This is a genomic window from Pseudoflavonifractor sp. AF19-9AC (assembly GCF_003478995.1).
In the GTDB taxonomy this organism is placed as follows: domain Bacteria; phylum Bacillota; class Clostridia; order Oscillospirales; family Oscillospiraceae; genus Lawsonibacter.
Genome location: NZ_QUGI01000003.1, coordinates 114,032 through 168,107, shown reverse-complemented (window position 1 = coordinate 168,107; position 54,076 = coordinate 114,032). Strand labels below are relative to the sequence as shown.

Annotated in this window: 61 protein-coding genes and 2 pseudogenes (2 of these 63 cut by a window edge); 18 read left to right on the top strand and 45 right to left on the bottom strand. The window is 56.7% G+C overall.

The annotated features are described in order from the left end of the window. The 3 genes from DWX58_RS06425 to DWX58_RS06415 all read left to right on the top strand — a co-directional run. A protein-coding gene (locus tag DWX58_RS06425; RefSeq protein WP_118642147.1) for an O-acetyl-ADP-ribose deacetylase crosses the window boundary here: on the top strand, positions 1-694 show its 3' portion. It extends 305 nt beyond the left edge of the window; 694 of the gene's 999 nt are visible here — the last part of the coding sequence; its start codon lies beyond the left edge, outside the window; the stop codon is at positions 692-694. A gap of 3 nt (positions 695-697) precedes the next feature. Beyond that, on the top strand, positions 698-1,048 hold the full coding sequence (locus tag DWX58_RS06420; RefSeq protein WP_118642146.1) for a DUF2200 domain-containing protein: 351 nt from the start codon (positions 698-700) through the stop codon (positions 1,046-1,048). 86 nt (positions 1,049-1,134) lie between these two features. Further along, positions 1,135-1,791 (top strand): vWA domain-containing protein, encoded by a 657-nt coding sequence (locus DWX58_RS06415; RefSeq protein WP_118642145.1) that lies wholly within the window; start codon positions 1,135-1,137, stop codon positions 1,789-1,791. 8 nt (positions 1,792-1,799) lie between these two features. Here the strand turns inward: DWX58_RS06415 and DWX58_RS06410 are convergent, their stop codons facing one another. Continuing rightward, positions 1,800-2,249, bottom strand: a complete 450-nt coding sequence (locus DWX58_RS06410; protein ID WP_118642144.1) for a helix-turn-helix transcriptional regulator — start codon at positions 2,247-2,249, stop codon at positions 1,800-1,802. Between the two features lie 156 nt (positions 2,250-2,405). On the opposite strand from DWX58_RS06410, the gene DWX58_RS06405 reads away from it, so the two are divergent. Genes DWX58_RS06405 through DWX58_RS06395 form a run of 3 tightly spaced genes read left to right on the top strand, consistent with a single transcriptional unit; the run spans position 2,406 to position 3,956 of the window. Beyond that, entirely contained in the window at positions 2,406-2,936 is a 531-nt protein-coding gene (locus DWX58_RS06405) for a pyridoxamine 5'-phosphate oxidase family protein (protein ID WP_118642143.1), read from the top strand. Between the two features lie 21 nt (positions 2,937-2,957). Beyond that, on the top strand, positions 2,958-3,737 hold the full coding sequence (locus tag DWX58_RS06400) for a hypothetical protein (RefSeq protein ID WP_118642142.1): 780 nt from the start codon (positions 2,958-2,960) through the stop codon (positions 3,735-3,737). 24 nt (positions 3,738-3,761) lie between these two features. Then, on the top strand, positions 3,762-3,956 hold the full coding sequence (locus tag DWX58_RS06395; RefSeq protein ID WP_118642141.1) for a hypothetical protein: 195 nt from the start codon (positions 3,762-3,764) through the stop codon (positions 3,954-3,956). A gap of 62 nt (positions 3,957-4,018) precedes the next feature. Here the strand turns inward: DWX58_RS06395 and DWX58_RS15635 are convergent, their stop codons facing one another. From DWX58_RS15635 to DWX58_RS06325, 15 genes and pseudogenes are all read right to left on the bottom strand, one after another. Next, positions 4,019-4,462: an arsenate reductase ArsC gene (locus tag DWX58_RS15635; RefSeq protein ID WP_279229858.1), complete on the bottom strand. Its 444-nt coding sequence runs from the start codon at positions 4,460-4,462 to the stop codon at positions 4,019-4,021. Next, positions 4,454-4,966: pseudogene (locus DWX58_RS06390) on the bottom strand (DUF5714 domain-containing protein); the annotation flags it as partial. The pseudogene DWX58_RS06390 and the gene DWX58_RS15635, both read right to left, overlap by 9 nt. Before the next feature lie 254 nt (positions 4,967-5,220). Next, a complete protein-coding gene (locus DWX58_RS06385; RefSeq protein ID WP_118642140.1) occupies positions 5,221-5,724 on the bottom strand; it encodes a hypothetical protein in 504 nt (167 codons plus the stop codon). Beyond that, positions 5,724-6,182: a metallophosphoesterase family protein gene (locus tag DWX58_RS06380; RefSeq protein WP_118642139.1), complete on the bottom strand. Its 459-nt coding sequence runs from the start codon at positions 6,180-6,182 to the stop codon at positions 5,724-5,726. Before DWX58_RS06380 ends, DWX58_RS06385 begins: the two co-directional genes overlap by 1 nt. Continuing rightward, positions 6,179-6,646 carry a flavodoxin family protein gene (locus tag DWX58_RS06375; RefSeq protein ID WP_118642138.1) on the bottom strand — a complete coding sequence of 156 codons (468 nt, stop codon included), beginning with the start codon at positions 6,644-6,646 and terminating at the stop codon, positions 6,179-6,181. Before DWX58_RS06375 ends, DWX58_RS06380 begins: the two co-directional genes overlap by 4 nt. Continuing rightward, entirely contained in the window at positions 6,643-7,356 is a 714-nt protein-coding gene (locus tag DWX58_RS06370; protein ID WP_118642137.1) for an SDR family oxidoreductase, read from the bottom strand. The genes DWX58_RS06375 and DWX58_RS06370 overlap by 4 nt, the downstream gene beginning before the upstream one ends. A 12-nt stretch (positions 7,357-7,368) precedes the next feature. Next, on the bottom strand, positions 7,369-7,683 hold the full coding sequence (locus tag DWX58_RS06365; protein ID WP_118642136.1) for a TIGR04076 family protein: 315 nt from the start codon (positions 7,681-7,683) through the stop codon (positions 7,369-7,371). Then, positions 7,680-8,090, bottom strand: coding sequence for a peptide deformylase (locus DWX58_RS06360; protein WP_118642135.1), 411 nt, complete (start codon positions 8,088-8,090; stop codon positions 7,680-7,682). The genes DWX58_RS06365 and DWX58_RS06360 overlap by 4 nt, the downstream gene beginning before the upstream one ends. Further along, complete coding sequence (locus DWX58_RS06355; RefSeq protein WP_118642134.1) at positions 8,087-8,659, bottom strand: DUF4886 domain-containing protein; 573 nt, start codon at positions 8,657-8,659, stop codon at positions 8,087-8,089. The genes DWX58_RS06360 and DWX58_RS06355 overlap by 4 nt, the downstream gene beginning before the upstream one ends. A 30-nt stretch (positions 8,660-8,689) precedes the next feature. Continuing rightward, the gene (locus DWX58_RS06350) at positions 8,690-9,295 is read right to left on the bottom strand and encodes a DUF1349 domain-containing protein (RefSeq protein ID WP_118642133.1); all 606 of its coding nucleotides are present in this window, start codon (positions 9,293-9,295) and stop codon (positions 8,690-8,692) included. A gap of 270 nt (positions 9,296-9,565) precedes the next feature. Beyond that, the gene (locus tag DWX58_RS06345; protein WP_118642132.1) at positions 9,566-9,946 is read right to left on the bottom strand and encodes a thioredoxin family protein; all 381 of its coding nucleotides are present in this window, start codon (positions 9,944-9,946) and stop codon (positions 9,566-9,568) included. A 48-nt stretch (positions 9,947-9,994) separates the two neighbouring features. Beyond that, positions 9,995-11,008, bottom strand: a complete 1,014-nt coding sequence (locus tag DWX58_RS06340; RefSeq protein ID WP_199648719.1) for a permease — start codon at positions 11,006-11,008, stop codon at positions 9,995-9,997. An 85-nt stretch (positions 11,009-11,093) separates the two neighbouring features. Continuing rightward, positions 11,094-11,405, bottom strand: coding sequence for a metalloregulator ArsR/SmtB family transcription factor (locus DWX58_RS06335; protein ID WP_118642131.1), 312 nt, complete (start codon positions 11,403-11,405; stop codon positions 11,094-11,096). 232 nt (positions 11,406-11,637) lie between these two features. Continuing rightward, positions 11,638-12,897 carry a GHKL domain-containing protein gene (locus DWX58_RS06330; protein WP_118642130.1) on the bottom strand — a complete coding sequence of 420 codons (1,260 nt, stop codon included), beginning with the start codon at positions 12,895-12,897 and terminating at the stop codon, positions 11,638-11,640. Next, complete coding sequence (locus DWX58_RS06325) at positions 12,891-13,631, bottom strand: LytTR family DNA-binding domain-containing protein (RefSeq protein ID WP_118642129.1); 741 nt, start codon at positions 13,629-13,631, stop codon at positions 12,891-12,893. The genes DWX58_RS06330 and DWX58_RS06325 overlap by 7 nt, the downstream gene beginning before the upstream one ends. A gap of 433 nt (positions 13,632-14,064) precedes the next feature. Here DWX58_RS06325 and DWX58_RS06320 point away from each other — a divergent pair, with 433 nt between their 5' ends. Then, positions 14,065-15,261, top strand: a complete 1,197-nt coding sequence (locus DWX58_RS06320; protein WP_118642128.1) for a GGDEF domain-containing protein — start codon at positions 14,065-14,067, stop codon at positions 15,259-15,261. Positions 15,262-15,495: 234 nt separating this feature from the next. On the opposite strand, the gene DWX58_RS15340 is transcribed toward DWX58_RS06320, so the two are convergent. The 4 genes from DWX58_RS15340 to mgtA (DWX58_RS06305) form a co-directional block, all read right to left on the bottom strand. After that, complete coding sequence (locus DWX58_RS15340; RefSeq protein WP_199648718.1) at positions 15,496-15,663, bottom strand: hypothetical protein; 168 nt, start codon at positions 15,661-15,663, stop codon at positions 15,496-15,498. Between the two features lie 18 nt (positions 15,664-15,681). Next, a complete protein-coding gene (gene mgtA / locus DWX58_RS06315) occupies positions 15,682-18,447 on the bottom strand; it encodes a magnesium-translocating P-type ATPase (protein WP_118642127.1) in 2,766 nt (921 codons plus the stop codon). A gap of 211 nt (positions 18,448-18,658) precedes the next feature. Further along, a complete protein-coding gene (locus DWX58_RS06310) occupies positions 18,659-19,153 on the bottom strand; it encodes a winged helix-turn-helix domain-containing protein (RefSeq protein WP_118642126.1) in 495 nt (164 codons plus the stop codon). A 17-nt stretch (positions 19,154-19,170) separates the two neighbouring features. After that, complete coding sequence (gene mgtA / locus DWX58_RS06305) at positions 19,171-21,825, bottom strand: magnesium-translocating P-type ATPase (RefSeq protein WP_243093291.1); 2,655 nt, start codon at positions 21,823-21,825, stop codon at positions 19,171-19,173. Between the two features lie 340 nt (positions 21,826-22,165). Here mgtA (DWX58_RS06305) and DWX58_RS06300 point away from each other — a divergent pair, with 340 nt between their 5' ends. Both DWX58_RS06300 and DWX58_RS06295 read left to right on the top strand, forming a co-directional pair. Continuing rightward, positions 22,166-22,783, top strand: a complete 618-nt coding sequence (locus tag DWX58_RS06300) for a CatA-like O-acetyltransferase, family 2 (protein ID WP_118642124.1) — start codon at positions 22,166-22,168, stop codon at positions 22,781-22,783. 60 nt (positions 22,784-22,843) lie between these two features. After that, positions 22,844-23,602 carry a MerR family transcriptional regulator gene (locus DWX58_RS06295; RefSeq protein WP_118642123.1) on the top strand — a complete coding sequence of 253 codons (759 nt, stop codon included), beginning with the start codon at positions 22,844-22,846 and terminating at the stop codon, positions 23,600-23,602. A gap of 97 nt (positions 23,603-23,699) precedes the next feature. On the opposite strand, the gene DWX58_RS06290 is transcribed toward DWX58_RS06295, so the two are convergent. The 14 genes and pseudogenes from DWX58_RS06290 to DWX58_RS06225 all read right to left on the bottom strand — a co-directional run bounded on the left by DWX58_RS06290 (position 23,700) and on the right by DWX58_RS06225 (position 36,994). Beyond that, positions 23,700-24,371 (bottom strand): hypothetical protein, encoded by a 672-nt coding sequence (locus DWX58_RS06290; protein WP_118642122.1) that lies wholly within the window; start codon positions 24,369-24,371, stop codon positions 23,700-23,702. Further along, positions 24,361-24,960, bottom strand: a complete 600-nt coding sequence (locus tag DWX58_RS06285; RefSeq protein WP_118642121.1) for a TetR/AcrR family transcriptional regulator — start codon at positions 24,958-24,960, stop codon at positions 24,361-24,363. Before DWX58_RS06285 ends, DWX58_RS06290 begins: the two co-directional genes overlap by 11 nt. Before the next feature lie 19 nt (positions 24,961-24,979). After that, positions 24,980-25,390: a dihydropteridine reductase gene (locus DWX58_RS06280; RefSeq protein WP_347559156.1), complete on the bottom strand. Its 411-nt coding sequence runs from the start codon at positions 25,388-25,390 to the stop codon at positions 24,980-24,982. Positions 25,391-25,857: 467 nt separating this feature from the next. Beyond that, a complete protein-coding gene (asrC, locus tag DWX58_RS06275; RefSeq protein ID WP_118642119.1) occupies positions 25,858-26,925 on the bottom strand; it encodes a sulfite reductase subunit C in 1,068 nt (355 codons plus the stop codon). A gap of 18 nt (positions 26,926-26,943) precedes the next feature. Further along, positions 26,944-27,731, bottom strand: a pseudogene (gene asrB, locus DWX58_RS06270) (anaerobic sulfite reductase subunit AsrB). Between the two features lie 14 nt (positions 27,732-27,745). Continuing rightward, the gene (gene asrA / locus DWX58_RS06265) at positions 27,746-28,783 is read right to left on the bottom strand and encodes an anaerobic sulfite reductase subunit AsrA (protein WP_118642118.1); all 1,038 of its coding nucleotides are present in this window, start codon (positions 28,781-28,783) and stop codon (positions 27,746-27,748) included. 311 nt (positions 28,784-29,094) lie between these two features. Next, positions 29,095-32,568, bottom strand: coding sequence for an S-layer homology domain-containing protein (locus DWX58_RS15880; RefSeq protein ID WP_118642117.1), 3,474 nt, complete (start codon positions 32,566-32,568; stop codon positions 29,095-29,097). 495 nt (positions 32,569-33,063) lie between these two features. Then, complete coding sequence (locus tag DWX58_RS06255; RefSeq protein WP_118642116.1) at positions 33,064-33,573, bottom strand: helix-turn-helix transcriptional regulator; 510 nt, start codon at positions 33,571-33,573, stop codon at positions 33,064-33,066. An 83-nt stretch (positions 33,574-33,656) separates the two neighbouring features. Beyond that, positions 33,657-34,052 carry an SRPBCC family protein gene (locus DWX58_RS06250; RefSeq protein ID WP_118642115.1) on the bottom strand — a complete coding sequence of 132 codons (396 nt, stop codon included), beginning with the start codon at positions 34,050-34,052 and terminating at the stop codon, positions 33,657-33,659. Between the two features lie 4 nt (positions 34,053-34,056). Continuing rightward, positions 34,057-34,614, bottom strand: coding sequence for a DUF3795 domain-containing protein (locus tag DWX58_RS06245; protein WP_118642114.1), 558 nt, complete (start codon positions 34,612-34,614; stop codon positions 34,057-34,059). After that, positions 34,611-35,114 (bottom strand): N-acetyltransferase, encoded by a 504-nt coding sequence (locus tag DWX58_RS06240; protein ID WP_118642584.1) that lies wholly within the window; start codon positions 35,112-35,114, stop codon positions 34,611-34,613. Before DWX58_RS06240 ends, DWX58_RS06245 begins: the two co-directional genes overlap by 4 nt. A gap of 5 nt (positions 35,115-35,119) precedes the next feature. Further along, positions 35,120-35,758 (bottom strand): GyrI-like domain-containing protein, encoded by a 639-nt coding sequence (locus tag DWX58_RS06235; protein ID WP_118642113.1) that lies wholly within the window; start codon positions 35,756-35,758, stop codon positions 35,120-35,122. 2 nt (positions 35,759-35,760) lie between these two features. Then, complete coding sequence (locus DWX58_RS06230) at positions 35,761-36,084, bottom strand: TfoX/Sxy family protein (protein ID WP_118642112.1); 324 nt, start codon at positions 36,082-36,084, stop codon at positions 35,761-35,763. A gap of 1 nt (position 36,085) precedes the next feature. Then, entirely contained in the window at positions 36,086-36,994 is a 909-nt protein-coding gene (locus DWX58_RS06225) for a YafY family protein (RefSeq protein WP_118642111.1), read from the bottom strand. A 129-nt stretch (positions 36,995-37,123) separates the two neighbouring features. Here DWX58_RS06225 and DWX58_RS06220 point away from each other — a divergent pair, with 129 nt between their 5' ends. From DWX58_RS06220 to DWX58_RS06210, 3 genes are read left to right on the top strand one after another with little or no spacing between them, the layout of a single operon-like run. After that, the gene (locus DWX58_RS06220; RefSeq protein WP_243093290.1) at positions 37,124-37,654 is read left to right on the top strand and encodes a dihydrofolate reductase family protein; all 531 of its coding nucleotides are present in this window, start codon (positions 37,124-37,126) and stop codon (positions 37,652-37,654) included. A 6-nt stretch (positions 37,655-37,660) separates the two neighbouring features. Next, the gene (locus DWX58_RS06215; RefSeq protein WP_118642109.1) at positions 37,661-38,410 is read left to right on the top strand and encodes a GNAT family N-acetyltransferase; all 750 of its coding nucleotides are present in this window, start codon (positions 37,661-37,663) and stop codon (positions 38,408-38,410) included. Positions 38,411-38,419: 9 nt separating this feature from the next. Next, positions 38,420-38,863 (top strand): GNAT family N-acetyltransferase, encoded by a 444-nt coding sequence (locus DWX58_RS06210; RefSeq protein WP_118642108.1) that lies wholly within the window; start codon positions 38,420-38,422, stop codon positions 38,861-38,863. A gap of 51 nt (positions 38,864-38,914) precedes the next feature. On the opposite strand, the gene DWX58_RS06205 is transcribed toward DWX58_RS06210, so the two are convergent. From DWX58_RS06205 to DWX58_RS06190, 4 genes are all read right to left on the bottom strand, one after another. Continuing rightward, positions 38,915-39,391, bottom strand: a complete 477-nt coding sequence (locus tag DWX58_RS06205) for a flavodoxin (RefSeq protein ID WP_118642107.1) — start codon at positions 39,389-39,391, stop codon at positions 38,915-38,917. Between the two features lie 155 nt (positions 39,392-39,546). Continuing rightward, on the bottom strand, positions 39,547-40,224 hold the full coding sequence (locus tag DWX58_RS06200) for an alpha/beta fold hydrolase (protein ID WP_243093289.1): 678 nt from the start codon (positions 40,222-40,224) through the stop codon (positions 39,547-39,549). A 47-nt stretch (positions 40,225-40,271) separates the two neighbouring features. Further along, positions 40,272-40,718 carry a hypothetical protein gene (locus tag DWX58_RS06195; protein ID WP_118642105.1) on the bottom strand — a complete coding sequence of 149 codons (447 nt, stop codon included), beginning with the start codon at positions 40,716-40,718 and terminating at the stop codon, positions 40,272-40,274. Positions 40,719-40,731: 13 nt separating this feature from the next. Then, complete coding sequence (locus DWX58_RS06190; RefSeq protein ID WP_118642104.1) at positions 40,732-41,475, bottom strand: EFR1 family ferrodoxin; 744 nt, start codon at positions 41,473-41,475, stop codon at positions 40,732-40,734. Positions 41,476-41,732: 257 nt separating this feature from the next. Between DWX58_RS06190 and DWX58_RS06185 the strand changes: the two genes are divergently transcribed. From DWX58_RS06185 to DWX58_RS06175, 3 genes are all read left to right on the top strand, one after another. Next, on the top strand, positions 41,733-42,248 hold the full coding sequence (locus DWX58_RS06185) for a YcxB family protein (RefSeq protein WP_118642103.1): 516 nt from the start codon (positions 41,733-41,735) through the stop codon (positions 42,246-42,248). A 371-nt stretch (positions 42,249-42,619) separates the two neighbouring features. Next, positions 42,620-42,985 (top strand): metalloregulator ArsR/SmtB family transcription factor, encoded by a 366-nt coding sequence (locus tag DWX58_RS06180; RefSeq protein WP_118642102.1) that lies wholly within the window; start codon positions 42,620-42,622, stop codon positions 42,983-42,985. Further along, the gene (locus DWX58_RS06175; RefSeq protein ID WP_118642101.1) at positions 42,982-43,764 is read left to right on the top strand and encodes an EFR1 family ferrodoxin; all 783 of its coding nucleotides are present in this window, start codon (positions 42,982-42,984) and stop codon (positions 43,762-43,764) included. Before DWX58_RS06180 ends, DWX58_RS06175 begins: the two co-directional genes overlap by 4 nt. Before the next feature lie 246 nt (positions 43,765-44,010). Here DWX58_RS06175 and DWX58_RS06170 read toward each other — a convergent pair whose 3' ends face one another. The 7 genes from DWX58_RS06170 to DWX58_RS06140 form a co-directional block, all read right to left on the bottom strand. After that, positions 44,011-44,853, bottom strand: coding sequence for an ABC transporter permease subunit (locus tag DWX58_RS06170; RefSeq protein ID WP_243093288.1), 843 nt, complete (start codon positions 44,851-44,853; stop codon positions 44,011-44,013). Next, positions 44,850-45,650, bottom strand: coding sequence for an ABC transporter permease subunit (locus DWX58_RS06165; RefSeq protein ID WP_118642100.1), 801 nt, complete (start codon positions 45,648-45,650; stop codon positions 44,850-44,852). The genes DWX58_RS06170 and DWX58_RS06165 overlap by 4 nt, the downstream gene beginning before the upstream one ends. Next, positions 45,619-46,425, bottom strand: a complete 807-nt coding sequence (phnC, locus tag DWX58_RS06160; protein ID WP_118642099.1) for a phosphonate ABC transporter ATP-binding protein — start codon at positions 46,423-46,425, stop codon at positions 45,619-45,621. Before phnC ends, DWX58_RS06165 begins: the two co-directional genes overlap by 32 nt. 26 nt (positions 46,426-46,451) lie before the next feature. Beyond that, positions 46,452-47,411, bottom strand: a complete 960-nt coding sequence (locus DWX58_RS06155) for a phosphate/phosphite/phosphonate ABC transporter substrate-binding protein (protein WP_118642098.1) — start codon at positions 47,409-47,411, stop codon at positions 46,452-46,454. A 44-nt stretch (positions 47,412-47,455) separates the two neighbouring features. Beyond that, positions 47,456-48,577, bottom strand: coding sequence for a phosphonoacetaldehyde reductase (locus DWX58_RS06150; protein WP_118642097.1), 1,122 nt, complete (start codon positions 48,575-48,577; stop codon positions 47,456-47,458). Next, positions 48,574-49,389, bottom strand: coding sequence for a phosphonoacetaldehyde hydrolase (gene phnX, locus DWX58_RS06145; RefSeq protein WP_118642096.1), 816 nt, complete (start codon positions 49,387-49,389; stop codon positions 48,574-48,576). Before phnX ends, DWX58_RS06150 begins: the two co-directional genes overlap by 4 nt. A 168-nt stretch (positions 49,390-49,557) precedes the next feature. Beyond that, positions 49,558-50,316 carry a DeoR/GlpR family DNA-binding transcription regulator gene (locus DWX58_RS06140; RefSeq protein WP_118642095.1) on the bottom strand — a complete coding sequence of 253 codons (759 nt, stop codon included), beginning with the start codon at positions 50,314-50,316 and terminating at the stop codon, positions 49,558-49,560. 793 nt (positions 50,317-51,109) lie between these two features. Between DWX58_RS06140 and DWX58_RS06135 the strand changes: the two genes are divergently transcribed. The 3 genes from DWX58_RS06135 to DWX58_RS06125 all read left to right on the top strand — a co-directional run. Then, positions 51,110-52,789, top strand: coding sequence for a hypothetical protein (locus DWX58_RS06135; protein ID WP_147382243.1), 1,680 nt, complete (start codon positions 51,110-51,112; stop codon positions 52,787-52,789). Between the two features lie 74 nt (positions 52,790-52,863). Then, positions 52,864-53,526, top strand: a complete 663-nt coding sequence (locus DWX58_RS06130) for a suppressor of fused domain protein (protein WP_118642093.1) — start codon at positions 52,864-52,866, stop codon at positions 53,524-53,526. Positions 53,527-53,592: 66 nt separating this feature from the next. Next, positions 53,593-54,076: the 5' portion of a tetratricopeptide repeat protein gene (locus DWX58_RS06125; protein ID WP_118642092.1), read on the top strand. Its footprint extends 758 nt past the window's final position; the window shows 484 of its 1,242 coding nt (coding positions 1-484); it begins with the start codon at positions 53,593-53,595; its stop codon lies beyond the right edge, outside the window.

Genomic DNA, 54,076 nt, shown 5'->3' with positions numbered 1-54,076 from the left:
CCGGGCCAGTCAATGCGAGTCGGTGGCCTTCCCGCTGATTTCCGCCGGGGCCTACGGCTATCCCAAGGACCAGGCCCTGAAGGTCGCGGTGGACACCATCGGGGAATTTCTTCTTGCAAACGACATGAACGTCTACCTGGTCATATTTGACCGGACCGCCTACACCATCGGCGGGAAGCTCTTTGCGGACATTGCGTCCTACATTGATGACCGCTATGTGGAAGAGCACACCGAGCCGTGGGAGGAGCAGCGCCGCCGGTCTATGGCCTGGGCCGACCAGGCAGAGGAAGAACTGCGGGCGCCCTCTCCTTGCGGAGCAATGCCTGGCAGCCTGGATGAGGCCCTGGGGCGGCTGGATGAGAGCTTTTCTCAGATGCTGCTGCGGAAGATCGACGAGGCCGGCATCACCGATGCCCAATGCTATAAAAAGGCAAACATTGACCGCAAGCTGTTCTCCAAAATCCGTTCCGATATCCACTATAAGCCCTCCAAGCCCACAGCTATGGCCTTTGCTGTGGCCCTGGAGCTGCCCCTGGAGGAGGCGCGGGAGATGCTGGAAAAGGCGGGCTTTGCCTTCTCTCACGCCAGCAAATTTGACATTATTGTGGAGTATTTTATCGCCCGTCAAAACTACAACATCTTTGAAATCAACGAGGCTCTGTTTGCCTTTGACCAGAGCCTGCTGGGAGGTTAAAGTATGCCCCGTGTGGATGTGACGGAAATGCCTTTTGCCAAGCTCTATCCTCTGCTGGTAAGCAAAGCGGAGAAAAAGGGGCGCACCCGGGCGGAAGTGGACCAGGTGACCGCCTGGCTTACCGGATACACCGCGGAGGAGATTCTCCGGCTGGAGCAGTCCGAGGTGAGCTACGGCGATTTCTTTCGGAACGCCCCCGCCATGAACCCCAACCGGATCCGGATCACCGGCAAAGTGTGCGGAGTCCGGGTGGAGGAGATTGAGGACCCGCTGATGCGGGAGATTCGATATCTGGACAAGCTGGTGGATGAGCTGGCCAAGGGCAAAGCCATGGAAAAGATTTTAAGAGGGTAATTGTCGCTTTCCAGGCGACCATAGAAGGAAAAATCCCCCTATACTGTATTTGTAAGCCAAACAAAACAGGATAGGGGGATTTTATTATGAAGAAGAATCTGACAGAGCTGGTGTTCATTCTGGACCGCAGCGGCTCCATGCAGGGACTGGAGGGCGACACCATCGGCGGCTTTAACTCCATGCTGGAAAAGCAGAAGCAGGAGCCCGGCGAGGCCTTAGTGTCCACGCTGCTCTTTGACGACCGAACGGAAGTACTGCATGACCGGGCCAAGGTAAGAGAGCTCAGACCCATCACCGAAAAAGAGTACTATGTCCGGGGGTGCACGGCCCTGCTGGACGCCATCGGCGGGGCCATCCACCACATTGGAAACATCCACAAGTACGCCAGACCGGAGGACGTGCCGGAGCATACGCTCTTTGTCATCACCACCGATGGCATGGAGAATGCCAGCCGCCGCTATACAGCCCAGCGTGTCAAGGAGATGATCCGGCGGCAGAAGGAGAAGTACGGCTGGGAGTTTCTGTTCCTGGGGGCCAACATCGACGCGGTGGAGACAGCTGGGACGCTGGGCATTGCCCCGGACCGGGCGGTCAACTACCACTGTGACAGCCAGGGGACCCGCCTCAATTATGAGGTAGTGGGCCAGGCCGTGGCTGCGGTGCGGAGCAGCGCCGGACTGGACGAGCACTGGAAGGATGCCATTGAAACAGATTTCCGCAGGCGGAAACAGGGCCGCCGCTGAGCGGGACCTTACATCTGCCCCTTCCACACCCGGGCCAGAATGTCCTTCAGCACCAGCAGGGCGTCAGTGTGGTTGTAGCCGTAGTCCACCTGCAGCTGGGTAAGCATCTCCCGCAGCGCCGGCGCATAGTCGTTTATGCGTACCGTTTTGTGGTAGGTGGCCAGCACCGGGTACTTTTTGCTCCATACCTTGTTCCAATCGATCCGGGCCTGGGCCTCCTCGCTGACACTGTCGATCATCTGCTGGGCCTGCTGCTCGTCAAAATCGTATTCAATGAGCTCATCCAGGGTCATGTGGTAGAGCATGGCCAGGCCCTTGGACTGGCGGATGTCGGGCAAAGTCTCGCCTGTCTCCCACTTGGAGATGGTCTGGCGGCTAACGCCCAGCTTTTCCGCCACGTTTTCCTGGGATAACCCGCTCTTTTTCCGGGCGTGGTATAAGCTGCTGCCTAAACTCATGGTGTGTTCCTCCTGATCGGATACATTCTACGGGTTTCAGTATAACGTCCACAGAGCAAAAAATCTACCAAGGGAAACGGTCACTTTCGCCCGGTTTCCTGACATTTCCGCTGCAGCTGTGCTATACTGGAGAAAAACAAGGTGGGAGGGATGGAAATGACCAAGGAGGAATATCAGTCCGCCGCCCGTTACTGGGAGGACAAGGACGCGGACAGCGTGAAACTGGAGCCCGGAAAGCTGTGCTCCATGATGGAGGAATATGTGAAGGCGAACAACACCTGCGCGCTGGCCACCGGGACTGGAGACCATGTGCGCTGTACCCCTATTGAGTACAGCTGGCATGACGGCTACTTCTGGATGTTCAGCGAGGGAGGCAAGAAGTTCATCGGCCTTGCGGAGAATCCTAATGTATGCCTGGCCATTTATGACCGGTATGAGGGATTTGGAAACCTTCACGGGATGCAGGTCATGGGCCTTGCGGAGCTAGTAGAGCCTTTCAGCGAGGCATACAACGCCCACGCTGCGTGGAAGAAAATTCCCTTGGATGTCCTTCGCAGGCTGTCCAGTCCCATGTACCTGATTCGGGTCCGGCCTACCCGCATCGACTGTCTGTTCTCCGACTTCAAGGAGCTGGGCTGTGCGCCCAGGCAGACTCTGGTACTGCGGGAAGAAGAGCAGGAATCATAAGGACAGAGGGAGAGGAGAGCAATGGGACTCAAACAGATCTGGATGTCCCGGGACACCCGGCGGAAGAGCCGGTACGGGCAGCGCACGCTGGGCGGTATTTTCGGAATTGCGGCCCTGGCGCTGGTGCTGATTGTGGTCGGGACTGTGCTGGGCTTTTCCATGGGCTGGCCGATGGAGGTGTTTTCCCTGGTTCTCTGTGTGGGGGTCACCGCCCTGGGCATCGGGTTGGCTGTGGGTCTTAGCCGCCGGTCCCTGGAGGACACAACCGTCTTTTTCCTGACAGAAGAGGACCGGCTGTTTGTCATGGATGCCAAGCGCCTTTCCTATCATGGGGGAAATGTGCTCTCCTATGTGGGAGGAACGCTGGAGACCCAGCAATTTCTTCGGACCCTTGCCCGGTCGCCGGGAGTGCCCGCGGGGGCGGATGAGATTCTGGGGGTGGAGGGAATCAAGGAAAACGGTTCCCACTATGCCCTGTCCTGCCGGGTCCGGCACCCCAATCGTCGGGTCATTCGACGCACCTATTTTCTGTTCAAAGGCATGGAAGATCAGGAACTGCTGCTGCGCCAGCTGGAGCGCCGGGAGAGGGGAATAGGTTCTTTGGAGATGGGAGAAAACCGAAAGCCCCTTTGGATTTTGCTCAGTGTGCTGGCCTGCGGCGTCTTTGCCATCCTGTGTGTGCTGAGCCATCCGGCGGTGGGCCGGCTGCCCCAGAGCATTTACTTCCCCTGCCTGGGTGGGGCCTTTGTGTGTCTGTGCTGCGGGGTGTGGTTTGGAATCCGGCAGCATCGGGGCGAATAAACGAAATGATTCAGGAGGCGGAGCGTGATCTATTCCAAAGAAGAGCTGATAGAGGCCGAACGGCAGATCGATTCCACCCTGCACAAGCTGCGGGAGACCGTCAAAACTCTGGAGGGGAAGGAGAATCCTGCCCGCTATAAATCCCAGATCACTCTGGCCAGGCGGCGCATCCAGGCCTTTACCATTGCAGCGGACCTCATCCAGAGAGAACTGGAGTAGGGAACCACATGACAGCAAACCGCCCGGAGCTTCTGCATTGCAGAAGCTCCGGGCGATTCCGTTTAGTTCAGTGTTCCGGCCTGAATGCGGCATTTCAGGTCAAGGGTCTTTTCCTCGATCTGAGCCATAACGGCCAGAAACGCCTGGTCTTCCTTGCCGCTGGGGTCCTCCAGACCCCAGTCCTCCCGATGAGAGCAGGGGAAGGTGGGGCACTGGACGTTGCAGCCCATGGTGACCACGATATCCACCGCCGGCAGCTGGGAGAGGGGCTTGTTGTGCTGGGTTGCCTCCATGTCGATGCCGTATACCTGCTTCATGAGGCGTACCGCATCTGGATTGATGCGGGAGCCTGGCTCAGTGCCGGCTGAGTAGCTTTCAAAGACGTCTCCGGCCAGCCGTTTTCCAAGTGCCTCCGCCATCTGACTGCGGCAGGAGTTGTGGACGCAGAGAAATGCGACTTTGGGCTTTTGGTGATTGGCCGCCGAGAAGGGACAGCGGGCTCCGATGCACTGGTTGTTCCGGGGACTGTAGGAGCAGACGGGTACCGTCCGATCCATCTCCACGCCCAGATGCTCCCGGGCAAAGTCCACGGCGGCAAGGATGGAGAGGAAGGAGTCCCGCTTACAGCAGCGCGGACCGCCCGCCTTGCCGATGCTGTCCAGAGCCCGGGCGGTCATCTGGTTGCTCAGTCCCCAGGGTTCCCGGGCCAGGGGAGTGGACTGGGTGGCGATGGCCACAAACTGTCCTGCGCTGATTCCGGCGCCGCAGGCGCCCCAGAAGCCGCAGGCTCCGCCAGGCACTTCCTTGCCCCGGCTGTACATCTCCCGGAGGGCCTTCTCCAGATCCAAGCGGCCCCCCGCGTTTTTGTAGGCGGTGAGCAGCGCGGCCCCCACCATCACATGGTGCTCTGGGCCGTGCATGTGGCAGAAGGGGAGGTCCATCATCCGCCGGATAATGGCCACAGGGTCGGTGGAGGTCTCAGCAAGACAGAGACCGAAGATGTGGTCCATACCCTGAGTGTGGCAGTCGCTGCACACATAGTGACCCTGGACGCAGCAGGCTTTGCTGGGCTCTTTTTTGTGGCAGATGGCGCACTCCATCATCTGCTCCTCGGTCCGGTATTCCAGCGGTGCGCCGCAGATCAGACATTCTTCTTGATTCAAATTGATCGCTCCTCCAAGTTTCGAAGTATGGACAGCTCCCATAGGGAGTGCAGACAGTGCTGGGCATCCTCCACCTGAGAAAAGGCCTCCGGCTCCTCCTTTCACGGGTTCCATATGGCAGAAATCCGGTCCAGTCCAAATCCGATGCCCTCAAAGCCCACGCACCGGCTGGGCCGGGTGTTGACGGCGTGGTCCAGGAGCGGTTGGGCCTGTCTGGCGGTGTCCAGGCACAAGTCAAGCGCCAGCACATCCTCCCACGCCCGGTTGAGAAAGGCCACCTCCCGGCGGCCGTGGGTCCGTGTGATATTGATGGAGGCGGCCCGGGACAGGTATTGCTCCACCGAGGCGCTTGAAAATCCGGAGGCCGTCAGACTGTCCAAAACGCCTTCCCGAAACAGCCCCGGCACATCCGCCCACTGGAAGGGCGATACGTCGTAGCACACAAAGGTGTACCGGCTGTGACTGTGGACAGCCAGCAGGCTCTTTCGTCCCCTCAAATCAATGACATGGAGATCCCAGCAGAAGCGCCGGTCAGGCTCCGTGCCGTAGTCCGGGGTCTTGCAGTGCAGAAACCGCTGAAGGGGAAAGGTCAGTCCCAGCTCCATCAGGTCACCTCATGGGGGATGGAAATCTTCTCCACCTGAAGGGCTCCATCCCGGACCTCCGCCATCATCATGGTGATCTCCTGGTGGAATCGCCGAGGGCCGCAGGAGCCGGGATTGAGCCACAGGATGCCGTCCTTTTCTTCCTGCACGTATTTGTGGGAGTGGCCGAACACCACCACGTCCACGCCGGAGAGGTCCGAGGGAATCTCTTTCTTGTTGTGGACCATGTAAAATGTTACGCCATCCAGAGTCACGGTCAGATCGTGGGGGATGTCCTCCGCCCACTCCTTGTCGTTGTTGCCCCGGACGACATAGAGGGGGGCGTACTGCTCCAGCTGGTCCACGATGCTCTGCTTGTTGATGTCGCCGCCGTGGAGAATGGCGTCGGCGGTGCGCAGATGGTCCACCACCTCAGGCCGCAATAGACCGTGGGTGTCGGAGAGAATGGCAATCTTCATGTCTTGGCACCTCTCTCATAGGTGTTTTTCAGCTCCCGATAAAACCTGCGGGCCTGTTCCAAATCGCGCTCGTTAGGGTGGCCCTTGGCGATGCCGCCCACCAGCTTGAAGGGGCCGAAGGTGTCATAGCCCTTGCAGGAAAACTCCCCCAGCACCGGACAGCCCTTTTCCCGGGCAATTTCGGCGATGGACTGGGCGCCGTGTCCCTTGGCACCGCCGTAGGTGTAGACAAAAAATACCGGTTTCCCCTGGGGCAGGTACTGCCGTGCGGCGTTTAGCACCGCCTTTTGAAATTCAAAACCGTAGATTCCTGAGGCAAAGCCCACACAGTCGTAATCCTCCAGACAGACCGCCTGGCATGCGGTCACATCAATGAGGTCCACATTTCCTTCACCGGCCATGGCGGTCAGCACCTTCCGGGTGTTGCCGTGATGCCGGGAATAGTAGCAGATGGCGGTTTTCATGGCGCAGAAACCTCCAAAGTCCAGCCAAAGTCGTTATGATAGATCATCTGGCGGGTCATTCCGCCGTCAATGCAGATGTTTTCCCCAGTGATAAAGCCCGCCTTGTCCGAGCAGAGGTAGAGCACCATGTTTGCGATATCCATGGGGTTGCCTACCCGGCCGGCGGGCTGCTGGATGGCGTCGGGCCCTTCATAGACCGCGTAGTCGGTATCGATCCAGCCGGGGGAGATGGAGTTGACTCGCACCCGGCCGGCAAGGCTTACCGCCAGTGCGTGGGTGAGGGAGGAAATGCCGCCCTTGGCGGCGGTGTAGCTCTCGGTCTGGGGCTGGCTCATCCGGTCCCGGGAGGAGGAGATGTTCACAATGGCTCCGCCGGGTGCAAAGTGGGGCAGAAACAGCTTGGTCAGGTAGAAGGGGGCCGTGACCCCTACCCGGAGGGCATATTCAAAATCCTCATAGCTGCACTGGTCGATGCCGCGCATCAGGGGAAGGGCGTTGTTGACCAGGAAATCCACGTGGCCGTGGTCGGCGATGACCTGAGCGGCAAAGGCCTCCAGAACGGCCTTGTCGCTGAGGTCGCCCACAAAATAATCGTTCGACAGCAGGTCAATGACACACACCTTGGCCCCGGCCTTCTGAAATTCCTCTGCAATAGCCTTGCCGATGCCCCTGGCACCGCCGGTGACTACGGCAACTTTGTCTTCAAACATGGCGTTTCCTCCTCAGTCTGCGTCCTCGTCCAGGGCCTCCACCAGAAAGCTCACCGGACGGAAGCCGTCGTTGCAGGAGAGCATGGCGGACCTGGGATTTTTCATCCAGCCGTCATAGAAGTTTTCTCCGCCGTGGCTCAAGGCCAGAACAAAGGGGGAGAGGGTGTCCCAGGCGCTCTGGCAAAAGCCCTCTGGCTTCTCCCAGCCGTTGGACAGGAAGACCTGGCCAACCTCCATGTCGCAGGCGTGGGAGATGGGATTTTCATACTGAGCCATCAAATCCTCATACCGGGTGATGCGCATCACGGTGATCTTGCATTTTTTCATATCAGGATGCCCTCACAGTGGTCAATTTCATGCTGGATGATCTGGGCTGTCCAGCCTGTAAAGGTTTTTACCCGTTCCTGGAATTTCTCATTCTGCCAGCGCACCTTGATGGACTTCCACCGCTTGGCCGAGCGGACGCCGGTGAGGGAGAGGCAGCCTTCCTCCGCGTCGTAAGGCCCGGATTTCTTCACGATCTCCGGATTGAACATGACCATGTATTGCCCCTCGTTGTCAAAGGCAATGATGCGCTTGTTCGCGCCGATCATGTTGGCTGCCATGCCCACGCAGCCGGCCTTGTGGTGCTCTAGTGTTTCCAGTAGGTCGGCGGCAATGGTAAGATCCTCCGGGGCGGCAGGCTCCGCCCTTTGGGCCAGAAAAGTTTCGTCTTTACAAATTTCACGAATCATAGCTTCGTCTCCTTCTGCTGGTGAATGGCGGATGCAAGCACCTCTGCCGCAATGCAGGCCCCCGCCTCGTTGGGGTGAACGCCGTCTTCTGCGTAGAGGCTCTGGGTCCCGGACAGGGCATAAAAGCGCTCGCCCACCGGGGCCAGGAGGGCGTGGTTGTCCCGGGCGGCCTTGCGGTATGCCTGGGACAGCCCGGCGGCCATCTCCTCATAGTCCCAGCCCTTGTGTTTCAGCTTGGCTCCGCCCTTCTGGTAGGCCCAGGTGGCATAAAGAATGGGAACCGCTCCATTGGAGCGAATTTGTTTGCAAAGCTGCTCCACGCTGGCAAAGAAGCGCTCGGGGGAAGAGATGGGCCCGTGGCTCATCTCCTGGAGCACCACGTAGTCCCAGTGTTCCTTGCTTAGTGCCTCTTGGGTCCGAGCCCCGAGGCTGGTGCGGGGGTTCAGATGCTCCGACAGCCGCGCCCCGCCCCGGGTGTGGGAGGCCACCTCAGCACCGGTGAGAGCGGAGAACTTCTGGGGAATGTGGCAGGCGGAGGTAAAGCTGTTGCCCAGCATAAGAATGCGCATGGTGTGCTTCCTCCCTTGTGGATTGCGGGGTCAGTCGGGCTGTTGTCCGTCATGGGCCTGCCACTGACATTCTGTCATGCACATGTGGGAGAACACCGCCGTAAAGGAGGAGTCCTCCGGGGAGCAGGCGTAGAGGCCGAACCGGATCACACCGCCGCCCTTGCGCATATGGCAGATCCGCATCTGGTGGAACTGGACGCCGTCCAGGGAGGATTCAATCCGGTAGTCGTCCTCCCGGCGGCTGAGCCGGTACCACATGGTCCGGATGCTGCCGTCGATGGCCGTGGTGGCCCAATCGGAATAGCCGTCGTTGGTCACCACGCTTCCAAGATGCTGAAAGACGCCGTCTTCATACTCCACCGAGGCCTTCAGCCAGTTCTCGCTGTCCAGATACAGAACAATTCCGCACTGGTCAAAGCGGTGCTTGCTGCTCGTAAAATCGGTTTTGACCACGAAGCTGAAGTAGGGCTCCTCCGTCTCCAGCTGCAGAACCGGAGCGTTGTCATTGCGGAAGTGATAATAGGTGCGCTGCCACAGATCGGTGTGGGGCTGGGTGGTAATCTCAATTTGTTCCGGCGAAATGTGGTACCGTTGAGGCGGCCTTGTCCAGATCAATTTTTCAATGGAAAACTCCATCTTTTTCCTCCTGCTTTCCCGGGCAGACGGCGCGGGGAGTCCGTCCCGTTACACTGCGGATGGGGGAGCGGACGTGCTCCTCTGATTTTGGCTTGTCACAGGCATTATAACACGGCGATGGGGAAATACCAAGGGGAAGGTAGCGCTGGAGTGGGAAGGGCAAGAAAACGGGCCGGGAGCAGTCCACTCCCGGCCCGCATCTAAGGCGCATGTAATCTTTGGTGAACCAACCTGTCCATCTGGTTGGTTCATGGGGCCCTGTCTCCTCTTTTACACGGAGGGAATCCCCAGCTTATTCAGCAGGGCAGTTACTTCCTTTGCGTTCAGGACCTTGCCCATGGCGACTACTTTTTCGTTCACAACCAGTGCAGGAATGCTCATTACACCATAGGCGGCGATCTTGGCCAGATCGGTCACATACCCCACCTGGATGTTCAGTCCCAGGTCGGCGACGGCTTCTTTGGTGTTTTCCAGCAGAGTGTGGCAAGATGTGCAGCCCGCGCCCAACACTTTGATGGAGAGCGGGCCATGGAATGAACCGCAGGCTGTGTTTGCGGTGTCGGCAGCCACCTCAGCTGTGGGGCAGTCGCACTGACAGGAACAGGCGGGAGCCTTTTCCACATGTTTCTTACCAAATCCAAACAGTCCCATATAACATACCTCCAAAATAATAGTTTTAATTCTGCTGTGTACCAGTTTTTATACCAGCAGGAATTGAACTGCGTTGAAGAAGTAGCCCACCAGGACAATGCCCATGGTGCAGATGGCGATGAAGGCGGCCAGCAGTTTGGGCTTTACCGCTTTTCGCAGCATGATCATGGAGGGCAGGCTCAGCGTGGTGACAGCCATCATGAATGCCAGAATGGTCCCCAGTCCAGCGCCTTTATAGAGCAGGCTCTCCGCCACGGGAATGGTGCCGAAGATGTCCGCGTACATGGGAGTGCCCACCAATGTGGCCAGGATCACCGCAAAGGGATTGCTGCTGCCCAGAATCTGTTCCACCCATGCCTGGGGAACCACGTTGTGGATAAATGCCCCGATTCCAACTCCGATCAAAATGTACGGGGCCACCTTTCGGACGGTCCCAAGCAGCTGCTCTTTAGCAAACTGGAGCCGGTCCCGGCGCGTCAGCCTTTGGCCTTCCATCTCCATGTAAGGCGCGTTTCGGATAAAATCCTCCACGTACCGCTCCATACCCAGCTTTTCCAGCACCGTGCCGCCCACAACCGCGATGATCAGGCCAAGGATGACATATATAACCGCGACCTTTGCGCCAAAAATGCTCATCAGAAGGACCAGGGAACCCAAATCCACCATGGGAGAGGAGATCAGGAAGGAAAAGGTCACCCCCACCGGCAGACCGGCACCGGTAAAGCCCATAAAGATGGGAATGGAGGAGCAGGAGCAGAAGGGCGTCACCGTACCCAGCAGCGCCGCCACCGTGTTGGCGCCAATGCCGTGGAACCGCCCCAGAATTTTCTTGGTGCGCTCGGGAGGAAAATAGCTTTGAAGATAGGAGATGCCAAAAATCAGGACCGAGAGTAAAAGGAAGATTTTAATGGTGTCATAGATGAAAAATTGCAGTGCGCCGCCCAAAATGCTGTCCAGTGATAGCCCCATAGCAGTCAGTGCGTCGCCAATCAGGGCGTTGAGCCACTTCATTCTAAGGACTTGGTCCTGAACAAACAGCCAGCCCATCCGAATTGCTTCCATACAAAGTTCTCCTTTCGAGGGGTAAACAGTTCTAAAATTTTCGATTTAATTGCCGGAAGAAAAGCCATCGGTCAAGCGATGGCTTTTAGGTTTGGCAGGTGCAGCTGCCCAAATCGCAGGTATTCTTTTGCGTCAGAATCTCCAGCAGTTCCTTGGCGTAGGCGCTGCCTTCGTCACTGATTCCGTAGTGGGTCCATTTTCCATCGGGACGCCCCACCACAATGCCCGAATCACATAGAATTTTCATGTGATAGGACAAGGTTGACTGGCTGATATTCAGTTTTTCCAACAGGACGCAGGAGCACTGCTCTCCGCTGCGAAGCTGATCCAAAATCTGCAAACGGTTCTCATCGCAGAAGGCCTTGAACACCTTTGCGTCTGCGGCATAGTTGCGCATAGCGGCACCTCATTCAAATCTACTTTATTCGATTGGTCTGTAGTATATACCACAAATCGAAAAAAGTCAATGGGAGCTTCCACAAAATGTTCCGTCCGGGTGGCTTCCCGTGCACCGGTTGGGCGTCGGGGTACGCAGAAAACCGCAGATCTCACAGAGTGTTGGCCAGTGAGACCTGCGGTTTGGAATGTGGCTTATGGCTGCGTGGAGCACTTATACAAGTGGTTTGACCTTACAGTACTAACCGGAATCGAAACCAGCCGTCTGTCAGGTCAAACTGGCAGATGGCTCCGTTTTTTTGGCAAAAAGCGGAGATGGACTGTACGCCCAGGCCATGACCTTCCTTTTGTGCCACCGGCAGACCGGCGCGGTCGAAAGAAATGTGGTTGGTGCACGGATTGGAAATTTCCAGCATGACGCTGGGGGCTCCCACCATCTTGCAGCGGATGTTCCGCTGAGACCGGGGAAGGGGCAGGTTGGCATGGATGGCATTTTCCAGGGCGTTGGCCACTACGATGGCCAGTTCACCTTCGTCCACAGGGAGCGCATCGGACAGGCCGATTTTAGCGTCCACGCGGATTCCCTGGTTTTTGGCCTGGTCAAAGTAGGAGGTAAAAACCGCATCCAGCACCGGCGGGCGGCACCAGCGGACGACTTTTTGCTCGTCCAGCCGCTTTTGGGCGGCGTCCAGAAAATCCAGCGCGGCCTCCTTGTCTCCCCGTGACACCAGCTCTGCAACAGCCTGGAGCCGGTGGCGCAGATCGTGGCGCTGGGTGCGGATGGCATGTTCCGCTGCTTGTACCGCTTCCATGCGGCTTCGCAGGGCCGAAAGCTGCAAGGCCGACATCTGTGCGCTGTGCCGCGCCTCCGCCTCCTTTCGGATGTTTGAAAACAGAAACATCAAAATAGAATAAACCCCCAACATCAATAGGCCAATTGCCGCTTTGATGATGGTGCTTCTCCAATCGAAGCCCGCATATCCGGGGATCAGGTAGACGGCGATGATGTAGTAGGTCGCCATTACCAGACAGATCAGCCACCAGCCCCGGTGCAGCTCCAACAGTATCTGGAAAAACAGGGGACGCAAAAAGCGGACCAGAAACCAGATGACCCCGGTGCTGAGGACCGTGCAGGACAGCACCAGCACCCAGAAGCGGCTGCCAGACAGGTGGTAGATCAGTCCGGATATGTGGTGAATCAGCGTACAGAACAGAACGACGGAGAGCTGCTGGAAGATGAGCCGCCATCCCCGGAATCGGCTGAGCGTGAAAAGGAGCAGGATCAGCGGGATGTGGATGGTCATGGCATAGGTCCAAAAGGCAGTATCCACATCGACTGCCCGGTACAGGGCGGCTACCGCTGCCATGAGAAGGACCGTGACGATGGAAACGATGAAAATGGTGCGCCGCCTGGAATATCGGCTGTCCATAAACAGAAACGCCATAATCATATACAGCACCGTCAAATACTCCATGATAAACAATTCTACCATGGGTCCTTCTCCTCCAGCCAGTAGCTGCCCCAGGCTTTTTTGAATTCCGGAGCAGCGCTCCGGGGCAGTGCCACGACCTGGCCGTTATCCAGCAGGGCACTTTGGCCCTTTACCCCGGTCACATGCTGGAAATTCAGTATAAAGCTGGCCCCACACAGGCAAAAGCGCGGGTCAGCCAGCAAAGGCGCGGCTGCTTCACGGAAGGAAACTCGAATGGACTGAGAATCTATGGCGCGATCGGTGCAGTAATAGCGTATGCAGCGTCCCACTCGCTCCACATAGCGGATGTGCTCCAACAGAATGCGCCGAGGACCGTCGGCCGTAGAGACCACAATGGCGCTGCTTCGACGCCGGTTTATCTTCTCGACTGCTCCATCCAGAACGTGGAAGAGTTTTCCCTGTTCCACCGGCTTCAGCAAATAGAAAAAGGCCCGAACATCGTAGCTGTCGGCGGCAAAGTCGTTGGAGTTGGTGAGATAGATGATCTCGCCGCCCTTACCCAGTTCCCGCAGGTGCCGGCCAGTTTCAATGCCGCTCAGCTCCGGCATGAGGATGTCCAGTATGTAGAGGTCAAAGCCGCCTGCCTCCTCGGCTCTGGCCAGCAGAGCGTGACCGCTCTGGAAGGCCTCTACCTGTCCATCCAGCGTGGAGTGGGACTGGAGATAGGAGGTCAGCAGCGCGGTGGTCTCACTTCGCTGTTTTTCCTCGTCGTCGCATATGGCAATCCGCAGCATGTTCGCCCTCCTCCCAGCGTAGGACAACAAATTTTGCGCAAATATCAGCAGATTTTGAATCGCTGCTGGCTAATTTTAGCCTGATTCGTACAATGAAAATAGCATGGAAGCAAAACGTCGTCAAGAGGGGTTCTCAAAAGAACGTCAGTCCATGTTCTGCCTCTCTAACGCCAGTGACCGGCAAGATCACCTGCCCGCTCCAAAGCCGGACGGCTTCGTGTGGAACCGGCAGAGTTGTCCTGAACTTACGCGGAGGAACGACCACCTGCCGATGGAGAGCGGCCAGTGTTAGGTTTGCCGCTGTGCGGATTTTTACCTGAACAGCCTGGTAGCAGCGCAGGTGGAAATCTGCTGCCGCCCGGAGACGGATTGTGAAACGCTATGTAGCGCGCGGTATTCTGTGTGATCATCGCTTCAAGAGGAAGGTTTAAGGATGGGCAAAGTTCAAAATTTATTCAGGTATGGATTGCTTGAAAAAATGAGAATTTCCAGTTATATTCAACAGGAATTTTTGCAGGAAAACGTTCGGAAAAACAACTTTTCCCTGCAAATTATATGCTTGATTATTTTTGTGACGGAGTTTGCAAACATCGCCCGGGTGCTGTTTTGGTCCCGGTCCGGTCTGGGATCACGGAACAATCAAATCTATTTTTCCATGTACTGCCTTCTGATTTTTCTTGGGATTCTATGGCTGGTGCTGCGGCGCGTGCTGAAGAACGCCTCGCTGCGCAGCCAGAGGACAGTTCAGTACGCCGTGACCGGTTTGATTTTTTTGTGGCATATAGGACTGAATACCTATGACTTATATCGGGATCCTTCCTCGGGGACAACGGTGCTGACAACGGCGCTGTTGGGATTGGCGTTTCTGATCCAGGCGCCGCCATTGGTCAGTACAGTGCAGTTTTCAGCGTACTATCTGCTGTTTCGAATGATCACGGCCCCTTTGCTGGATGCAGGCGACCGGCTCAACATGACCATCACCTTTGGGGTGGCGCTGGCGGTGTCTCTGGCCAATGCTCACCACACCGCTGACGCATTGAAGAAGCAGAAGCAGGTGGTGGAGATCAATGCAAAATTGCAGGAGCTTCTGCAGCTGGACCCCTTGACAAGGCTGCTGAACAAAACCACGGTGGAGTGCTGGGTGGAGCAGACACTGGGTGATCCTGGACGGGCGAACCGGTCGGGCGGAGTAGTCTTGTTCCTGGTGGATCTGGATGAATTTAAAAAAATCAATGACCACTACGGTCATCCCTGCGGAGATTATGTACTCATACAGACGGCGGAAGCTATACGCCGCACCTTTTCAAATGCGGCAGGTCTGGGACGGGTCGGCGGAGACGAGTTTGCCGTGTTTTACGATTGTCTCCTGACAGAGTCGCAGGTTCTCGCCCTGCAAGAGAAACTGGCGGAGCAATTGGAGGCCATTCAATGGCAGAGCCAGCCAATGATGGTGCGGAGCAGCGTGGGCGCGTGTATCTGTACCCACCTCCAATGTACTTACCAACAGCTGTATGCGGAAACAGACCAAATGCTGTATCGCGCCAAGGAGCTGGGTAAGGGAAGATGCTGCATCCGACGGCTGGAAGCAGAGGATACCCATGAGCGGAAGAAAAACAGGGCAGAAGTGTAAGAGCAGGCCGGGAGAACAGCAGCGCAGCACGAAAGGATTGTCTCGATCAAAAACGAGAACTAGGAAAGGAAGCACGGATTCCCCCAATGTTCCGTGCACGGCAAAACAGGGGCTGATTCACAGAGAGATCGATGTCCACTGCCCGAAGAAGAGGCAATTTGGAGGAAATCGATGTTCTCTGGAATCAGCCCCTGTAATTTATGGAATAAACGGCTGAAGTGGGAAAGAGAAAATTTACGGTTCTTCTTCTCTATGGGCCTTTTGGGGCTTCATCCCCCAGAACACGACATTCATCATAATGACAATGAGCAGTACCACGGACATGGCCACCCAGAATCCCATGTCGATTCCGCAAAAGGACGTGCGTCCAAACAGGTCCATCCAAAGTTTAGACCAGATCATAAAGAATTCCTCCCAACGTCAAAGTAATTCGCCGTAGTGGCGTACATAGGCTTTTTTCAGGCTGGTGGCCAGCACCATGTAGAGCAGGATGCAGGGGATCAGATAGGCAAAGTAGGCGGCAGGCAGAGCGACAAATCCCAGCACAGCGCCGAAGGGGGTGAAGGGGATGATGGTCAGTACAGCGATGCCGGTTAAGGTGAGCAGGGTCAGGGGAGCGGAGGCCCGGCTCTGGAGGAAGGGGAGCTTGGGGGTGCGGATCATGTGGATGACCAGGGTCTGGCTCCACATGGATTCCACAAACCAGCCCGCCTGGAAGAGGCCGATGTACTTTGCCTGCATCAGAAGCAGCTCCGCGCCGCTGAAATGGGCAGCCAGGTCATTGAAGAGCACGCCACCGGAAACAAACATGGGGCAGAAGATAAAGTACATGAAGAGATAGGTGGTAAAGTCGAAGATGGAGCTGGTGGGCCCGAGCCAGAGCATAAAGTTGCCCACGCTGGAGGCGTCCCACTTCCGGGGCTTGGAAATAAACTCCTCATCCACATTGTCCCAAGGGATAGCGGTGCATGACAGGTCGTAAATGAGGTTGAGGAAGATGAGGTGTACGCTCATCATGGGCAGGAAGGGCAGCAGGGCAGAGGCGGCCAGCACCGAGAACATGTTGCCGAAGTTGGAGGAGGCGGTCATCTTGATGTATTTGATCATGTTGGCGTAGGTCTTGCGCCCCTCGATGATGCCCTGCTCCAGCACCATCAGGTCCTTTTCCAGCAGGATGATGTCCGCCGATTCCTTGGCCACATCCACCGCGGTGTCCACGGAGATGCCAATGTCGGCAGCCTTCATGGCGGCGGCATCGTTGATGCCGTCTCCCATAAAGCCCACGGTGTGTCCGCTTTCCCGCAGCACCGAGACTACCCGGGCCTTCTGGTCGGGGGTGAGCTTGGCAAACACATCGGTGGACTCGGCCGCCTTTGCCAGCTCCTGGTCACTCATGGCGTCCAGGTCGGAGCCCAGCAGCATGTTGCGCACTTTCAGGCCCACCTGCTTGCAGATGGTGCGGGTCACCTTGTCGTTGTCACCGGTGAGAATTTTGGTGGTCACACCGTGGCGCTTCAGCGCCCGGATGGCGTCGGCCGTGGACTCCTTGGGCGGGTCCAGGAAAGCCAGGTAGCCAATGAGCACCATGTCCCGTTCGTCCTTGACCCCAAAGGCTCCCACGGGGGAGGGGTTGCTCTTCTGAGCGATGACCAGCACACGAAAGCCCTTGTCATTGAGAGCATCCACCGTCTCGAGAATCCGCTGCCGCACCTCGCCGGTCAGCGGCTGGACGCCGCCGTCGCACTCAGCAAAGGAGCAGATGGAGAGCATCTCCTCCACGGCGCCCTTGGTTACCATCTGGGTCTTTCCGGCCCGGTCCTGAACCACGGTACTCAGCCGCCGACGGGCAAAGTCAAAGGGAATTTCATCCACCTTTACATAGTGCTCCGACAGATCCACCAGCCGGGGGTCCTCCGCCTCGGCCTCCTCCGTTTTGCGGATGATGGCCAGGTCCATGAGATTCTTGTAGCCGGTCTGAAAATAGCTGTTGAGGTAGGCGTGGCGCAGCACCCGGGTGTCATCCTCGCCGTTTACATTGAGGTGGTATTCCAGCACCACCTGGTCCTGCGTCAGGGTTCCGGTCTTGTCGGTGCACAGAATGTCGATGGCGCCGAAGTTCTGGATGGAGTTGAGGTTCTTGACGATGGTCTGCTTTTTGCTCATGGACACCGCGCCCTTGGCCAGGCAGGTGGTCACAATCATGGGCAGCATTTCCGGGGTCAGTCCTACGGCGATGGAGATGCCAAAGAGGAAAGCGTCCAGCCAGTCCCCCTTGGTGAGGCCGTTGATGCAGAAGACCAGGGGAACCATCACCAGCATGAAGCGGATGAGCACCCAGGAGACGGCGTTTACCCCCTTGGTAAAGCTGGTTTCCGCCGCCTCTCCCGCCACTGCGGAGGCCATGGAGCCAAAGAGCGTGTCGTCGCCCACGCAGACCGCCACGGCGACGGCGCTTCCGGAGACCACGCTGCTGCCCATAAAGGCAATGTCGGTATAATCCGTAGTGCTCTCCTTGACCTCATTTGCCTGGGGCTGTTTTTCCACCGGCTCGCTTTCGCCGGTGAGGCTGGCCTGGCTGACAAACAGGTCCTTGGCTTCCAGAATGCGTACATCGGCGGGAATCATATCTCCGGCGGACAGATGAACAATGTCCCCCACCACCAGCTCGTCCATAGGAATCTCCACATGTTCCTGTCCCTTGCGGGTCACCGTGCAGGTGGTGGTAATCATGGCCAGCAGCTTTTCCGCCGCACTGCCGCTTCGGGATTCCTGAACAAAGCGGAGGGTGCCGGAGATGATGACCATGGTGAGAATAATGACCACGGTGAGGCAGTCAAAATCCTCCGGTACACTGCCAAAGAGGGAGAATATTGGAAATACCATGTCCGTCATGGTGGACACCAGGGCCAGGCAGAGCAGAATGGCGGTGAAGGGATTGACAAAGGCGCCTGCCAGCCGTCTGGGCAGGGATTTTTTCTTCTCGTGGGTCACCTTGTTGCTGCCGTATTTGGCCCGGCTGGCGGTGACGGCCTCCGGGTCAAGCCCGCTCAGGGGCGCTTGAAGCGCACGGAGAAGAGCATTCACCGGGGCAGTTGCCGCGTCCTGAATGCGGCGGTTCTGTTCATCGCGGAGGACAGCCTGCTGGGCTGCCTGGCGCGCCGAACGGCGCGTTTCGTTTCTGTTCATGGTTTCTTACCTCCTTGTATGGGTTCAAGGCGGTACAGTGGATGGGAGCCGGAACTCCATGTGCGCTGCACTGTACCAAACTTCGTGGACTGCCGTCAGAATCCATGTTGTTCCCTCCCTTCCTGCGTCCTGAATGAGTATAAAAAAACCGCAAGAAAAATCACATGGTCAAAACCTTGCGATTTTCTTGCGATTTGGTCAGAATTTGAATTTACAGCTTGTCGCTGAATTTGTATCCAATGCCCCAGATGGTCAGGATATAACGGGGAGCGTCGGGGTTTGGCTCAATTTTCTTCCGCAGCTTTCGGATGAAGGCCATAATGTTGCTGTCATCCAGTAAGTAGTCGCTCTCCCATACGGCCTGGTAAATCTGTTCCTTGGTAAATACCTCGCCCCGGTTGCGGGCCAGAAAATACAGAATATCAAACTCCTTGGGCGTTAAGGAGATTTCTGCGCCGTCCCGGCTGACTCTGCGAAGCCGCAGGTCGATGGAGAGGTCGCCGCAGCGGAGAATGTCCTCGGACACGGCCTCGTGTTCGCCATCTCCCAGCTCCAGCATGAGGGACTCGGTGCTGCCGTTCATCAGGTCTCCCAGCCCTTCCAGCAGCTCCTGAGCGGCGCGGGAGCGGGGCGCGGTGGGGAGTGTATCGGCAAGCCAGCGCGCAAGGGAGAAATCCAGCGTGATAAATCCGATGTGTTTTTTCATCACAGATTCCTCCTCTCTTACAGCAACTCATGGCAGCGGCGGATATACCAGCTCTTGGCCAGCGTGACCCAAAGCAGATACATGGAGACGACGGCGGCCAGAAAGCCAAAATAGACTGGGGGCAGCGGGGTGAGCCCCAGCGGTCTGCCGGCCGGGGTAAAGGTCAGAACGGTAAAGAACAGGGTGCCCAGCAGGGTAACCCACATCACCGGACGGGAGGGCCTGCTTTGCAGCAGCGGCACCTCGGGCGTACGCAGCAGGTGCAGAATCAGCACCTGGGTCCACATGGATTCCAGGAACCACCCGGTTTGAAAGAGCGCAATGAAGGAAAGCTCCCTGCCGCTCCCCGCCAGGGAGGCAAAACTTCCCCCGCACACGGCGGGACACAGCACAAAGAACAGATACGAAAAGGTGAGAATGTCAAAAAAAGAGCTGATGGGGCCGAAGAACCGCATAAAGCGGCCCAGGGTCCTGCCGGACCACTCCAGAGGCCGGGCACAGGTCTCCTCGTCCACGTGGTCCCAGGGGAGGACCAGACACAGGATATCATAGAGGAGGTTCAGCAGCAAGAGCTGCAGCGATGTCATGGGGAAGAAGGGCAGAAATACGCTGGCAACCACAATGGAGAGGATGTTGCCGAAATTGGAGGAGGCCGTAATCTTGATGTACTTGGACACGTTGGCAAAGGCCCTGCGGCCCTCCTGAATTCCCTCCTCCAGCACATTCAGATCCTTTTTCAGCAGGATCACATCCGCGCCTTCCTTGACAGCCTCCGCCGCGGTGTCCACGGATATGCCCACATCCGCCTCCACGATGGCGGGCAGGTCGTTCATGCCGTCCCCCAAAAAGCCGACCGTATGTCCATTGGCCCGGAGGTGCTGCACGATCTGTACCTTCTGTTTAGGGGACAGCTCCGCAAACAGGGTGGTGCGCTCAATTTTAATGGGGAGCTCATCCTCACCCAGCTGCTCCAGCTCTCGGCCGGTCAGTGTCTGAGCGGTGTCAATGCCCAGTCTCCGACACACGGAAACGGCAATATCCCGGTGATCTCCGGTCAGCACCCGCACGCCCACATGGAGCTGCTGCAGCTTTTGAATGGCTCCGGCGGCGCTCTCCTTGGGCGCGTCAAAAAAGGCCAGATAGCCCAGCAGAATGAAGTCGTGCTCGTCTTCCGGGGACAGTGTCGTTTTTCTCAGGGGCTTATAGGCTACCGCCAGCACCTTCATCCCGTCTTCCAGCATCTCGTCCACAATGGCCCGGACGCTTTCGGTTCCGTCACCGGATATCTGGTGGCGCTCGCCTTTGTATTCCACGCTGCTGCACCGGCGGCATACCTCGTCAATGCTGCCCTTGATGAGCAGCAGGTTTTCGTCCTCGTGCCGTACCAGAACGCTGGCAAACCGCCGCTCATAGTCAAAGGGCAGCTCGTCCAGCTTGCTGTGGCGGGCAGCCAATGCCTGGAAGTACGGCTCACGGCCCGGCATCCGGCGGCACTGGAGAAGCGCACTGTCCAGGTGGTTTTTCACTCCGGTGTGATAGAGGCTGTTCAGATAGGCAAAATCCAGAACCCTTTGGCTCTCGTTGCCCAGAATATCCATGTAATATTCCAGCGTGATTTCGTCTCCGGTCAAGGTACCGGTCTTGTCCACACAAAGGATGTCCATGCTGCCGAAGCCCTGCATGGCGTTGATGTTCTTTACCACGGTCTGCTTTTTTCCCATAGCTGCGCTGCCCTTAGCCAGACAGGCGTTGATGACCATGGGGAGCATTTCCGGCGTCAGACCTACGGCAACCGACAGGGCAAACAGAAATGCGGACACCCAGTCGCCCTTTGTCAGGCCGCAGGCAATCAGCACCACCGGAATCAGAACTGCCATAAAGCGGATGAGGACCCATGCAATGGAGTTGGCCCCCTGGTCGAACCCATTTTTTCGGGGAGATTCCGCCCCGGCAAAGCCGCCGTAAACGGTGTCCTCCCCCACGGCCAGGACCACGCCCTCGCCGCTGCCCCCGGTGAGGGCGGAGCCCATAAAAACAAGGTTGCGGTACCCGGCATAGGATTGGGCCTGCCCCTGGGGGAGTGTGTCGGCGTCTTTTTCCAGAATTTCGCTCTCGCCCGTGATGACCGATTGGGAGACAAACAGATCCTTGGCCGCAGTCAGCCGAATGTCGGCCGGGACACGGTCTCCGGCGGACAGACGGACCAGATCGCCCACCACCAGCTCGGTGGAGGAGACTCTGTTCCACGTTCCGTTCCTGCGAACCAGCACCGTGGAAGCGATCATCCCTGTGAGGCGGTCTGCAATGCGCTTCGCCCGCAGCTCCTGGGTGAACCGTACTGCGCCGCTGGTGAGCAGCATACACAGAATAATGACGACGGTGGTGATGTTGCGGCTGAAGTTGGAGGCCAATACCACATCGGTCAAAAAGGAAATGCAGGCCAGTACAAATAGGATGATGGTGAACGGGTTAAGAAAAGCCCGCCGCAAGCGGTAGAGTACCGTGTCCGAGGCCCGGCCAGAGAGACGGTTTGTCCCGTATTGCGCCCGGCTTTCTTCCGCCTGAGTGTCGCTGTAACCTTGGTCAGAAATGTGAAAATCCCGGTACAGCGTATCGATGTCCATATATGCGTAATCGAGTACACGCCGATGGGCGATTGGACTTGTTTTCATAGCCTCACCTCCGCAGGGTTTTTCTATCATACCATAGAATGGCCTTGCTGCGAGGGAGAAAATCCTTGCTTTTTTCTTGCTTTCTGTGGCTCATTCCACTTCCGCCGATCCATACCTGATTTTGTCAACATGATTCACCGGGACGTTTGCTTTGTACCCTGGTAGCCCCAAATAGGCAGTGGGGATTTGCAGGAATGGTTTAAAATCCATTGCCGTATTTTTTGTTTCCAGTTATACTATATACCTGAAATTTCTCACCGTGAGCCCAAACAGGACCCACCGCCTGCCACTGAGACGGCAGTCGGCCGAACCGGCTTGGGCGAACAGAATGGAGAACAATATGAAAGAAGTAGATCCCAAGAGCACCTCCCGGGAGTTGGCCTTTGAGCTGTGGATGAAGGCTCCCATGCCCATGGTGACCCTGATGAAGACACTGGATGTAACGGCGTTGGTGCGCATGAGCCGGAAACGGGGGTATAAATTCAATATGCTCCTTTGCTGGTGCATCGGGAAGGCGGCAGCTCGGACGGAGGATTTCTACCTGCTTCCGGTAGGAGAGAAACTCATCCAGTATGACCGCCTGGCGGTCAATACGGTGGTATCTACCCGAGATGGTGGCATCGCCACCTGTGACATTCCCGTTTCCTCTGACTTGGAGCAGTTTAATCAGGACTATCTGGAGCTCACTGGGAAAGTCCGGGAGAGCGGGAAGAGCTATGAACTTGGGGAGGAGTATATGGTCATCGGCACCTCCGCTCTGGCGGGATACGAGATCGACGGCGCGGTGAACATCTACGCCGGGTGCTACAACAATCCCTTCCTCATCTGGGGCAAATACCGAAAAAAGTGGCTGCGTGCCACCTTGCCGGTGTCCTTCCAGTTCCACCACACCCAGATGGACGGCATCCCGGCCGCGGAATTTTTGGAGCGGCTTCAGCAGGAAATCTGCCAGCTTTAAAATTCTCCCTTGACTTTGACGCTCCGTCAACTGATACAGTATCCCCAAGGAGGGATGTTTATGGAGTATTCCATTCAGGAGCTGTCGCGCCTGTCCGGGGTGACCACCCGCGCCCTGCGCTGGTATGACCAGATCGGTTTGCTGAAGCCCAGTCGGGTGGCGGAGAGCGGCTACCGCTATTACGGAAGAGCAGAGGTAGACCGACTGCAGGACATCCTCTATTACCGGGCCCTCGGGGTGGAGCTGGCCCGCATCAAGGAATGTCTGGACGATCCCTCTTTTGACCGTCTGGCCGCCCTGCGAAGCCATTTGACCGCCCTGGAGGCGGAGCGGGAGCGGCTGGAGAAACTGATCCGGTCGGTGAAAGACACCATCGGAGCGGAAGAAAGGAATGAGATCATGCGCGATGAACAGAAATTTGAGGCCTTCAAAAAGCGAGCTGTGGAACACAATGAGGAAACCTACGGAGCGGAGATCCGGGCCAAATACGGAGACCAAGAGGTGGATGAGGCCAACGCCGCGGTGATGAATCTGACTCAGGAGCAGCACCAGGAGTGGACGAACCTGGGCCGGGAGATTCAGGAGCGGCTGGAGGCTGCCGTCCAGGCCGGGCTGTCCCCGGAGAACGAGGAGGGCAAGGAAATTGTCGCCCTCCACCGCCGGTGGCTCACCATCACCGGGAACCGGTACGACCCGAACAAGCACCGGGGAATTGCGGAGCTCTACGTGATGGACGAGCGGTTCACCGCTTACTATGACAAACGGATGCCCGGATGCGCCCGCTTCCTGCGGGACGCCGTCACTCACTGGGTGAAGTGAACATGGCTGCCGGCTGCGGTTCGCAAATGGCAGGCGGCTAAGCAAGAAAAATTCTCCCACACTGTGTTCTGTTCCAAAGAGCATAGTGTGGGAGAATCTATTTTGACTGCAGTCCCCTGCGCAGCATCCCAATGGTGATGACGACGATCACAACATAAATCACGGCGCTGGAAGCGGCGGACACCGGGAGCATATGGTTCTCGCCAGTCTCGGACCTCTTGACCATGATAAGAGTATTCTGCAGGGTCAGGATGGCCACCAAAGCGTCAATGAAATTGACGGTTCTCAGTTCCGCGATCAGCATATTCCCGCCGGAACGGTGCCGCTGCCGACGAATGTGGATGGAGGCCATGGTGATCTTCCAGGTGGTGTAAGTCGCCATAGCGATGGCCGGGATCAGGCCCATGGACACTGGCTTATCCAGCACCACCATCATGGCGATGGGGAGAATCAGTGCCAAATCCAGCGCCAGCAGTAAAAAGGAGCTGACAAGAAAGGTACGGCGGCGGCAGCGGTTCTGCTCCGCTTCATCCCGCAGCCGGTTCCGGTGCTCCGTGAAAAGGACCATGCCGCGAATGGCCATGAGAAGGAGATAAAAGATGCCGATGCTGCCGTGCCGCACAGACCCGTGGCAAAGGCCCAGATATCCGTTGTACAAGGCAAAGAGAGCTGTGCAGCCGAAAGACGCCGCGGCACTCATCAGAGTCTGGTAAAGGTAGTTTTCCCGCCAGGCCCGGAGAAGCTGCCCGGCCAGGCCGTTAGGTCTCATAGCCGCCGCCTTTCGGGCGCACGCAGGCCTCAATAATTTGGGCCACCGTCTCCACATCGTCGGAACAGTCGTGGCGCAGCCACTCCTTGACGATGGCAATGATACCCTCTACGTAATAGGCCATGTAATAGGGGCGGTGGGCGGCTGGAATCTCAAACCGCTCCAGAATGGGGCCTAGGATACGTTGTTTTAGTTCCCCATACCTTGTATGAGCCTGCATGCTGCCTGGATTTCGGAAGGCCGCGCGATAGACCCTCTTGTTGTCCCGGATGAAGCGGAGGTAGGGGAGAAGATATTCCCGGGTGACCAGCACCAGATCTTCCCGCTCGCGGCTCTCCATGTTTCCCAGAACATCATTTTCCTGCTGTGGAAAATAGGAAAGAAATCGCTGGTTGATCATCTCCAAGGTCTCGTTTACCAGATCGGAGATGGTCTCATAGTGCAGGTAGAAGGTAGATCGGTTCACCCCGGCCTGGTGACAGATCTCTTTCACCGTAATATATTCCAGGTCCTTCTCCTCCAACAGGGCCAGGAGGGCCTCGTCCATCCGCAGGGCGGTATTGAAGTATTTGCTTTCGGACTTGTTCATCTGCCGCCCTCCTCACCGTTTATTCTGCTGATTCGCTGATTTCACGTGCCAGCTGCATGATCTCAAAGGCGTACTTTTCTTTGCCGGAACGCAGGAGCTTTTTGTAGATGGGGTAGTTCAGACATACACCCGCAATACCCAGAATCCCAAGAAGGACTCCGACACCCGTCAACAGAGTGCCGCCGCTTCCAATCACCTGCATGGAAAGGCACATCCCCACGCCAAGGACCAGGGTCATCAGAACCCCAAAGCTGTAGGCAAAGATATTGGCCGGACCTTTTGCTTTTCGATCCAGTTTTTTCAGTGCGACCACCTTGGAGGCATCCTTGGGGGCGTATTCGTTGGCAATAGCTTCCGCAAAAATTTTATCTGTGTTCATGGCGTTCTTTTCCTCTCTTGATTCATTCTTCGCAGCTGCTGATAGAATCATAGAGGATACAAGGAGAAAAGAGAACAACACGGTTTTGGTTTTGTGCTGATTTCAAACACTGCATCATTATGAAAAATCGCAATTCTGATATTCATTGTATCAGAATTGCGACTCCCATCATAGCCTTAACTTACTTTGGAAAGAGTGGGGAGGTGTATAAATCCATGGTCTCCCATGTCCCTTCCGAATGGATGCTGTATCTCCACTCTCAGCATCTTGCACCTGTCTGTGGAGCGGCATTCTACGTCATTTTGTTCGGAAGCGGAGCAGATCATGTGCGAGAAGCCCGAAGCCCCCCGTGTTGCAGGGGCTTCGGGCTTCGTACATTGAAGAAATGGTGCCGCAGCTATTTGTAAGCAATCGTTCATTGGATGCCCAACAAGCGCAGAAGCGTTTCGACCTACAAAAAGCCATCCTGTACCTGTTTCTCCTACGCCCCAATCAGGGGTACAGCTGCCAGTCAGGGATTATTCCTTGGGACCGGCGGTGTGGTGCATGGACAGGGGTTTCACATTGAAGTTGGAGCGGTATTCCGTCTCGTGCCAATAGAGATCCTCCGCCACCAGACATTCGGGATTCAGCTCCACGCCGTCCAGGATGATTTCCTTGAACTTCTTATAGCCGGCCCGGTCGATGAGGTGGCCGCCGTGGAGATACTCAGGCTTGTAGTCCATGACCCAGGCGGAGAACTTCTGCCAGTTCTTCAGCACGCCTAGGATTACGTCCTCGGTGGCCCAGTTGAGGAACATTTTGCCCGTACGGGGTGTCTGCCGGCCGGTGCGGCCGCCCAGAATCACCCGGTAGAACTTGGTCTCCTGGCGGGTCCAGGCGCTGGTGGGGCAGGCGCGAACGCACTCGCCGCAGCCCACGCAGCAGCAGGCGTCCTTCTCCACCTTGCCGATGGCCGGATTAGCGGACAGGACCCGGGTAGCTCCGTTCTGACAGGCCCGCACACAGGCGCCGCAGGCGATGCAGCGCTCGGGGTGGTATGTCATGCGCGCCACGCCGATGATGCCGAAGTCGCACATATGGGCCTTGTTGCAGTCGTTGGGACAGCCGGCAATGTTGATCTTGATGTGGTAGTGGCTGGGGAAGATGATGGGTTCGATCTTCCGGGCCAGCTCAAAGGTGTTGCAGTTGCCGCAGATGCAGTGGTAATTGCCGATGCAGGCGGTGATATTGCGGGCGCCGATGGTGGGATAGCCCTCCGTAGGATCCCAGGGGTGGGGCTCGTGGGCGATGGTGTCCATGTCCACGTTGCACAGCTCGGCGTCCACTTCCTTGATGTATGACTCCAGATAGGCGTTGACCGCCGGGATATTTTCGTAGGGGATGCCGGGAATGTCAAAGTTCTGGCGGGTGCCCATGTGGAAGGTGCCGTCGCCCCAGGTCTTGGCGATGTGCTCCACATAGCTGAGATACTTGGCATCCACCGTGCCGCCGGGCACGCGCATCTGCAGCATGAATTCTCCGGGCACCTTGGACTGCCGGTAGCAGTTCAGTCGGACCTTTTTGATGTTGATGTCCTGATTCATCCTCTGGCCCCTCCTTTCTCAGTCCACCAGGTCCCGGGCTACCGTGTAGGGGAACACCGGGCCGTCGAGACAGACATATACCTCATCAATGCGGCAGTGGCCGCACTTGCCCACCGCGCAGGACATTTTGCGCTCGAAGCTCATCCAGACCTTTTCCGGATCCACGCCGTGGTCCATGAGGGCCAGGCCGGTGAACTTCATCATGGGCGGCGGCCCCACGATCACCACAGCGTAGTCGCCGCCGAAGGAGTCAAAGGGGAGCTCCGGCACAAAGGCGGTGACCATGCCGGTGCGCCAGCCCTCCAGGGTGCCGTTGTCCAGGGTGTAAATGGTGGAAAAGTGGTTCTTCCATTCCTCCAGCTCGTTGTGGAACACGATGCCGTCTGCGTTCTTGAAGCCGCAGATCAGGTGGACCGACCGGGCGTAGCCGGGGGTCTGGGCCAGCATGTTGAGCATGGAGCGGACAGGAGCCAGGCCGGTGCCGCCGGTAATGACCACCAGATGCTTGTCCCGGAACTGCTCCACGGGCCAGCCCTTGCCGTAGGGCCCCCGGAGGAACAGGGTATCGCCCGCCTCCTTCTGGAAGATGACGTTTGTGACCTTGCCCACGGAGCGGATGGTAAACTCCAGCCATCCGTCCCCCTGGGCGGAGACGGAGATGGGGGCCTCGCCGATCATGGGGATGGACAGCTGCATGAATTGGCCGTGGGCGGGCTTGGCGTCGGTAGACACCCGGAAGGTCCACTCATGACGGCTTTCTTGACGCTCAGGATGGTACAGGCCTGAGGCTGGACAGGGTTCATCATAGCGCGGACCTCCTTTACTGACTGGCCATGGAAGCCTTGATTTCTTCCACGGCGGCAGATACTTTGTTGACGGTGGCGGTGATGGAGATCAGTTCCGGGCAGCGGTGGGTGCAGCGGCCGCAGCCCACGCACATGTGCTCCTCACCGAACCGAGCCTTGTAGTCATGGAACTTGTGGAGCACCTTGTAGCGCATGCGGTCAGCGGCGGTGGAGCGGAACTCACTCTGACCGGCCATCTGATCGAAGCCGGAAATCTGACAGGAGGCAGTTACCCGGCGGCGTTCGCCCACCTCGGGGTTGACACCGTAGATGACGTCCCGGGTAGTAAAGCAGGTGCAGGTGGAGCAAGCCACGGTGCAGGCGCCGCAGGAGATGCAGCGGCTGTTGTACTCCTGCCACATGGAATGGGACTTGAGAGCCATGCGAACCGCCTTGTCGCTGAGGTCGGGGATGGTGACCTTCAGCTCGTTTTCCTCCACAAAGGCATGGCTGTACTCGGCCTGGGGCATGTCCTGGAAGTAGGGGGCAAAGGACTCGTCGGCCACCTGTACCAGGAGCCCGTCGGCGGAGAACTTCAGGGCCAGGGCGTAATCGTCGGTGCGGTTGGTGCCCATGGACACGCAGAAGCAGGTGTCGTCGCCGCCGTTGCAGTCCATGACGGCGAACTTCACCAGCTCCCGGACCCGGATGTAGTACAGGTCGTCATAACCGCCGTTTCCGGCGTAGATGCGGGCCTGAATCCGCTGGGCATTGATGTCGCAGGGGCGGGCCAGCAGCAGGATGGGCTTGGTTTTGACCTTGCTGGCCCGATATTCATCCTCAGTAAAATAAAAAATGGCCTGTTGGATGGGCGTGATGACTTCTTTGGCGGGGTAGTCGGACTTGGTGTCCCAAACAATGTCGGCAAAGGAATCTACTTCGGCGTACCGGATGATGTCGGTGTCGGAGTAGCGGCCCTGCTTGGGAAACCGCTTTGGTGCGTAGACACGGTAGTCTTTCTTCAGCGCACGCAGTACGGCGTCCGCCTGGGAGACGGAGAGAGAAAAGCCCATGTTCAGTACCTCCCTAATATAGTGTGCCATTGAAAACCGTCCGCCCCGGAACCACGCAGCAGGGGAAATGCGGCTTTTGTCAGTTCCGCAGAAAATTTCCATATAGCTGGCATCAGTATAAAATAAATTACACAATTTGGATAGTAGTAATGAACACATGTTGAGAAATTATCGTGTGGATAGCGTGTGACAGACGGCAGTGGCGGCCGCATAGCGCTTCTCTGAGCGGTGAAAAGCAGCGTCCACAGCGGGATATCCCGCTGTGGACGCTGTGTTCTTTGCAGACAATTTTTAAGAGCAGTTTGAAGGACTTACCAGGTCACATATTTTTCACAAAACCACATGAGCATCACCGCGGCCTGAGCCCGGGTAGCCTGGCCCTGGGGGGAGAGGGTGGAGCCGTCGCCGGTGCCGCTGATGATGCCTGCGCCCACGGCCCACTGGAGGGCGGGGATGGCGTACTCAGAGACCTCCGAAACATCCGTATAGGAGAGAATGTTGGTGTTCTCGCCCACGGACACGTCATAGCCCTGATTCTGGGCCAGCCGCCACAGCATGAGGGCAAACTGTTCCCGGGTAATGGGGTCGTTGGTGCCGAAGGAGCCGTCGCCGTAGCCGGAGACCACGCCCTCACTGGTGGCCCAGCGGACCGCCTCGGAGTACCACTGGTCCTGGGGCACGTCGGAGAAGTTCATGGCGTAGTTCACCACCGGACTGCCTGCGATGCGCCAGAGAATGGTGGCGATCATGGAACGGCTGGTGGTGACGTCGGGGCCGAAGGTGGCGGCGCCGGTACCCGCCATGAGGCCGTGCTCATAGACATAGCGCACCGCCTCGGAATACCATGTGTCCTCCCTCACATCGGTAAAGGGCAGGGGTTCGGGTTTGACCTCCCGGAAGGAGATTTCGATCTCCACCTGTCCGGCGGGCATCTGGAAGGCGTACACGCCGCCGCCCTTGTGGGTCACTTCCAATTTCTTGCCGCTGCGGTCAGTGACCGTCAGGGTGTCCAGCTCCCAGCCCTCGTCGGGGGTGACGGTGAAGGGGAAGGTCTCGCCCTTTTCGGCGTAGCGCTTGTTGGCGGTGACCGTGCCGCCCTCCACCTCGCCGGGCAGGGTGACGGAGTAGGTGGGGTCACTGGAGCCGCTGGAATTGCGGGCAAAGTTTGCCGTGACCGTCACATCCCCGGCGGGCATGGTGAAGGTGGTGCTTGAGCCGGAGGCATCGGCAAAGGAGCCGCCATTGGAAGAAGTCCAGCCGGTAAAGTGGTAGCCGCTGTCGGGAGTGGCGGTGAGAGTAATGACCTCGCCCTCTGCCGCCGTGGTCTTGTCGGCGGTGGCAGTGCCGCCCTCAGACGCTTGGACGGTAACGGTGTAGGTGATCTTCTCCACCTGGCTGTGGAAGTATTTTTGCCCGGACACCAGGTCCGTGATCTTAGTTTCCGTGGCAAAGGGCGATCCCGCCAGCGGGGTAGCCCCGCTTTCGCTGTCGCCCGCCCGTGCCGCAATTTTTTCGCCAGCTTTGGGGGAGAGGGTCAGGCTCGTGTCGTTACCGATGGCTTTGCCGGTGGCGGTCACCGTGCCGCCGGAGATGATGATCGTGCCGCCGGAGCCGAAGTTGCCGGACGCGGTTATCCCCCCGGCGCCGATGCCCGCGCTGATGGTGCCTCCGGTGGCGTTGACCGTACCGCCGGAGATAGTGACCATGCCGCCGGAACCACCCGCGCCGCCGCCGATGCCCGCGCCGTTGACACTGCCCGCGCCGTTGACACTGCCCGTGGCGTTGACCGTGCCGCCGGAGATGATGACCGTGCCGCCGGAGCCTTGATAGCCGCCGCCGATGCCGGCGTTGCCGGAGGCGCCCGTGGCGTTGACTGTCCCGCTGCCGTCCTTCTGGCCGTAGATAGTAAGGCTGTTATTTCCGTCCACCTGGATGCCGCTGTTGACAGTGAGGGTGCAGCCGTCGGTCAGAATCAGGCGGACGTCGCCGGTGACGGCGGCGCGGGAGCCCAGGGTGATCTTCCCCACGGCCACATACCAGCCGCTTTCTGTATCTCCTGTCCACTGGGTCACATCCGAGGTCACCAGTGTGTAGTCTGAACAGGTCTGTAATGCGCCGGTTTCATCCACATAGGGGACAGGGGAATCGCCGTCAAATACTGAGCCGCTGCCGGTCACTCCCTCAGGCTTTGTTTCGTAGTAAACAATAGCGCCTTTGTTTTGGATGGCTCCGCCGTTGGTAAGGGTGCCTTTGGTAATAAGGACGCCCTCGTTGGTCAGGGTTGCATTCTGGGAGATGGTAAGGATGCCGTTGTTGGTAAGGGCCACGCCCTGGGAGAGAATGAGGGTTTTGCCTTCCTCAATGACCAGCGTCTTATCTGCGGGAATGGTGAAGTCCTCGATGGGGGTGACGCTGGTGCCGTACACGTTGCCCTTGTTTCCCTGGAAGATCACGCCCTGCCAGCTGCTCGTATCATCGTTGTCCGGAATGGCATTCCCGCTGTTGCTGCTGGCGAAGATCACAGCGCTGCCGCTTGTGCCAGTGGAGAAGCTGCCGCTGCCGCTGATGCCGCCGCCAATGCCTACACCGCCGCCCGTGGCGGTGACTGTGCCGCCGGAGATGATGACCGTGCCGCCGTTACCGCCGCTGCCGCCGCCGATGCCTGCACCGCCGTTGCTTGTGGCGGTGACTGTGCCGCCGGAGATGGTGATGTTCCCGCCGCTGCCGCCATTGCCGCTGTTGGTGCCGCCGCCGCCGATGCCTGCACCGTTGCTGCTGGCGGCGGCGGTGACCGTGCCGCCGTGGATGGTGATCGTGCCGCCGTGGATGGTGGTCGTGCCGCCGTCACCGCCGCCACCGCCGCCGATGCCTGCTCCATGGCCGACTCTGACGGTGGCGTTGACTGTGCCGCCGTGGATAATGATTGTGCCGCCGGAGCCGCTATAACCGCCGCCGATGCCCGCGCCGCCGGAGCCAGTGGCCGTGACTGTACCGCCGTGGATGGTGATCGTGCCGCCGTCACCGCCGCTGCCGCCGCCGATACCTGCACCGACGCTGCCCGTGGCAGTAACTGTGCCGCCGTAGATGGTGACCGTGCCGCCGTCACCGCCGCTGCCGACGCGGACAGGACTGCCGCCGCCGCCGATGCCAGAGCCTCTGCTGCCGCCCGTGGCGGTGACCTGACCGCCGTAGATGATCACGGTGCCGCCGCTGCCGGCGGGGTTCCCGCCGCCGCCGCCAATTCCTGCACCGCTGTATTCAAAGACATCGCCGTCGCCAGTGGCAGTGACCTGGCCGCCGTGGATGGTGATGGTGCCGGCAGTTTCGCCATCGCTGTTTTCACTGCCGTTGCCTCCAATACCGGCATTGTGGCTGCCGGAAGCAGCATTGGCAATGAGCTGGCCGGTGCCGCCGGACTGGCCGTAGATGATGAGGCTGTTGCCCTCCGCCACCTGGATGCCCCCGTTGACGGTGAGGGTGCAGCCGTCGGCCAGGATCAGACGGACGTCGCCGTTGACCGTGACGCTCTGGGGGACGGTCTCACTGCCGATGGTGACGTCGCCCTGGGCCACATACCAGCCGGTAGCGGTGTTGTTCCAGTTGGTGGTACTGTTGGTAATGGTTGTGTAGTCGCTGACCGACTTTGTTGCCGAGGTCAGCGTGGATGTGTCCTTGTTCCAGCTGTACTCGATGAAGGACACCGTATCCCCCGCCAGCACTGTGGTGGGCAGCAGGCTCAGGCAGAGCGCCATACAAATGAAAACACTGAACATCCGTTTTTTCATATGGTACCTCCTCTTCGCGGCGGCGGGCCGACTTTTTTGTGTTTCCCGGGGCAGAGATATCTCGGTATGGGGAACCCCATACCGGGAAAGGGCCATGGCCCTTTCCCATTCTCTGTTCTGTTCCGACGCACCAAATGGGGCATCCTTCTCCTGACTATTACTTTACCACAAAAAAATCCATTCCGCTATGCTCCTTTTTGCCCCCTGAAATGGCTCATTTTTTTGAAGGGGACACAGCTTGAAAATGGGACTTTTGGCATAAAAACAGCGTGATATCCAAAAATCATGGAATATCACGCTGCCTTTGTGTCAATTTTCTTCTGTTCGCGAGCGCGAACAGAATGGCGCTTCGCACCCATTGGAACATATATTTTTTCACTTTATCTGGTTGAAGATCCCAAGCTTTTCCGAATCTCTGCCAGATCGTGCTTTCTTGTCTTAGGGGAGGGGTGCATGTGTGCGGTGCGCCCATGCTGCTGTCCAGCCAAACCTAATCTATGCTTTTTTTCGCGTCAGCCAAATTCCAACCATTGCCGCCAGCAGAATCAAGGGAGCCAGCTGGACAAACAACCACTCAAATGCGTGAAAAATCGTACCTGCAACGGCGAGTTCCGGGTCACTGAAATCCCAACTAAGGTAAGGGCTGCCTGCTGCGAGCAGCATGGCAAAACCCAGTCCAATGCCCGCATATAGCGTAATGAGCAGCCAATGGAGGATGGCTGTTCGCAGGGCTTTTCTCCGTGCAAGCTGCAAATTGATGATTTCCAGCTTTTCGGCAAGCGCTTTGACGGCGTCCGCCTCCGACTCCGCCACCGTCTCTCCCAGCAGCGTGCTCACGGGGGTCTCCAGAGCCTCCGACAGGGCGATGAGCAGGTCGGAATCCGGGACGGAGCGTCCCTGCTCCCATTTGGAGACGGTCTGCCGTACCACATTCAGCTTCACGGCGAGGTCCTCTTGGGAGAGCCCCTTTGACTTCCGGATAGCCTTGATGTTTTCGTTCAACATGAGGGATAACTCCTTTCACTCAGGTGTTACCGCCATTGTAGGGAGAATGACCCGTTGCCGCAAGCAACGCAGATTAACACGGCCTACTTTCCCAATTCCTTCCGCAAATCCTTCAGATAGAGCCTCTGCTGCCGCTTCAAGTAGCCGGGGACAAGGGGCCGCATCCAAAAACGCCTGGCGGTGACGGTCTCAGAGCAGGTGAGAAGGGTGCCGTCCTCTGCCGCTTCAAAGATTCCCTCCCAGGAGCCGGACATGTTTTCGTTTTCCATGACAAAGGCCCAGAAGCGGGGCGGCTCACAGACCGTGACGGTGAAGCGGGTGGCGAAGCCGCTTTTGGAGTGCTCTACAAAATGGATTTCGTCCAGGACGTCCACCCGTTTGAGGTCGCTGCGCCAGGCGGTGCGGCTGAGGTCGGTCACCGTCTGCCACACCCGTTCCACCGGGCAGGGGAAATGGACCGTCACTTTGGATGTGGACATGGAATCACCTCTGTTTCGGTTTTTTGTTGAGCTTCAAGCTGATGTTCCGGCGGTCCGCCGTCTCTTGCAGCAACTCCACGGCGGCGAGAGCCCGCTCCTTGATTGGCAGTCCGGCAAGTTCCGGGCGGCTGTCCAGGGCAGACATCACGGACTGCAAATCATCCAAAGGCAGGAGATAGACCGCCGTGTTGAAAAGAGTCTTGCGGCGGCCATCGTTGTAATGGGCCAGAAGCACATCTAAAATCGTCCGTTTTTCCTCCAGTTGGGCAAGGTAAGTGTCCAGTCCAAGCGTCCGGGCCAGGGCAATGTCCTGCTGCTGGTTCCGGTGGGGGACAAAGGAGTCCCCGTCGTCGAAGCCCTCATAGCGGGAACAGGGGTACTTCGGGCACTGCCAGCAGAAGGAAACGCCGCCGTGCTCCAGGGAGCACTTGGCCATGGCGCAGCTCTGGTTGCCTGCACCGCCGCCGCAGCCGGGACAGTAGCCGCCCAGGTGCATGGAGCACAGGGCGCAGTTGAGACCGCACAGGGAGAAACGGGTTTCAGTACGGGTAAAGCCTTTCATGGTATTTCCTCCATATCAGCATGATTGGTGATGTCCCGCAACATTAGATATTCTGTGTCTTTTTCTTCTAAAATTCGAAATCCTGCTCGCTCGTACAGATGCAGAGCTGGGTTCTCTTTCTGAACGGAGAGGGATGTCCGAAGCACCCCATTCTCCTGTAGCAAAAGCAAAAGGGTATTCAGCAGTTGGGTCCCGATGCCCAGCCCGCGGTATTCAGGCAGCAACGAGATAGCCAGGGATGGCGTATTGTTGTCGATGTGACCGTAGTCCTCCATGATACGGCTCCATGCCGCACCCACCACTTTTTCCTCTGTCTCGGCCACCAGACAGTAGTCACCAGGCTGTGTGCCGAAGCCTGTAACATAGACCTTTAGCTCCGGCAGATCTACCACTGACCGGGGCGGCGACTCAACGCCCTCCGGGAGATAGATGGCTTGGTAGAGAAATTCCCGCAGAAGTCTGTACTCTTCCGGGCGTATTTTGCGAATAATCGTGTCAATCTGTTTCATAGCAGTGCCTTCCTGATTGGGTGCCGGATGACGGTTTTCAGCCGCTCGGGTTTGTACCGCCGCACATCGCTCAAATAAATCTCGTGGTGGAACCGGTCCGCCCCAAAGTCCGCCTCATAGCCCTGGTTTTTGGCGTATTCCGCCATGGCGGTTACCGTGGCAGGCTCGCTATCATAGGGGCCGATGTGCATGCACTGGACGCACAATCCCTCCTCCCAAGAGAAAAACTCCACCGGGGAGAAGTCCTGCTGTTTCTTTTCCGTGGCCTCTCGGATGGCCCAGCGGAAGACCTCTTTCGTCACAAACTCCGGCAGGCGGATGAGGGAGATCCACTGGAAATCTTCCTTATGGGCGTAATCCACCCCGTGGATGCCCTCCTGCCACCACAAGCCTTCCAGGGGCGGCACCACGTAATCAAAGTAGCCCTCCAGCCGGTGTTTGCCCATCTTGCTCATTTTGATGGTGTAGGCCACTGCGTAAAGCAGTTCCAGGGCCTGCTTGTATGCGCCGCCCTCCTGGTTGGGGTCGCCTTGCCCCCGCACCGCCAGAAAGTTTATAGGAGGAACCGCAAGGATCTGCGGCTCAGACGGCAGCAAGTAAAATTCCTTGTATGCTTTTTTATAATCAAAAGCCATGGTCATTTCCTCCGCGTCTTCTTTGGGGTGCGTTTTAGAGCCTCACAGGTAATACGGGTCAGCGCAGTCATCCGCTCCCGGTCCTCCACATCCTCCACCCAGAGATAGTCCCTGGCCCCCTCATAGGGCGGAGCCTTGGGCAGGTCAGGAAAGGCCGTTTCCCCCTGTGGGGTGGCTTTTACAAAAAACTGATCGTCACAGATGACGGCGAAGAATACATTGTCGCAGTAGAGACCGTATTCGCCGAACATCTTCCGGCTGCGGATTGTGCCCGCCTCCCGCAGCTGCTCGGCCACATAGTCCACAAAGTCCTGATGAGACGCCATATCAATTCCTCCCGTAACGGTGAGCCAGTGTTTCAGTCAAATTCCGCAGCTGCTCCCGCAGTTCTTCTGGTTCCAGCAACTCCGCCTTGTCTCCAAAGGTCAAAACCCAGCTGAGCACGCTGTCTCCATCGGGAAAGCCGCCAGTAAAGCGAAGCTTGCCGTCTGGTTCCACCGAAAAGCGGTCCGCCCCGTACTCCTCCACCAGCCGCCAGCGGCAGGATGGGTCAAAGAGGACGGTGACCTGGTATTTGACCGGAAAAACCCGCTCCGGCTCCAGGTCGGGCAGCGGTGCGCAGCGAGGGGGAAAGGGCTCACCGGTAGAGAGCTCCGTCATGCGGTTGAGTTTAAAAAGACGGAACTCCTCCCGCATCCGGCACCAGCCCCACACATACCAGGCCGACCAGTGGAAAACCAGGTAGCTGGGTTCCACGGTGCGCACCGACTCACCCTTAGGGGAGAAGTAGGTAAAGCGGATGGTGCGGTGCTGCTCGATGGCACCCTGAATGAGTTCGATTTTCGGCGGCAGGCTGGTTTTGTACCAGGAGGAGAGATCGATGAGCATGTGGGCGCCGCCGGGGACCAGTCCGCCCGTCCCGGCAGACAGCTTTTCCATCAGCTGAGCATAGCGCCGGGTGCCGCTGACGCTGTCCAGGCTCCGCAGCCCCGCCAGGATGGCCTGCATCTCTGGTGCAGTGAGCACCGTGCGGTCCACCCGGTAGCCTTCCATAATGGAGATGCCGCCGCCCGCGCCCTGGGTGGTGGCAATGGGAATGCCGGCCCGGCACAGGGACTCAATGTCCCGCTGAATGGTCCGGCGGGACACCTCGAACCGTTCCGCCAGCTCCGGGGCGGTGACCTTCGCGCGCTGGAGCAGAATGGACAGGATGCCGATGAGCCGCTCCATCTTCATAAGAGCCACCACCTTTCCTAATACTGTCTGCATTATAGCACAGGAACCGGACAGCTGTCTGTCATGTTCCAATTTGACTTGTTCTTTTTGCGGCTCTTGGGTACAATAGGGGCAACGGAGGAGATGGCCATGGGAAAGAGCGTACTGTATCTCACCATGAGTGTGGACGGGTATCTTGCGGACGAACAGGGCGGCGTGGACTGGCTGGTGGGTGACGGCAGCGAGCCGGATACCCCTGGCAGTTATCCGGCATTTTTGGAGACGGTGGACGCCATCGTCATGGGCTGGACCACCTATCATCAGCTTGTCACGGAGCTCTCCCCGGACAGCTGGCCCTATGGAGACCGTCCCTGTTATGTGGTGACCCACCGGCAGGAAGCGGATCAGGAGAACATGTTCTTCTGGAATGGAGAACTGACTGTCCTGGTGGACAAACTGAAAGCAGAACATGAGGGTAATGTCTGGATCTGCGGCGGTGCGTCCGTGGCCGGGCAGCTGCTGAAGGAGGGGCGCATCGATCAGCTGTGGCTGTCGATTATTCCCACGGTGCTGGGAAAAGGTGTGCGGCTGTTTCCCGAGCTTTTGCAGGAATTGCCGCTGAAACTGGTGAGCACGGAGCATTGGAACGGGATTGTGGATCTGGTATATGAAAAACGGTGATAAGCGATGAGTGATCAATTTATCAATCTGACCGAAGATAATCTGGCCCAGGAGCACCTGTGCTGCATCATTCGCAGCAAAAAACCACACCCGGGAGTGGAGGATAAGCGGGCCTGGCTCAGAGAGCGTCTCCGTGAAGGCCATGTGTTCCGCAAGTTGGATGCCAAGGGGGTGGTGTTCATTGAGTATGCCCCACTGGAGACTGCCTGGGTGCCGGTGGAGGGGGATAACTATCTCTACATCTATTGTTTGTGGGTCAACGGAGACTTCAAGGGCAAGGGCTACGGCAGGCAGCTGATGGAGTACTGCCTGGCCGACGCCAGGGCCAAGGGAAAATCCGGCGTGTGCATGCTGGGTGCGGAAAAGCAAAAGGCTTGGCTCTCGGATCAGGCTTTTGCCGAGAAGCATGGGTTTGAAACCGTGGACACGACTCCAGACGGTTACCGCCTGCTGGCCCTCTCTTTTGATGGAACCACGCCCCGATTTGCAAAGAACGCCAAGCAGTTGGAGATTGAACAACAGGAATTGACTGTATATTATAGCGACCAGTGTCCTTATATCCATCAAAGCGTAGAACTGGTGCGCAAGACCTGTCAGGAGCTGGAGGCATCCTATACCCTCATTCCGGTGGATACCTTGGAAAAGGCCAAGGATTTGCCCTGTGTGTTCAATAACTGGGCAGTATTTTATCATGGGAAGTTCGTGACAGTGAATCTGCTGGATGCCGCCGCACTGAAACGTCTTTTGAAAAAGTAAGGTGTATCCATGAAAATCAAAAAAGTTGAAACGGATAAAAAGCAGTACCTGGATTTGCTTTTGCTGGCGGACGAGCAGGAGGATATGATTGACCGCTATCTGGAGCGTGGGACCATGTATGTGCTGGAGGATAATGGAGTCAAAGCCGAATGCGTGGTGACAGACGAGGGCAGTGGTATCCTGGAATTGAAAAACATTGCCGTGGAGCCGGACTGGCAGGGCAGGGGGTACGGGAAGACATTGGTGGATTTCCTCGTCCGAACCTACAAGGAGCGGTATACGGTGCTGCAGGTGGGCACCGGGGACAGTCCCTCCACTATTTCGTTTTACGAGTCCTGCGGCTTTCGCAGGCATCATCTGGTCAAGAACTTTTTCACCGACCACTATGACCACCCCATCTATGAGAATGGGGTCCAGTTGGTGGATATGGTGTATTTGCAAAGAGAGATATAAAAAAATGGAGTGTCTCAATCGACACTCCACTTTTTTGAGATTTGGGATGTGTTACAGCTTCAAGCCTTCCGCCCAGGCCTTCAGCTCGGCCTCATCCAGACGGCCATTGAGCATCCGGCCATCCACAATCTTGGCGCCGGGGGCGCTGGCCTGGAGTCCAGAAGCCGACTTGCCCAGACCGCTGCCGCCGGAAGTGGCGAAGAGGACAATGGTCTTGCCGGAGAAGTCGTATGCCTCCAGGAAGGTGTTGAGGATGGTGGGAGCCACATACCACCAAACAGGGAAACCCAGGAAAATCACGTCGTGCTCAGCCACCGGAGCGTCGGTATCGGCCAGAGCGGGGCGGGAGTGGGCATCTTTCATTTCCACGCTGGAGCGGGAATCCGCGTTTCTCCAGTCCAGATCGGCGCTGGTATAGGGAACAGCGGGCTTGATCTCATAGAGTTCCACACCTACGGCGTTTGCCAGAGCCTTTGCTGCCTTGGCGGTGGTGCCGGTGGCGGAAAAATAAGCAACCAATGGGTTCATAGAAATAACCTCCTTGTGCATTGTTTGGCTCCATTGTAAATCCGATGTCCTAAAATGTAAAATGCTCATTTTCTATTGACCGGTATTCGAGCAAGGCATGTGACCTCTTTCGATATGGAGATACCGTTGCGTTGGCCTTTTCTGATGGGGGCTCCTTACTCCTGAGAATCCGCCGACTGCAGAAATTCCTCAATGGCAGCCACCGTTTGGGCCTGCTGCTCCTGGGCGGAGATGGAGGCGGGAAGATCCCCTTTCTGCGGGCCGTAGTTGCTGAACTGAGCGTGGTTGCCGCCCTCGATCTCCACAATGTTTTCCGTATAATCGATGTGGTCCTCTACACTCTGGTTGAGGGAACCGTAAATGGTCAGCGTTTTTTCATCCGGATAATTGCCGTAGATGTAGGCACCCATCAGAATGAGCCCATCTACCTGGTCAGGATGGTCTGAGGCAAACTTGGACGCCATAGCGCCGCCCATGGAGTGCCCGGCGATATACCAGTGCTGGAATTCCGGAAACTGAGTCATTACCTGGTCCGCTGCATCGGCATCAAAAATCGCCATATGAAAGGGCATATCGACCAAGATGCAGGTGACGCCGATTTGTCGGATCTGATCCAGCAGGGGCAGATAGGCTTCCGCCTCCACCTTGGCGCCGGGATAAAAAATGATGGCGGTGTCCGTGGGAGAAGAAGGGGAGAGAATGGTCAGGTTGTCCTGCACCGTGATGCCGCTGTCCTGGGCCAGCACCTGAAGAGCCACATCCTCCGCCCGGTAATAATCGGATACGTACCAGAAAAATGCCCCGACCAGAATGGCCAGAAGCAGAAGAACCATTCCGCCGGCAATAAGCCACTTTTTGTGCCGGCACATTCCCTTTGTTTTCATGCGCCAATCACCCCCATCAGGATATGCCCCATCAGGGCCAGGGTGAACATAATGAGAAACCCGGCGATCATCCAGCCCAGCGCTTTGGAGTAACCCTTGGGTGTGATGCAGCCCATGGTGTCCAGCTTTTTGATGGTGGGGTGCAGCCGCCAGAAGTAGGTGGCAATGGACAAAATCATGGCTACTACCGCCCACAGTTTGATCTGCTCCGTGCCGATTACAAGGATCACTGCCAGCAGGAAAATGAAAATCAATTTTACGCCGGCCACCCAGTTCACCAGATAGGAGGCAAACAGCCGCTGTTCCTCACTCACGGGGTTGAAATAGGCATTGAACACAGCGACTCCGTTGCCCAATCGACTGCCCGGCCAGAAGTAGAGAATGGCCACATTGGCCGACTCCATGATGATAAAAATGAGAATTGCAATTGACAAAAGATCCATGACTATGTGCTCCTCAAATTTGCTCATCCTGGGGGAGGTAGGCCCGAATGGTATAGCGGCGCCGCCCGGCTGTGGACGTTCCGTACTGGATAGCCTGTTGGGGACATTCGTTGATGCAGCGCAGGCACTGACAGCATTGGGCAGCCCATACCGGCATTCCGTCCCGGAGAGAAATGGCGGATGCCGGGCAGTTCCTGGCGCACTGGCCGCATCCATTGCAGCTGTCCTCAACAAAAAAGGATTTTGTGCTTCGGGCAAATTTGTTAAATCCAAAGTTGACCAGGTGGGACTTTACTCCGGCCAGGGCTCCCTCATGAACCCGGTAGACCCGCACCTGCCGTCGGAGCTCCTGGGCGATCCGGTCCAGTTCCTCCCGGGCCGCGGTGATTTTCCGGAGGATCTCGTCTTCGCCGTCGGGCTCAGAGCTGATGATATAGTTGTTGGGCATGAGAAGGCTATAGCTGCTGCTCAGAGGGTAGAGCTTAGAAAACCGCTTCATGGTCCGCCCGGCATCTCCTCCGCAGGTGCAGATGCCGAAGGTAAATGCCTGGGTTTTGGGCAGCGTTTTCACAAACTCCGCCATAATCTCCGGTACGCCCCAGGCATAGACCGGAAAGACAAAGCCGATCTGCTTGGCATTGGCCATATCCGGCTGTTCGTTCAGGTTAGTAATGTCATAGGCAACATCGCCGGTGAGGCGGGCCAGCTGTCGGGCTACCCACGCTGAGTTGCCGGTTCCGGAAAAATAGAAAATCATCGTCTACGCTCTCTTCCTATGCCTGCTGAGGCATTCTAAAATCAAGAAATCAGATGGCCCTATCATACCGTTCGTGCCTCGGCCTGTCAATGATCACTCGGCAGGGACGGGATGAGTGTGGGCGGAAGAAGAGCGGTATTCGGATGAGATGAAATACTCTTAAAGAAAATTAAGAAATTATTCATGGTAAATTCTGTTTTATCTGATATAGTGATGCATCCGTTTCTAAAACTGGCGTGACGGCTGGGGAGGTATTTATGGAATTTACTTGTCACACTACATACAATCAAAAGGCACTGACTGCCATGGCGCGGGCAGTTCGAAAAACAGTCCGGGCCAAAAGAAACCGGTGGATGCACCGCTATGCACGGATTATCATAGGCGTTCTTTTGGTGTCACTCTGGCTGTCTTGGGGGAATGTATGGCAGACGGCGCTCCACTGCGTGGCTATTGCCGGGATGTTGCTGATCAACTGGAAAGAGGATGCGATTAACGGCTATTTTGCAAAACGCAAGGCCATGGCGGGGACGGAATGCTCCGATACTATATTCTATCCTGAGTATTATCTGGTGAAGACTGCCGCAGCGGAATCCAAGTGGCAGTATGATAAGATCCTTGCGTTGGCAGAGACCGGAGATTACCTCGTTTTTGTAGTGGGAAAGGATCACGCGCTCGCGATGGAAAAGGCAACATTGGAGGGGGGAAGTACCCGGGAATTTTTTCACTTCATAGAAGAAAAGTCCGGATGCAGTATTCAGAATGTTGGGGGATAGGATACAAAACAGGTTGCAAAATTGCGACTCCAGGCCTCTGGAAAAGATCATCGCAAAGGGCGGTTAGACAGAGACTTCTGGGAAAAAGATTAAAAACCGACCGGTTTCTATCCGCGAAGAGATCATAGTTTTCACACATAACAGACAAAAGCGTCTTCTGAAATTTGCGGGGTTCAGAAGGCGCTTTTTCAGTTTGGTTTGCAGTTTAATATGATTGATTCAATTACTTGCAGTTCAGTTTCGAGGAGCAATCCTATTTTCGGTGGAACGTATAGGAAAATGAGCTTGATTTTCTTTACCAATCATCCATGCGCAATCGTTTGTGCTATAATGGTTTATCAATATTGACCGTTGGAAAGGAAGGCGACAGGATGGAGGAGGCAATGGAAATAAATTGCAATGAGTTGGCGCAGAAATTTAATGCCTGCCGTCCTGCTTTATGTGCCATTGGAGATGAAACACGCCAACTCATTCTCCGTGTGCTCATTGAAAATTGCGGAACAGGAGGTTTGCGCGTAGGCGAAATTCAAAATTCTACAAATATATCGCGTGCAGCGGTGTCCCACCATCTGAAAATTTTAAAGGATGCAGGCATCGTGAACGTCAGACGAGAAGGCACAAAAAATTTCTATTATTTGGATACTGCAAGCAGTACTTTGTTTGCAGTATCAGAGCTTTTCCATCAAGCAGTGGAACAAATGAGACAATGTCCAACATATAAGGAGAAGAACAAATGAGTCTATATAAAATTATGTTCAGTCCTACTGGAGGCACGGATAAAGTTGCTGAGCCATTTGTGCAGGCCTTTGACCAGGAGCCGAAAACAATTGATCTGACCGATTGTACAGTGGACTTTCATCAAATTTCATTGGCCGAGGAGGATACCTGCATCGTGGCGGTGCCTTCTTTTGGCGGACGGGTTCCGGAGATTGCGGCGTCGCGTTTAGAGCAGATCCGTGCAAATGGTGCAAAAGCCATCTTGATTGTGGCGTATGGAAACCGGGCCTACGATGACACGTTGCTGGAATTAAAAACGATACTGAGAAACTCGGGGTTCTGCTGCGCAGCAGCTGTTGCTGCTGCCGCAGAACATTCGATCATGCATCAGTATGCAAAAGGACGCCCAAATCAAAATGACTTGGAAGAACTGTCTCAATTCGCAAAACAAAGTTGTCAGCGCATAGAGGAAGGCAAAATACCAGAGAATTTGGACCTTCCGGGCAGCAGCCCATACCGGGAGTATCACGGTGTACCCATCAAGCCAGTTACCGAAAAGAATTGTACGAAATGCGGATTGTGTGCGAAAAAATGCCCTGTTCAAGCAATTTCGTTGACCAATCCATTTGAAACTGATGGTAAAAAATGCATTAGCTGTATGCGCTGTGTCAGTATCTGTCCCGTTCATGCCAGAAGCATAAATAAAATTATGGCGGCTATTGCAGCAAGCAAGCTGAAAAAAGCTGCAGTACACCCAAGAAAAATGAGCTGTTTCTTGGAGTATAATTCCGCTGTATAGCATTATGAAAAAATGCGGCCGAAATGAAATGTAGAATATTCGTAATTTTTGAGGATGGCTTTGCAGTGTGAACAAAGCATACATCAAGAGCCGTGTTTGCAGTCATTCCATAAAATACGTGTATTGCTGTCTAGCTATCATCCAACATATTCTGAACAAACGAACAGCAAACGGACTTATTGGTTGGGAGGTACCTCCAGTAAGTCCGTTTGCCGTTTTTCATAAGAAATGTAATTTTACGAAATGTCAATAGAATTTTTTCTTCACACGAACAAAGAGCCGCTCGATGCTATAGGCCACCAGAAACACCAGCAGGATCGCCACACCGGCAGTGCCGTAGTCGTAGCCCTGGAGGCTGTTGGAGATGACGTAGCCTACACCGCCGGCGCCCACCATGCCCAGGATAGCGCACTCGGAGAAATTGGTCTCCAGGCGCATTCCGGCCCAGGCCACGATTTGGGACAGAGCGGCGGGGAGCACCGCGTTGACGAAGATGGACAGGCGGCTGGCGCCGGTGACCTCCAGGGCCTCGATGGTTTCATCCGGTATGCTTTCAAAGCTCTGAGCAAAGGATTTGGTGAAGAAGGCAGTGGTGTGGACGCACAGACCCGCCACGCCGGCCTCCGGCCCCATGCCGAGGCACACCAGCATCAGGAGTACCCACACAGGCGTGGGTACCGCCCGCAGGAAGGTAAAGAAGGATTGAGTCAGCACCGACAGCCAGGGCAGACGGAAAATATTCCGGGCCGCCAGCATTCCGAACAGGATGCCCAGTATCAGGCTGTAAAGCAGCGAGAGTACCGCAATGGAAATGGTCTCCACCAGGGACGAGAAGATCAGGTCCATGTTGGAAAAGTCCAGGTGAAAAAGGTCCCAGAAAACGAGCCCGATGTCCGGTACCCGGGAAGCCATCTTGGCCCAGTCAATGTCCAGATACAGCAGACTGAGGATAGACAGCACGGCTGTCCCCGCCAGAAAGGCCGGGATAAACCGGTTGCGCCGGCGGCACTTTACCGGAATCTTTGTCCGCTCGCTCCGTGCCGGCCGAGCCGCGGTACCGGAGGCGTATTTCACCATTTCAGCGTTCATTTTAACAGCTCCTTCCGCAGTTTCCCGGTGATCTGGTCCACCACGATGACCATAGCGGCAATCAGCAGGATGATCGAGAGGGCGATATCGTAGTGGAAGCTCTTGATGTAGGAGAAGAGCGTCAGGCCGACACCGCCGCCGCCTACCATTCCCACGATGGTGGAGGCACGAATATTGACCTCCACGCAGTAGAGAAACCAGGAGAGGAAGCCGCTCAGGCAGGAGGGGAGGATCGCCTGGGCCACCCGCTGGGGAAAGGTGGCTCCCACTGCCTGGAGGCTCTCCACGCAGTCCTGGGACACATCTTCCATGGTCTCCACAAAGGCCCGAACCATGAAAGCAAAGCTGGTGATGCACAGGGCCACAAAGCCCACACCGGTGCCGATGCCCAGGGAGGAAAACAGGATAAAGGCCCACACCAAGGCGGGAATGTTGCGCAGAAAGGTGGCAAAGCCCCGAACCACTTTGGCAAAGCGGGGGAAGGGGGAGACCTTTTCGCTGCCGAACAGGGCCACGAAAAAGGCCAGGATGGCTGCCACTGTGGTGGCGGACATGGCCAGAGCCAGGGTCACCAGGACACTGGAAAAGATACCGGGAATCCGGCTGGCGGGGGGCAGGGCAGGGGGGAGAAAATCCTCTGTGATGAATTCCCAGAAAGCGTCCCCATTGGCCACCAGCACCATAGGATTAAACTCCGTCAGATAACTGCAAAGCAGAAACAGTGCCACAGCTGCCAGCAGGAATCCGGTATAGAGCCGCTTTAAATCACGCGCAATGAGCGGGATCCGCTTGGTCATTGCCATGTCCTCCAATCATCAGATTTTCCCGGGAGGTGCCGTAGATCCGCTCAATGGTGGCATCGTCCAGTTCCTCCGGTCTGCCGTCAAACACAATTTCGCCCTTGGACAGGCCGATGATCCGGGTGGAGTACTTCAGGGCCACATCCAGCTGGTGGAGGTTAACGATGCAGGCGATGTTCCGTTTCTGGGTCATGCTCTTGAGCAGGTCCATGATGGTCTTGGCGCTGGAGGGGTCCAGAGAGGCGATGGGCTCGTCGCACAGCAGCAGCTTGGGCTGCTGCATGATGGCCCGGGCGATGCCCACCCGCTGCTTCTGACCGCCTGACAGGTCACTGGCCCGGTTATAGGCAAACTCCTCCAGCCCCAGCTCCTTCAGGAGATCCAGTCCCTCCTGCTTGTCCTCTTCGCTGTATAGGCCGAACACACCCTTGAGTCCGCCCATATAACCCAGCCGTCCGTGAAGGACGTTTTGCAGCACGGACAGGCTGTAAACCAGGTTGTAATTCTGAAAAATCATGCCTACCTTGCGCCGCAGCTGCCGCAGCGCCGTTCCACGCTGGGCGGAAACCGCCTGGCCATCCAGCCAGACGGTGCCACCGTTGATGGGGATCAGGCGGTTAATGGCGCGCAGAAGGGTGGATTTTCCCGACCCAGAGGGGCCGATGACGGAGATAAACTCCCCCTCTGCCACCTCAAAGGACACGCCTTTCAGTGCGTGCACACCGTTGGGGTAGTGCTTGGATACATTGTCAAATCGTAGGATCGGTTCCATATTGTTCCTCCTGTGCGTCTTGCCGCTTAAAACTCGTTGATAATCTTGTTGAGCTCGATGATGGCTTCGTAGTCGCTCATATCGCACTCGATGAAGCGGGCGTTGGGGACCTTGATGACATCGGCAAAGTAGTCCTCGTTTTCATAGCTGGTCAGGAACTCGGTGAGCTTGTCCCGGGTCGCCTGGTCCACGTGCTCGGCCACCACCATGGCCTCGGCGGGGATGGCGCCGGACTCGTGGATGATCTTTACATCACTCTCAGAGGCGTTGCCGTTGGCAATCTCAGAAGCCAGAATCTGGTCGGAGATGGGAGCCACATCCACATCGCCCTTCACCACTGCCTGGAGACCGGCCTGGTGGGAACCGGAGAAACTCACCGCCTCAAAGAAGTCATCGTTGGTGTGAAGCATATCGGAGTTCAGTTCGTCCTCCGGGAAGGCCTTGATGATCTCCGCGGTGGGCACCAGGTTGCCGGAGGTGGAGTCGGGATCCACGAAGGCCATGGTGCGGCCCTTGATGTCCGCGATGGAGTTGATGTCATCGTTGGCGCTGTTGGTGATGAACACGGAGTGGTAGATCGCCTTGTCGGGGTCGCCGTCCTCTGCCTTCATGACGATGGGCTCCAGATCGGTGCGCTCCACGCCCAGGGCCAAAGCCTGAGAACCCATGTAGGCCATGTCGGCGCTGCCGGTACGCAGAGCTTCGATAATGGCGTTATAGTCGCTGGCCTGGATTTCTTCCACTTCGCAGCCCAGGAACTCACCCAGGTCTTTGGCAAGGCCGTTGCGGGCATCCGCGCTCTCGGCGGTAGATTCGTTGGGGGCGTAGGCGATGGTGAACACACCGTCCTCTCCGCCGGGGTTGGAGCTCTGGCTGCCGGAGGCATCCGGCGTATCGGTGCCCCCAGAGGTACCGCAGCTGGCCAGCAGAGAGACCGCCATCACGGCGGACAGGGTCAAGGACAAAACCTTCTTATTGATGTTCATGTGATGTAAGCTCCTTTTTTGATTCGGTCTGGTTTGATTTGTTCTCAATATATCTGCTCCAGAATGGAGAGGATTGTCTCTACGTCAATGGGAACCGGATTGTTGTCCGCCCGTCCCTTGGTGATGCCCAGCTGAGCCAAACGGGGCAGGTCTTCCCGCTGTGCGCCCCACGCCGACAGCGTGGCGGGCTGGCCGGAGCGGCCCAGAATATCCCGGATTTTCGTTTCCAACTCCTCCGGGCTGGAGACACCCAGAGCATCCAGCAGAGGACCGGACTGGGCAATCGCCGGGGCATTGAGCCGGAACACCGGCCCCAGCAGCATGCTCACTGCCGCGCCATGGGGGATGCCGCAGTGCATGGTCAACGGGTAGGAGATGGAGTGGCAGGCGGTGGTCTTGGTATTGCTGAAGGCCAGCCCAGCCATCATGCTGCCCCGGGCCATAGCATCGTGGGCCTCCATGGTTCCGGCCAAAAGGCCGTCCATGCCGCCCATGATCGTGCGGATGGCCTCCAGAGCCAGGCCACGGGACACGGCGTTGGTTCCTCTGGCCCAATAGCTTTCAATGGCGTGGGCCGCTGCATCCAGGGCGGAGGACACGGCCAGCGGCAGCGGCATCCCCGCTGCCAGCTCCGGGTCCACCAGGGCGGCAAAGGCATAATTTTCACGACACTCCACCGAACGCTTGGCGTCCTTTTCCGGGTCCCAAATGGTGGCCCAGCAGGTGACCTCGCTGCCCGTACCCGCCGTGGTGGGTACGCCAATCCACCGGGTGGAGGGCCGGCCGTAGTCCTTTTCCTCAATCAGCCGCCGCAGGGTATCTGCGTCGGACAGCTCTTTTCCGTACAGGCAGCACAGGGATTTTCCCACATCCATGATGCTGCCGCCGCCCACGGCCACCACTGCCTCCGGGGCAAAGTCTCTGGTGGCCTGATAGGTTTCAAAGAGCTGTTCCACCGTGGGATTGGAAGCCCGAAACACCTGGCCGCGAATGGTGAAACCAGCGTTGGACAGGCTAGAGAAGGCGGGCAGGTCCAGAACCGCCTCGCTCCACACCAACAGGAGTACATTCCGCCGTGCCAGCCCCATGCTTTCCAGCAGCCCGGTCAGCTCCGCCGTGCAGCCGGCTCCCTCGATGGTCTGGACGGGATTATAGTATCGGTTCAACGTGCTGCCTCCTGTTCTGGCATGCGGCGCTCCAGCTCCGCCAGTGCGGCGGGCAGGTCCCGGATGGAGTCGATGACCAGGTCGGCTCCCGCCTCTGTGTAGCGCTCGGCTGCCTTTTGCTTGCGCTGCGCCAACTCCTCCGGATCCATGGCCTCATACTCGGCCCGGGTCAGCCCCAGCAGGTTGGAACCGGTGAGAATGCCGATGCTCCAGGCCCCGGCGTTCTTTCCTTCCAGGATGTCCACCACCGTGTCGCCCACTTTTACCACAGCACGGGGCGGATACACGTTCAGCCGGCGCATACACTCGTAGAGCATGAACGGAGTGGGACGGCTGGCGCCGGTTACGTCAGGAGTCACCACGCAGTCGGCCTCATAGCCCAGCTCCGCTGCCCGGGGCAGCACCTGCTCCATCATCTGGGAGGTGTAGCCCGTGGTGGAACCAATTTTCAGTCCCTTCTCCCGCAGCTGGCGGACAGTCTCCACCACACCGGGGATGGGAACGCTGTACTCTGCCACCATCTGGTACAGGATACCTTCAAATTTTTCATACAGCCGCTCCACATCCTGCTCGGTCCAGCTTGCGCCATACCGCTCTTTCCACTGACGGTCTCCGGAGGGGGAGGTGAGCAGCGCACGAATGTGGGCCTTTTTCTCCATGCCCATGGGTGCGTTAATCTCCTCCTTGGTCAGGACAATCCCTTCCTCACGAAACACTCGGTCAAATACCACGCTGGGCGCCACACCTCCGTAGTCCGTAGTGGTTCCGGCCCAGTCAAACACAACCATCTGAATGCGGTTCATTTCCGCCATGTCTAACACTCCTTGCTTTTGCTTGCTGCTTTGTGCTGTTATTTGTGCTTACAGCCAAATTATAAACGGCATAATACGGCAAAAACAAGCATGCTCGTATCAAATGAATGTAAAAAATAGCGCAAAAAACCGCAGGATCAAACCTGCGGTTTTTACATATCAATATTTTTACCGAATCTCAATGCCTTTGCTCCGATATTTTTCCTTCACTTCGGGGGGGATATGGTCATCCATCAGCAACAAATCCACCTGCTCTGGGGAAAGCGCCATACATTTGGAACACTGCCCCAGCTTGCTGGAGTCCATCACTGCGATTACCCTGCGGGAGTTTTGGGCCAGAAGCCGGATCACGCCGATCTCATCCAAACGGAAATCGGTGTAGCCATCCTGATAGTTGACAGCGTTGATGGAGAGAAAAGCCAGATCCGGTCGGTAGGCAGCAAACTCCTGCTCACACACTGTGCCATAGGTGGAGCGCTCCAGAGGATCCATCGTGCCGCCTATGGCAATCAGACGGATGGCAGGATTTTGCATCAGGACACTGAGCGCTGCGTAATTGTTGGTCACTACGGTAAATTTAAGATTCAGACCAGCCAGCTCCTGTGCCAGTACCGTGTTGGTTGTTCCGGAGTTAAGAGCAACCACATCTCCTTCACTAATCAGTGACACTGCCTTGCGGGCAGCCTCCCGTTTCAGCTCGCTGTGGATGATTTCCCGGCCGGTAAAGTTGGAAAAAGAGTTCCGGTCTTCCGGCAGGCAGGCGCCGCCCCGGATGTATTTGATGAGGCCTTCCTGCTCCATGTTTTTCAGATCACGGCGGACCGTATCCACTGAAACCTGTAAAAGCTGGCTCAGTTCCGCTACCTTTACGGTAGACTGGAGTTGGAGCTGCTGTAAGATTAGTTCCGCACGTTCATTATACAGCATAATGAAACAGTTCCCCTTTTTGCGGTGTTTTTTTAAAGTATACCGCAAATTACAGCAGCCCGCAAGAAAAGGTTCATCCTGTCAGCAACATTTCCCGAAAAGTTTTTGGCCACCGCGCAGCGTGTAGTGGGGGAGAGGGCGGCTAGAAAACCTTCCGTCTGTTTCTGCGGAACTTCTGGGTAAAGCTATCCAGTGATGCTTCGATGCAGGATTTTTGTTTTTCCCACGCTGGGTTCCTACATGCTGTTAGAGCAATCTCCCGCAGATATGTCTAAACGAGGATGGACATATACGGTTTTGTGAGCAGGTTAAAAATACTTACCTCAAAACAGGATTGAAGAAAGTTTCGGAAGCAATTATAATCGAAGATAATGAGTGCGTTAAAGGGCTTTTTAGAATGCAATCGGATGGGGAGATACTAGGAAAGAAGAGCGCATGCTGTAAGTCAATGGTTGGGACGATACCGGATTGCCGTCAGGAAGGGGAAAATGGATTCATTGCTGAGTCGCACTCACGAATGAATGTAAGATCTTTTTTGCGGCTAGTTTAATGCTCTGTGCCAAATTTTCTCCCTGAGACTTGGTACAGGGCTTTTTTGCCTTAATTAAGAGATGCTGCTGTGCGTGGAAACATTGGTTTGTCTGTAGGTGTTGGAGCGGCACGCAAATTACCTGTGAAATTGGAATATTGATGAAATCATTTGTTTGAATAAAAGTTGGAAGTGGCACAACAGCTTATTTGTCGAGCTTTTTCCTGAATACTGCAACGTTTGAGTAAGTAAAAGGAGGATACCATGGAATCAAAGGGAACTTCAAAGAAGCGTTTTTATCTCAAGTGGCCATGGAATGTAGTTACCTACATAGTTCTAGTGGCCGTTCTGCGTATCTTTGCCATTCCGATAATCCTCCTTATCATGTGGTGGAATAAAAGACAGCAGCCGGATGGACCGGAGGAGGGCTACTGTCTCCAGCGGACCCGGGGGAGACTCACTGGGCTGATTTGGGCAGCCCTCTTTCTGGCTGGAGGCGGACTGGCAATCTGGTTCTTTATGACTGCTCAGTCCATGCCCTATGAGGCGGAACGGCTAAAAGAGGAACTGAGCTTCGGCTATTATGTAATCCCAGTGGCGGGAGCGGCTGCAATACTGGTGGGCGTCTTCCTGGCTTACCGGAGTCTTCTGGACGCTCTGGTCCCGGAGAAAAGCGCTTTGGCCCAGTCCATCCGCAACCAGCTCCCATACCCGGATGAAGCGCCGCCGGTGAAGGAGCTTTTTGCCATGGTGGACCGGGACCTGAAAGCTAATGGCCTATGGTGCGGTAAGCTGGGTGTGGGCAAGGAGTGGGTGCTGGGAGACGAGGTCTCCTCCATTCCCCGCATCCGAGGGGTGTTCAGCCGGGAGGAGCACCGCACCCGCCGGGCCGGAAAGCGCACCCAGGCCGTCCACATCTATGAGATCTGGATCGTAGACGACCGGCGGGAGCGTCAGGTCACCACATTGAAGTCCAGGAAAGAGCTGGAGGAGGCCATGGACTGCCTGCGCCGCCGGGCCCCTGCCGCTCTGTTCGGGGTGTACGACTCCAAGGAGTACCAGGACTTGGTCTACGCCAAGGAGGAGGAGCAGCAGTACGCCCAGGAGCGGGCCTACCGCCAGCGGAAGACCCAGTTCGAGGAACAGGAGCGGAAAGAGCAGGAGCGGCTGGCCCAGAACCAAGTGCTCACCCTGCCCGACGGCTCGGTGACCTCCCGAATTACCTGGGATACCATCCATGAGCTGCTGCGCCGGCCTGATCAGGTGGGACAGACTGTCCCCCTCCAGCTGGTGCCCGGCGTCCCCATCCAGGGCCAGGGACACACCTTCAGCCGTCTAGTAGGCCTCGCCGGCGGCGGAGCACAGCCCACCCGTATCTTGATGGAGGAGTACTCCGGCACCCCCGGTGTGCCCGGTCAGTACGCCTGGACCCGGGATATGTCCGCCGGTGAGGCGGAGGAGGTGCTGCGGGGCTGGCTGCGGGGGGAAATCCCGGATCTGAAGAACTGGACACACATGGAGCGCTCCGGCCGCACCTGGCAGCAGGTGTTGGAGCATCGGAGCAGGGGACCTGCCCCCACTCCGCCCCAACCCCACCGGGACTGGCCCTGGCGCATGACTGCAGGAAGGGATCCCGGCAGTGCGCCTGATTTCAGCTGGAATGATCTTGAGAAAGGGCTGCGGGCGCTCCGTCAGGAGGAGGACAGCTATCTGGTTTTGGAGCAGAGGGACCCCCAAAACCCGGAGCGATTCTGGTTTATCCAAAGCGCGATGGCGCTGGAAGGGCCGCAGGCCGGGATGTACGCGGTGGAGATCGGCTGCTCCGGCCCGGACGGCCCCCTCCTGTGGGAGCGGATGGTGCCCGATGTGCGGGATGTTATAGAGTGTTTCTCTGATGCTTACTATCATAGAGGCCTGGATGTCTCCGGTTTCCAAGAGATATAGGTTTGCAGAATATCCCATATATTTGACACAAGTTGTAAAAGCAGCACAATAAATTGGAAAATTATGGTGATGTTATGACAAAAGAAGAGTTTTTGATTCGTATAAAAGAGGATGAAAATTATTCACCTGGATGGCAAGCTATTGATGATGCTTTTGAAAAACTTTACCCAGGACAAAACCCTGAACATTTTGGGACGCTTCTGACATCAAGAGCAATGCTGGGCGGCGATGAATATTTAGATGGGTTTTCCATATACAGCTCTCCGAAAGGCTATAAACATTTAGTTACCTATGGAATGACAGTGCTTTACGGTGATGAAGATGCTTTCGGTGGTGAATGGAACGGCTGGGGCTATGAAATGACAATGAAGTTAAAAGAGAAAAACTCGGAGAACTGTATGTGGGCAATTGATATGATGTCCAATCTGGCAAGATATACATATCAAACTAAGCGTTTTTTCGAGCCAAATCAATATGTTAAGGGCAATGGAACCTCTCTGCACATCGGCTCAGATTCTTTGATAACCGCACTTTTGTTAGTAAAAGATACAGAAGCGGAATCTCAAATATCCGTATATGGAAAGACGGAATTCATTCAACTTGTCGGAATAACCGAATCGGAGATGCAGGCAATTATTGAGAATAAAAATAACGTGCCCAAGTTAATTGAGCTTATGAAAGCAGATGGCAATCAGGATTTGGTCACGGATATGAGAAGAACGAAATCGTATCTATAAGCCAACCGAAGCTCCTTTGAACATGAAATTAGATTAGATTCAAAAACGGAACAGGAGGCCATACCTATGGGACGGTTTTTCAGCGACCCGGTGGAGCGGGCACTCAAGTACATCTACTATGACCTGCGCTCCCGGCGGGGGCAGGAGGGCTTGCAGCTTCTCCAGCAGGCGGTGCAGGAGGGGGACGCGGACGCCTGCTGTCTGCTGGCCCGGTGCCTGTACGGGCCGGAGTACACCTGGCCGGGGCATAATTTCCCCGTGGATGAGCAGATGGGAGACGAACTTATGCGCCGCTCCGTGCTGGAGGGCAGTGCCATCGGAACGCTGCTGTCCCTGCGCTGTGGAGTGATGAACCGGAAGCTGGCCCAGGCCATGCCCCTGAGTTTTCAGGAGGCCTTTGATACCGTGCTGGACAAGGCGGAGCACGGGGAGCCCCTGTGCCAGATGATCATCGGCAATTCCTACTACTGGGGAGATTTCCCGGAAATTCAGGGCAAGACCCGGGAGGATTTTGACAGCGACGACGCCGTCCAAAGCTATCTGCGGGAGA

What these genes read in the sequence shown, in the direction of transcription:
- DWX58_RS06310 (WP_118642126.1), bottom strand. Translation starts at nt 19,153, where the DNA reads ATGAAAAAACACATCGGATTTATCACGCTGGATTTCTCCCTTGCGCGC.
- DWX58_RS06345 (WP_118642132.1), bottom strand. Translation starts at nt 9,946, where the DNA reads ATGGGACTGTTTGGATTTGGTAAGAAACATGTGGAAAAGGCTCCCGCC.
- asrA (WP_118642118.1), bottom strand. Translation starts at nt 28,783, where the DNA reads ATGGGCTTTTCTCTCTCCGTCTCCCAGGCGGACGCCGTACTGCGTGCG.
- DWX58_RS06280 (WP_347559156.1), bottom strand. Translation starts at nt 25,390, where the DNA reads ATGATTCTATCAGCAGCTGCGAAGAATGAATCAAGAGAGGAAAAGAAC.
- asrC (WP_118642119.1), bottom strand. Translation starts at nt 26,925, where the DNA reads ATGAATCAGGACATCAACATCAAAAAGGTCCGACTGAACTGCTACCGG.
- DWX58_RS06295 (WP_118642123.1), top strand. Translation starts at nt 22,844, where the DNA reads ATGGAGTATTCCATTCAGGAGCTGTCGCGCCTGTCCGGGGTGACCACC.
- phnX (WP_118642096.1), bottom strand. Translation starts at nt 49,389, where the DNA reads ATGGCGGAAATGAACCGCATTCAGATGGTTGTGTTTGACTGGGCCGGA.
- DWX58_RS06290 (WP_118642122.1), bottom strand. Translation starts at nt 24,371, where the DNA reads ATGAGACCTAACGGCCTGGCCGGGCAGCTTCTCCGGGCCTGGCGGGAA.
- DWX58_RS06385 (WP_118642140.1), bottom strand. Translation starts at nt 5,724, where the DNA reads ATGGAGCTGGGACTGACCTTTCCCCTTCAGCGGTTTCTGCACTGCAAG.
- DWX58_RS06140 (WP_118642095.1), bottom strand. Translation starts at nt 50,316, where the DNA reads ATGCTGTATAATGAACGTGCGGAACTAATCTTACAGCAGCTCCAACTC.
- phnC (WP_118642099.1), bottom strand. Translation starts at nt 46,425, where the DNA reads ATGGAACCGATCCTACGATTTGACAATGTATCCAAGCACTACCCCAAC.
- DWX58_RS06400 (WP_118642142.1), top strand. Translation starts at nt 2,958, where the DNA reads ATGGGACTCAAACAGATCTGGATGTCCCGGGACACCCGGCGGAAGAGC.
- DWX58_RS06370 (WP_118642137.1), bottom strand. Translation starts at nt 7,356, where the DNA reads ATGTTTGAAGACAAAGTTGCCGTAGTCACCGGCGGTGCCAGGGGCATC.
- DWX58_RS06220 (WP_243093290.1), top strand. Translation starts at nt 37,124, where the DNA reads ATGGGAAAGAGCGTACTGTATCTCACCATGAGTGTGGACGGGTATCTT.
- DWX58_RS06185 (WP_118642103.1), top strand. Translation starts at nt 41,733, where the DNA reads ATGGAATTTACTTGTCACACTACATACAATCAAAAGGCACTGACTGCC.
- DWX58_RS06205 (WP_118642107.1), bottom strand. Translation starts at nt 39,391, where the DNA reads ATGAACCCATTGGTTGCTTATTTTTCCGCCACCGGCACCACCGCCAAG.
- DWX58_RS06245 (WP_118642114.1), bottom strand. Translation starts at nt 34,614, where the DNA reads ATGAAAGGCTTTACCCGTACTGAAACCCGTTTCTCCCTGTGCGGTCTC.
- DWX58_RS06355 (WP_118642134.1), bottom strand. Translation starts at nt 8,659, where the DNA reads ATGCGCATTCTTATGCTGGGCAACAGCTTTACCTCCGCCTGCCACATT.
- DWX58_RS06200 (WP_243093289.1), bottom strand. Translation starts at nt 40,224, where the DNA reads ATGGTTCTTCTGCTTCTGGCCATTCTGGTCGGGGCATTTTTCTGGTAC.
- DWX58_RS06190 (WP_118642104.1), bottom strand. Translation starts at nt 41,475, where the DNA reads ATGATTTTCTATTTTTCCGGAACCGGCAACTCAGCGTGGGTAGCCCGA.
- DWX58_RS06195 (WP_118642105.1), bottom strand. Translation starts at nt 40,718, where the DNA reads ATGGATCTTTTGTCAATTGCAATTCTCATTTTTATCATCATGGAGTCG.
- DWX58_RS06135 (WP_147382243.1), top strand. Translation starts at nt 51,110, where the DNA reads ATGGAATCAAAGGGAACTTCAAAGAAGCGTTTTTATCTCAAGTGGCCA.
- DWX58_RS06215 (WP_118642109.1), top strand. Translation starts at nt 37,661, where the DNA reads ATGAGTGATCAATTTATCAATCTGACCGAAGATAATCTGGCCCAGGAG.
- DWX58_RS06375 (WP_118642138.1), bottom strand. Translation starts at nt 6,646, where the DNA reads ATGAAAACCGCCATCTGCTACTATTCCCGGCATCACGGCAACACCCGG.
- mgtA (WP_118642127.1), bottom strand. Translation starts at nt 18,447, where the DNA reads ATGAACAGAAACGAAACGCGCCGTTCGGCGCGCCAGGCAGCCCAGCAG.
- DWX58_RS06330 (WP_118642130.1), bottom strand. Translation starts at nt 12,897, where the DNA reads ATGGTAGAATTGTTTATCATGGAGTATTTGACGGTGCTGTATATGATT.
- DWX58_RS15880 (WP_118642117.1), bottom strand. Translation starts at nt 32,568, where the DNA reads ATGAAAAAACGGATGTTCAGTGTTTTCATTTGTATGGCGCTCTGCCTG.
- DWX58_RS06300 (WP_118642124.1), top strand. Translation starts at nt 22,166, where the DNA reads ATGAAAGAAGTAGATCCCAAGAGCACCTCCCGGGAGTTGGCCTTTGAG.
- DWX58_RS06155 (WP_118642098.1), bottom strand. Translation starts at nt 47,411, where the DNA reads ATGAACATCAATAAGAAGGTTTTGTCCTTGACCCTGTCCGCCGTGATG.
- DWX58_RS06350 (WP_118642133.1), bottom strand. Translation starts at nt 9,295, where the DNA reads ATGGAGTTTTCCATTGAAAAATTGATCTGGACAAGGCCGCCTCAACGG.
- DWX58_RS06250 (WP_118642115.1), bottom strand. Translation starts at nt 34,052, where the DNA reads ATGTCCACATCCAAAGTGACGGTCCATTTCCCCTGCCCGGTGGAACGG.
- DWX58_RS06340 (WP_199648719.1), bottom strand. Translation starts at nt 11,008, where the DNA reads ATGGAAGCAATTCGGATGGGCTGGCTGTTTGTTCAGGACCAAGTCCTT.
- mgtA (WP_243093291.1), bottom strand. Translation starts at nt 21,825, where the DNA reads ATGAAAACAAGTCCAATCGCCCATCGGCGTGTACTCGATTACGCATAT.
- DWX58_RS06255 (WP_118642116.1), bottom strand. Translation starts at nt 33,573, where the DNA reads ATGTTGAACGAAAACATCAAGGCTATCCGGAAGTCAAAGGGGCTCTCC.
- DWX58_RS06285 (WP_118642121.1), bottom strand. Translation starts at nt 24,960, where the DNA reads ATGAACAAGTCCGAAAGCAAATACTTCAATACCGCCCTGCGGATGGAC.
- DWX58_RS06360 (WP_118642135.1), bottom strand. Translation starts at nt 8,090, where the DNA reads ATGATTCGTGAAATTTGTAAAGACGAAACTTTTCTGGCCCAAAGGGCG.
- DWX58_RS06165 (WP_118642100.1), bottom strand. Translation starts at nt 45,650, where the DNA reads ATGACCAAGCGGATCCCGCTCATTGCGCGTGATTTAAAGCGGCTCTAT.
- DWX58_RS06130 (WP_118642093.1), top strand. Translation starts at nt 52,864, where the DNA reads ATGACAAAAGAAGAGTTTTTGATTCGTATAAAAGAGGATGAAAATTAT.
- DWX58_RS06420 (WP_118642146.1), top strand. Translation starts at nt 698, where the DNA reads ATGCCCCGTGTGGATGTGACGGAAATGCCTTTTGCCAAGCTCTATCCT.
- DWX58_RS06415 (WP_118642145.1), top strand. Translation starts at nt 1,135, where the DNA reads ATGAAGAAGAATCTGACAGAGCTGGTGTTCATTCTGGACCGCAGCGGC.
- DWX58_RS06335 (WP_118642131.1), bottom strand. Translation starts at nt 11,405, where the DNA reads ATGCGCAACTATGCCGCAGACGCAAAGGTGTTCAAGGCCTTCTGCGAT.
- DWX58_RS06225 (WP_118642111.1), bottom strand. Translation starts at nt 36,994, where the DNA reads ATGAAGATGGAGCGGCTCATCGGCATCCTGTCCATTCTGCTCCAGCGC.
- DWX58_RS06230 (WP_118642112.1), bottom strand. Translation starts at nt 36,084, where the DNA reads ATGGCGTCTCATCAGGACTTTGTGGACTATGTGGCCGAGCAGCTGCGG.
- DWX58_RS06235 (WP_118642113.1), bottom strand. Translation starts at nt 35,758, where the DNA reads ATGGCTTTTGATTATAAAAAAGCATACAAGGAATTTTACTTGCTGCCG.
- DWX58_RS06320 (WP_118642128.1), top strand. Translation starts at nt 14,065, where the DNA reads ATGGGCAAAGTTCAAAATTTATTCAGGTATGGATTGCTTGAAAAAATG.
- DWX58_RS15340 (WP_199648718.1), bottom strand. Translation starts at nt 15,663, where the DNA reads ATGATCTGGTCTAAACTTTGGATGGACCTGTTTGGACGCACGTCCTTT.
- DWX58_RS06325 (WP_118642129.1), bottom strand. Translation starts at nt 13,631, where the DNA reads ATGCTGCGGATTGCCATATGCGACGACGAGGAAAAACAGCGAAGTGAG.
- DWX58_RS06380 (WP_118642139.1), bottom strand. Translation starts at nt 6,182, where the DNA reads ATGAAGATTGCCATTCTCTCCGACACCCACGGTCTATTGCGGCCTGAG.
- DWX58_RS06180 (WP_118642102.1), top strand. Translation starts at nt 42,620, where the DNA reads ATGGAGGAGGCAATGGAAATAAATTGCAATGAGTTGGCGCAGAAATTT.
- DWX58_RS06365 (WP_118642136.1), bottom strand. Translation starts at nt 7,683, where the DNA reads ATGAAAAAATGCAAGATCACCGTGATGCGCATCACCCGGTATGAGGAT.
- DWX58_RS06170 (WP_243093288.1), bottom strand. Translation starts at nt 44,853, where the DNA reads ATGAACGCTGAAATGGTGAAATACGCCTCCGGTACCGCGGCTCGGCCG.
- DWX58_RS06410 (WP_118642144.1), bottom strand. Translation starts at nt 2,249, where the DNA reads ATGAGTTTAGGCAGCAGCTTATACCACGCCCGGAAAAAGAGCGGGTTA.
- DWX58_RS06405 (WP_118642143.1), top strand. Translation starts at nt 2,406, where the DNA reads ATGACCAAGGAGGAATATCAGTCCGCCGCCCGTTACTGGGAGGACAAG.
- DWX58_RS06210 (WP_118642108.1), top strand. Translation starts at nt 38,420, where the DNA reads ATGAAAATCAAAAAAGTTGAAACGGATAAAAAGCAGTACCTGGATTTG.
- DWX58_RS06175 (WP_118642101.1), top strand. Translation starts at nt 42,982, where the DNA reads ATGAGTCTATATAAAATTATGTTCAGTCCTACTGGAGGCACGGATAAA.